At 52.0% G+C, this 46050-nt stretch carries 59 protein-coding genes (1 of these 59 cut by a window edge); 7 read left to right on the top strand and 52 right to left on the bottom strand.

The window, feature by feature from the left end:
• Window positions 1–262 precede the first annotated feature (262 nt).
• On the top strand, window positions 263–1657 hold the full coding sequence (locus tag LZ634_RS18930; RefSeq protein WP_234507993.1) for a carbohydrate porin: 1395 nt from the start codon (window positions 263–265) through the stop codon (window positions 1655–1657).
• A 37-nt stretch (window positions 1658–1694) separates the two neighbouring features.
• On the opposite strand, the gene LZ634_RS18925 is transcribed toward LZ634_RS18930, so the two are convergent.
• The 7 genes from LZ634_RS18925 to LZ634_RS18895 form a co-directional block, all read right to left on the bottom strand.
• Entirely contained in the window at window positions 1695–2423 is a 729-nt protein-coding gene (locus LZ634_RS18925; protein WP_234507991.1) for a GntR family transcriptional regulator, read from the bottom strand.
• A gap of 112 nt (window positions 2424–2535) precedes the next feature.
• A complete protein-coding gene (locus LZ634_RS18920) occupies window positions 2536–3786 on the bottom strand; it encodes a PTS sugar transporter subunit IIC (protein ID WP_234507989.1) in 1251 nt (416 codons plus the stop codon).
• A gap of 27 nt (window positions 3787–3813) precedes the next feature.
• Entirely contained in the window at window positions 3814–5121 is a 1308-nt protein-coding gene (locus LZ634_RS18915; protein WP_234507988.1) for a 6-phospho-beta-glucosidase, read from the bottom strand.
• A 174-nt stretch (window positions 5122–5295) separates the two neighbouring features.
• Complete coding sequence (gene rhaM / locus LZ634_RS18910) at window positions 5296–5610, bottom strand: L-rhamnose mutarotase (RefSeq protein ID WP_234507987.1); 315 nt, start codon at window positions 5608–5610, stop codon at window positions 5296–5298.
• Window positions 5607–6755, bottom strand: coding sequence for a lactaldehyde reductase (gene fucO, locus LZ634_RS18905; protein ID WP_234507985.1), 1149 nt, complete (start codon window positions 6753–6755; stop codon window positions 5607–5609). The genes rhaM and fucO overlap by 4 nt, the downstream gene beginning before the upstream one ends.
• Before the next feature lie 146 nt (window positions 6756–6901).
• On the bottom strand, window positions 6902–7732 hold the full coding sequence (gene rhaD, locus LZ634_RS18900; protein ID WP_234507983.1) for a rhamnulose-1-phosphate aldolase: 831 nt from the start codon (window positions 7730–7732) through the stop codon (window positions 6902–6904).
• A 265-nt stretch (window positions 7733–7997) separates the two neighbouring features.
• Window positions 7998–8567, bottom strand: a complete 570-nt coding sequence (locus LZ634_RS18895) for a recombinase family protein (protein ID WP_234507981.1) — start codon at window positions 8565–8567, stop codon at window positions 7998–8000.
• Window positions 8568–8666: 99 nt separating this feature from the next.
• On the opposite strand from LZ634_RS18895, the gene LZ634_RS18890 reads away from it, so the two are divergent.
• Together LZ634_RS18890 and LZ634_RS22650 are read left to right on the top strand one after the other, a co-directional pair.
• A complete protein-coding gene (locus LZ634_RS18890) occupies window positions 8667–9131 on the top strand; it encodes a hypothetical protein (RefSeq protein ID WP_234507979.1) in 465 nt (154 codons plus the stop codon).
• A gap of 12 nt (window positions 9132–9143) precedes the next feature.
• Window positions 9144–9278 carry a hypothetical protein gene (locus LZ634_RS22650; RefSeq protein WP_265179006.1) on the top strand — a complete coding sequence of 45 codons (135 nt, stop codon included), beginning with the start codon at window positions 9144–9146 and terminating at the stop codon, window positions 9276–9278.
• Here LZ634_RS22650 and LZ634_RS18885 read toward each other — a convergent pair.
• The 42 genes from LZ634_RS18885 to LZ634_RS18680 form a co-directional block, all read right to left on the bottom strand.
• Window positions 9259–9840: a tail fiber assembly protein gene (locus tag LZ634_RS18885; protein WP_234507977.1), complete on the bottom strand. Its 582-nt coding sequence runs from the start codon at window positions 9838–9840 to the stop codon at window positions 9259–9261. The two genes, LZ634_RS22650 and LZ634_RS18885, sit on opposite strands and share 20 nt — an antisense overlap.
• The gene (locus tag LZ634_RS18880; RefSeq protein ID WP_234507975.1) at window positions 9840–10745 is read right to left on the bottom strand and encodes a hypothetical protein; all 906 of its coding nucleotides are present in this window, start codon (window positions 10743–10745) and stop codon (window positions 9840–9842) included. Before LZ634_RS18880 ends, LZ634_RS18885 begins: the two co-directional genes overlap by 1 nt.
• Window positions 10746–10756: 11 nt before the next feature.
• Entirely contained in the window at window positions 10757–11335 is a 579-nt protein-coding gene (locus tag LZ634_RS18875; RefSeq protein WP_234507972.1) for a YmfQ family protein, read from the bottom strand.
• Window positions 11320–12396 carry a baseplate J/gp47 family protein gene (locus LZ634_RS18870; RefSeq protein WP_234507970.1) on the bottom strand — a complete coding sequence of 359 codons (1077 nt, stop codon included), beginning with the start codon at window positions 12394–12396 and terminating at the stop codon, window positions 11320–11322. The genes LZ634_RS18875 and LZ634_RS18870 overlap by 16 nt, the downstream gene beginning before the upstream one ends.
• Window positions 12386–12838: a phage GP46 family protein gene (locus LZ634_RS18865; RefSeq protein WP_234507968.1), complete on the bottom strand. Its 453-nt coding sequence runs from the start codon at window positions 12836–12838 to the stop codon at window positions 12386–12388. Before LZ634_RS18865 ends, LZ634_RS18870 begins: the two co-directional genes overlap by 11 nt.
• The gene (locus LZ634_RS18860; protein WP_234507966.1) at window positions 12835–13377 is read right to left on the bottom strand and encodes a phage baseplate assembly protein V; all 543 of its coding nucleotides are present in this window, start codon (window positions 13375–13377) and stop codon (window positions 12835–12837) included. Before LZ634_RS18860 ends, LZ634_RS18865 begins: the two co-directional genes overlap by 4 nt.
• On the bottom strand, window positions 13368–14471 hold the full coding sequence (locus LZ634_RS18855; protein ID WP_234507964.1) for a phage baseplate assembly protein: 1104 nt from the start codon (window positions 14469–14471) through the stop codon (window positions 13368–13370). The genes LZ634_RS18860 and LZ634_RS18855 overlap by 10 nt, the downstream gene beginning before the upstream one ends.
• Window positions 14471–15739, bottom strand: coding sequence for a DNA circularization protein (locus LZ634_RS18850; RefSeq protein WP_234507962.1), 1269 nt, complete (start codon window positions 15737–15739; stop codon window positions 14471–14473). Before LZ634_RS18850 ends, LZ634_RS18855 begins: the two co-directional genes overlap by 1 nt.
• Window positions 15739–17517: a phage tail tape measure protein gene (locus LZ634_RS18845; RefSeq protein WP_234507960.1), complete on the bottom strand. Its 1779-nt coding sequence runs from the start codon at window positions 17515–17517 to the stop codon at window positions 15739–15741. The genes LZ634_RS18850 and LZ634_RS18845 overlap by 1 nt, the downstream gene beginning before the upstream one ends.
• Before the next feature lie 98 nt (window positions 17518–17615).
• The gene (locus tag LZ634_RS18840) at window positions 17616–17999 is read right to left on the bottom strand and encodes a phage tail assembly protein (RefSeq protein WP_234507958.1); all 384 of its coding nucleotides are present in this window, start codon (window positions 17997–17999) and stop codon (window positions 17616–17618) included.
• A gap of 3 nt (window positions 18000–18002) precedes the next feature.
• Entirely contained in the window at window positions 18003–18356 is a 354-nt protein-coding gene (locus LZ634_RS18835; RefSeq protein WP_234507957.1) for a phage tail tube protein, read from the bottom strand.
• Between the two features lie 9 nt (window positions 18357–18365).
• Window positions 18366–19844, bottom strand: a complete 1479-nt coding sequence (locus LZ634_RS18830; protein WP_234507954.1) for a phage tail sheath subtilisin-like domain-containing protein — start codon at window positions 19842–19844, stop codon at window positions 18366–18368.
• Between the two features lie 2 nt (window positions 19845–19846).
• On the bottom strand, window positions 19847–20047 hold the full coding sequence (locus LZ634_RS18825) for a DUF2635 domain-containing protein (RefSeq protein ID WP_234507952.1): 201 nt from the start codon (window positions 20045–20047) through the stop codon (window positions 19847–19849).
• Window positions 20048–20052: 5 nt separating this feature from the next.
• Window positions 20053–20673: a hypothetical protein gene (locus LZ634_RS18820; protein ID WP_234507949.1), complete on the bottom strand. Its 621-nt coding sequence runs from the start codon at window positions 20671–20673 to the stop codon at window positions 20053–20055.
• Window positions 20670–21212 carry a phage virion morphogenesis protein gene (locus LZ634_RS18815; protein WP_234507930.1) on the bottom strand — a complete coding sequence of 181 codons (543 nt, stop codon included), beginning with the start codon at window positions 21210–21212 and terminating at the stop codon, window positions 20670–20672. Before LZ634_RS18815 ends, LZ634_RS18820 begins: the two co-directional genes overlap by 4 nt.
• On the bottom strand, window positions 21212–21652 hold the full coding sequence (locus tag LZ634_RS18810; protein ID WP_234507928.1) for a gp436 family protein: 441 nt from the start codon (window positions 21650–21652) through the stop codon (window positions 21212–21214). The genes LZ634_RS18815 and LZ634_RS18810 overlap by 1 nt, the downstream gene beginning before the upstream one ends.
• The gene (locus LZ634_RS18805; protein ID WP_234507926.1) at window positions 21653–22165 is read right to left on the bottom strand and encodes a hypothetical protein; all 513 of its coding nucleotides are present in this window, start codon (window positions 22163–22165) and stop codon (window positions 21653–21655) included.
• 71 nt (window positions 22166–22236) lie between these two features.
• The gene (locus tag LZ634_RS18800) at window positions 22237–23151 is read right to left on the bottom strand and encodes a Mu-like prophage major head subunit gpT family protein (RefSeq protein WP_234507924.1); all 915 of its coding nucleotides are present in this window, start codon (window positions 23149–23151) and stop codon (window positions 22237–22239) included.
• 2 nt (window positions 23152–23153) lie between these two features.
• The gene (locus tag LZ634_RS18795; RefSeq protein ID WP_234507922.1) at window positions 23154–24116 is read right to left on the bottom strand and encodes a phage protease; all 963 of its coding nucleotides are present in this window, start codon (window positions 24114–24116) and stop codon (window positions 23154–23156) included.
• A gap of 210 nt (window positions 24117–24326) precedes the next feature.
• The gene (locus tag LZ634_RS18790) at window positions 24327–25166 is read right to left on the bottom strand and encodes a phage minor head protein (RefSeq protein ID WP_414467749.1); all 840 of its coding nucleotides are present in this window, start codon (window positions 25164–25166) and stop codon (window positions 24327–24329) included.
• Complete coding sequence (locus tag LZ634_RS18785; RefSeq protein WP_234507918.1) at window positions 25159–26730, bottom strand: DUF935 domain-containing protein; 1572 nt, start codon at window positions 26728–26730, stop codon at window positions 25159–25161. The genes LZ634_RS18790 and LZ634_RS18785 overlap by 8 nt, the downstream gene beginning before the upstream one ends.
• Window positions 26730–28304, bottom strand: coding sequence for a terminase large subunit domain-containing protein (locus LZ634_RS18780; RefSeq protein ID WP_414467750.1), 1575 nt, complete (start codon window positions 28302–28304; stop codon window positions 26730–26732). Before LZ634_RS18780 ends, LZ634_RS18785 begins: the two co-directional genes overlap by 1 nt.
• A gap of 8 nt (window positions 28305–28312) precedes the next feature.
• Window positions 28313–28891, bottom strand: a complete 579-nt coding sequence (locus LZ634_RS18775) for a DUF3486 family protein (RefSeq protein WP_234507913.1) — start codon at window positions 28889–28891, stop codon at window positions 28313–28315.
• A complete protein-coding gene (locus LZ634_RS18770; RefSeq protein WP_234507911.1) occupies window positions 28881–29159 on the bottom strand; it encodes a hypothetical protein in 279 nt (92 codons plus the stop codon). Before LZ634_RS18770 ends, LZ634_RS18775 begins: the two co-directional genes overlap by 11 nt.
• 2 nt (window positions 29160–29161) lie before the next feature.
• Window positions 29162–29449 (bottom strand): ArsR family transcriptional regulator, encoded by a 288-nt coding sequence (locus LZ634_RS18765; RefSeq protein ID WP_234507909.1) that lies wholly within the window; start codon window positions 29447–29449, stop codon window positions 29162–29164.
• 11 nt (window positions 29450–29460) lie between these two features.
• Window positions 29461–29763 (bottom strand): DUF2730 domain-containing protein, encoded by a 303-nt coding sequence (locus LZ634_RS18760; RefSeq protein WP_234507907.1) that lies wholly within the window; start codon window positions 29761–29763, stop codon window positions 29461–29463.
• Window positions 29744–29845, bottom strand: a complete 102-nt coding sequence (locus tag LZ634_RS22690; protein WP_320673522.1) for a hypothetical protein — start codon at window positions 29843–29845, stop codon at window positions 29744–29746. Before LZ634_RS22690 ends, LZ634_RS18760 begins: the two co-directional genes overlap by 20 nt.
• 124 nt (window positions 29846–29969) lie before the next feature.
• Complete coding sequence (locus tag LZ634_RS18750; RefSeq protein WP_234507906.1) at window positions 29970–30575, bottom strand: hypothetical protein; 606 nt, start codon at window positions 30573–30575, stop codon at window positions 29970–29972.
• Window positions 30563–30970, bottom strand: a complete 408-nt coding sequence (locus tag LZ634_RS18745) for a hypothetical protein (protein ID WP_234507904.1) — start codon at window positions 30968–30970, stop codon at window positions 30563–30565. Before LZ634_RS18745 ends, LZ634_RS18750 begins: the two co-directional genes overlap by 13 nt.
• Complete coding sequence (locus LZ634_RS18740) at window positions 30963–31181, bottom strand: hypothetical protein (RefSeq protein ID WP_234507901.1); 219 nt, start codon at window positions 31179–31181, stop codon at window positions 30963–30965. The genes LZ634_RS18745 and LZ634_RS18740 overlap by 8 nt, the downstream gene beginning before the upstream one ends.
• Window positions 31182–31183: 2 nt before the next feature.
• Complete coding sequence (locus LZ634_RS18735; protein ID WP_234507900.1) at window positions 31184–31765, bottom strand: glycoside hydrolase family 108 protein; 582 nt, start codon at window positions 31763–31765, stop codon at window positions 31184–31186.
• 97 nt (window positions 31766–31862) lie between these two features.
• Window positions 31863–32186: a hypothetical protein gene (locus LZ634_RS18730; protein ID WP_182930663.1), complete on the bottom strand. Its 324-nt coding sequence runs from the start codon at window positions 32184–32186 to the stop codon at window positions 31863–31865.
• Between the two features lie 5 nt (window positions 32187–32191).
• A complete protein-coding gene (locus tag LZ634_RS18725) occupies window positions 32192–32584 on the bottom strand; it encodes a Mor transcription activator family protein (protein WP_182929337.1) in 393 nt (130 codons plus the stop codon).
• Window positions 32581–33126: a gp16 family protein gene (locus LZ634_RS18720; RefSeq protein WP_234507898.1), complete on the bottom strand. Its 546-nt coding sequence runs from the start codon at window positions 33124–33126 to the stop codon at window positions 32581–32583. Before LZ634_RS18720 ends, LZ634_RS18725 begins: the two co-directional genes overlap by 4 nt.
• A complete protein-coding gene (locus LZ634_RS18715) occupies window positions 33123–33620 on the bottom strand; it encodes a hypothetical protein (protein ID WP_234507896.1) in 498 nt (165 codons plus the stop codon). Before LZ634_RS18715 ends, LZ634_RS18720 begins: the two co-directional genes overlap by 4 nt.
• The gene (locus LZ634_RS18710; RefSeq protein ID WP_234507894.1) at window positions 33613–33879 is read right to left on the bottom strand and encodes a hypothetical protein; all 267 of its coding nucleotides are present in this window, start codon (window positions 33877–33879) and stop codon (window positions 33613–33615) included. The genes LZ634_RS18715 and LZ634_RS18710 overlap by 8 nt, the downstream gene beginning before the upstream one ends.
• Window positions 33880–33962: 83 nt before the next feature.
• The gene (locus tag LZ634_RS18705) at window positions 33963–34580 is read right to left on the bottom strand and encodes a DUF3164 family protein (protein ID WP_234507892.1); all 618 of its coding nucleotides are present in this window, start codon (window positions 34578–34580) and stop codon (window positions 33963–33965) included.
• A gap of 12 nt (window positions 34581–34592) precedes the next feature.
• Window positions 34593–34850, bottom strand: a complete 258-nt coding sequence (locus LZ634_RS18700) for a host nuclease inhibitor protein (RefSeq protein WP_234507890.1) — start codon at window positions 34848–34850, stop codon at window positions 34593–34595.
• Window positions 34851–34852: 2 nt separating this feature from the next.
• Entirely contained in the window at window positions 34853–35092 is a 240-nt protein-coding gene (locus LZ634_RS18695; RefSeq protein ID WP_163446221.1) for a hypothetical protein, read from the bottom strand.
• A 4-nt stretch (window positions 35093–35096) separates the two neighbouring features.
• Window positions 35097–36035: an AAA family ATPase gene (locus LZ634_RS18690; protein ID WP_182929343.1), complete on the bottom strand. Its 939-nt coding sequence runs from the start codon at window positions 36033–36035 to the stop codon at window positions 35097–35099.
• Between the two features lie 78 nt (window positions 36036–36113).
• The gene (locus tag LZ634_RS18685; protein ID WP_163446223.1) at window positions 36114–38096 is read right to left on the bottom strand and encodes a transposase domain-containing protein; all 1983 of its coding nucleotides are present in this window, start codon (window positions 38094–38096) and stop codon (window positions 36114–36116) included.
• 1 nt (window position 38097) lies between these two features.
• Window positions 38098–38343, bottom strand: a complete 246-nt coding sequence (locus tag LZ634_RS18680; RefSeq protein ID WP_234507888.1) for a helix-turn-helix domain-containing protein — start codon at window positions 38341–38343, stop codon at window positions 38098–38100.
• A 162-nt stretch (window positions 38344–38505) separates the two neighbouring features.
• Between LZ634_RS18680 and LZ634_RS18675 the strand changes: the two genes are divergently transcribed.
• Window positions 38506–39114 carry a hypothetical protein gene (locus tag LZ634_RS18675; protein ID WP_234507886.1) on the top strand — a complete coding sequence of 203 codons (609 nt, stop codon included), beginning with the start codon at window positions 38506–38508 and terminating at the stop codon, window positions 39112–39114.
• Window positions 39115–39567: 453 nt separating this feature from the next.
• Here LZ634_RS18675 and rhaA read toward each other — a convergent pair whose 3' ends face one another.
• Both rhaA and rhaB read right to left on the bottom strand, forming a co-directional pair.
• Window positions 39568–40827, bottom strand: coding sequence for an L-rhamnose isomerase (gene rhaA / locus LZ634_RS18670; RefSeq protein WP_234507884.1), 1260 nt, complete (start codon window positions 40825–40827; stop codon window positions 39568–39570).
• A complete protein-coding gene (gene rhaB, locus LZ634_RS18665) occupies window positions 40824–42293 on the bottom strand; it encodes a rhamnulokinase (protein ID WP_234507882.1) in 1470 nt (489 codons plus the stop codon). The genes rhaA and rhaB overlap by 4 nt, the downstream gene beginning before the upstream one ends.
• A gap of 303 nt (window positions 42294–42596) precedes the next feature.
• Between rhaB and rhaS the strand changes: the two genes are divergently transcribed.
• Both rhaS and rhaR read left to right on the top strand, forming a co-directional pair.
• Window positions 42597–43433: an HTH-type transcriptional activator RhaS gene (gene rhaS, locus LZ634_RS18660; RefSeq protein ID WP_234507880.1), complete on the top strand. Its 837-nt coding sequence runs from the start codon at window positions 42597–42599 to the stop codon at window positions 43431–43433.
• Window positions 43434–43504: 71 nt separating this feature from the next.
• Window positions 43505–44353, top strand: a complete 849-nt coding sequence (rhaR, locus tag LZ634_RS18655; protein ID WP_234507877.1) for an HTH-type transcriptional activator RhaR — start codon at window positions 43505–43507, stop codon at window positions 44351–44353.
• A gap of 5 nt (window positions 44354–44358) precedes the next feature.
• On the opposite strand, the gene rhaT is transcribed toward rhaR, so the two are convergent.
• Window positions 44359–45393, bottom strand: a complete 1035-nt coding sequence (rhaT, locus tag LZ634_RS18650; protein ID WP_234507876.1) for an L-rhamnose/proton symporter RhaT — start codon at window positions 45391–45393, stop codon at window positions 44359–44361.
• A gap of 290 nt (window positions 45394–45683) precedes the next feature.
• Between rhaT and sodA the strand changes: the two genes are divergently transcribed.
• A protein-coding gene (gene sodA, locus LZ634_RS18645) for a superoxide dismutase [Mn] (RefSeq protein ID WP_234507873.1) crosses the window boundary here: on the top strand, window positions 45684–46050 show its 5' portion. Its footprint extends 254 nt past the window's final position; the window shows 367 of its 621 coding nt (coding positions 1–367); it begins with the start codon at window positions 45684–45686; its stop codon lies off the right edge, out of view.

Raw genomic sequence — 46050 nt, 5'->3', positions numbered from 1 at the left:
AATATTCTTTATTAATATTTAACGTCGACATTCTTCTTTTCTTCACTTTCAATGTTATCTCGCTCACGATCTTTAAACTGCCGTTGTTTACGCGCTAAACTTTATTAGCTAATGTGCCTATGCCGATTGAAACTGTGTTTGTTTGCAACTTAACATTTTGTTTTATGGCTAATTAATAAAAACATTCATCGCTATTATATCAATGCACACGAGATCTCTCTTGAGATTTCTGGGGTATTCTTTATTTCAAGGAAAGTGAATAATGAATAAATCGACCTTAGCTATCGCTATTGGATTATTATTAGTGGCCAATACCGGTTTCGCTAAAACAACGAAAATGACGTTGGAACAGCGACTGGAGCAGTTAGAATCCCGTCTGGAAGCAGCAGAAGGCCGTGCCGATCAGGCCGAGCAGAAAGTACAGGATCTGCAGGTACAGCAGGCCAATGAAATTAAAGAAATTAAGGCCGCACAAGGTAATACGCCGGTGAATGCCCAGACGTCAGCGGAAGAAACCAAGAAAAATGCCACTACACCGAATCTGGTGCTCTCAGGCTATGGCGATCTGAAAATCTACGGTGACGTGGAATTCAACATGGATGCGGCAAGTAATAAGGGTGTACTTGCGATGATGAATCCGGACTCTAATAGCGATTCGACTAATGAAAAATGGGACATAAATGGTCGTATTCTTCTCGGTTTTGACGGGGTGCGTAAATTAGATAACGGCTATTATGCCGGATTCTCGGCGCAGCCGCTGGGCGATTTGTCCGGTTCGGTCAATATCGATGACTCGGTCTTCTTCTTTGGTAAAGAGAGTGACTGGAAAATTAAAGTTGGCCGTTTCGAAGCCTATGATATGTTCCCGCTAAACCAGGATACCTTTGTTGAACATTCAGGAAATACCGCGAACGATCTCTATGATGATGGCAGCGGCTATATTTATATGATGAAAGAAGGTCGCGGTCGTTCGGATTCTGGCGGCAACTTCCTGATGAGTAAACAGCTTGATAACTGGTACTTTGAACTAAACACTCTGATGGAAGACGGTACTTCGCTGTATCAGGATGATCAATATCACGGTCGCGATATTGACCAGCAGAAAAACGTTATCTACCTGCGCCCCGTTGTGGCGTGGTCGCCAACGGATGAATTCACCGTTTCGGCCGGTATGGAAAGCAACGTTATCAATAACGCTTACGGATATACCAATAACCAGGGACAGTTTATCGATCAGTCCGACCGTACGGGCTATGGCTTGACCATGACATGGAACGGGTTGAAGAACGATCCGGATAATGGTGTCGTCATTAACGCCAATACTGCCTATCTCGATGCGGACAATGAACAAGACTTCACCGCAGGAGCTAACGTACTGTGGAAACGCTTCGAGTTGGGTTATATCTACGCCCATAACAAGATTGATGACTATGCGGGCGTTGTGTGCGACAACAACTGCTGGATTAATGATGAAGGAACGTATGATATTCATACTTTCCACACGTCGTATCAGTTCGCGAATGTTATGAATATGCAGAACTTTAATATCTATCTCGGCGCGTATTACTCCATCCTGGACAGCGATGGCGATAATCATAATGGTACCGGATCTGACGATCGCTACGGTGCACGCGTTCGCTTCAAATACTTCTTCTAATTATTGTGGTGAGGAAAACGCCCGCGATGGGCGTTTTCTATTTTCCTACCCAGCTATTTTTAACCTTGAATTTATCTGCGCGGTTGTAGCTACAGGAGTAGTTGAACGGCGTGCCGTCTTCAAGTTTTGTTACCCCAGTCACTTTTAACATTGGCTTTCCGGCCGGAATATTCAGCAATGAAGCCAATGTGTCATCAAAAATGTCAGCCTCAATCACTGAGTTATAGAATTTTATTTTCTTACCCGTTTTGATTTCGATATATTCGTACAGCGATCCCTTTTCCAGTACCGAATTCTCAATAACATCGATAATGGCGCAATCTATCCATGAGTCTTCAACCAGTGCTGGCTCGCCATCAATCATGCGCACGCGACGGATATAATGAACGGGCTGTTTGCCGGTAAGGCCAAGATGCTGGGCAACGAAAGCGGGAGCGGGGATTATTTGCGCTACGATGAGCTGGCTAGTGACTTTTGCCTGCTGCTGAAATTCACGTGAGAAACCCAGAATAGAGCTGCTGCTACCGTTATTGAGCATAAAGACATTGTCCTGCAGGACGCGGGAAACAAACATCCCTTTACCGTGAACTCGCTCAATAAAACCTTCCTGCTCAAGGATATGCATCGCTTTCTGTAATGTCACTCGCGTGACATTGTACTGGGCCGCCAGCTCGCGCTCAGACGGGATTTTATCCCCAATGGCGTATTTTTTTTCCAGAATAGCGTCTTTTATGCTGTTTTTTATCTCGATATATCGAGCTGTCATTTTCGTTTCTTCCGTGGGCATCCAGAGAGCGGGGAACTACTTCACGATTGATTTCACGGCCAAGGGTGAAGTAGCGTCCAGTGTATCATGGCTCTCTAAATGACCATGGTCATTATGCGTTAACCTCTTTCAATCGGGCGTCTTCTATTGCCTCTGTCGCCAACTGGTTTTTTTCCATCATTTTGAAGAAGGGGAAATAGATAACCGTTGAGATGATAACCATGCAGCCCGACCATATGGCTGCGGGAATGTTACCGGCCGTGGCGAAGTAGGCATTCAAAATCGGCGGCATCGTCCAGGGGATCTGAAAGACGGGCCGCGCAATAATATTAAAATCCATCAGCAGATACGAGCAGGTACACAGCACCATCGGTGTGATGATCAAGGGCAGCATCATTAGTGGGTTGAATACCATGGGAACACCGAAAATGACGGGCTCATTGATACAGAATATGGCGGGCCCGATAGACATCCTTCCCAGCGATTTATAATACCGGCTTTTTGAGACAATCATGGCCAGAACCAGTCCCATGGTGGCCCCTGAGCCGCCCGAGCAGATAAAAAAGTTATAGAAACCTTCTGCTGTGATATGCGGAACCGGCTGATGCGCAAGGAACGCTTCTGTATTTTCGGCGATGAATTTTAAAAAAATAGGGCTGGTTATCTCGGAAAGAACATTGGTGCCATGAATACCGCAGCACCATAACAGCGAGATTAAAAAGACCAGTAGCAGCATCCCCGGGAGGGTATCAAGCCCCATCACTAACGGACTGAGGATGAGGGTAAAAAAAGCATTGATGTCAAAATTCAGAATCACCCGGATAAACCACACCAGTACCAGGCATACGACAGCGGGAATGAGGCTAATAAATGACTGCAGCACCGCAGGAGGAACGCTGTCAGGCAATTTGATATAGATATGGTGGGTAATAAAAAAGCGGACGATATACACGGTGAGAATGGAGAGAATAATGGCTGAGAACAGCCCGGATGCGCCAAAATTATCGACGTTGATTTTCCAGTGACTGTCCAGTTGTGCCATTAAAAAAACGGCAACGGTGATACAGCTGCAGCTCATCCCATCCAGCGAGAGCTGTTTGGCCAGGTTGTAGCTGATACCAATGGCCGCGATCAGGCCAATTGCGCCAAAGGTCACACTGACCGGTACGCTAAGTGTATCGCTGAAGCTGCCTAATAGCTCACGCCATCCGGGAATGGGCAGATTAGCGACAATCAAAAAAATACTGCCCGCGATAATAAAAGGTAATGTGTAGGTAATTCCATTACGCACGGCGACCAGTACCGTATTTTCTCCAATTTTCACTAAAACAGGTACCACACGACTCTCTAAGAACTTGATCATGGGACTATCCTTAGTAAGGTATTCCGTTTACTGATATTGCGGTAAATAGTCGCGGTTGGCGGCCAAATAGTCGGCAAGTATTTTTTCGGCAATATCCACTGATGGCACTAATGGATGGGCCGAAAGTGCCAGTAGCGCAGTTTGTTTATTTCCCGTTATTGCGGCTTCGACCGTTAATTCTTCGAAGGCTTTTACGCTTTGGATTAACCCTCTGACGGATGTGGGCAGCCGGCCATATGCCAGTGGATGAGCACCAAGGCTGTCAATCATCGCATTGGTTTCTATCACGGCATCATCGGGGAGATCTGGTGTTGTCCCCTGGTTTGGCACGTTGACGACATGTATTTCTCGTTTGTTGTTGTAAATTGCGCTAATGATCGAACATGCGGTATCGGAGTAGAGTGCGCCGCCGCGCGCGGAAAGTGCCGCCGGTTTTTCACAGAGATTCGGGTCGCGATACAGTTCAAAGAGCGACTTTTCAATGACCAGAGACTGCTCGCCGCGCGTCCCGCCATGCTGAAGTTCATTTATTTCATGTTCCACCATTTCCCGATTCATGTAGAAGTACTTCAGATAGGAGAGGGGATACAGTTTCAGCGAGCGGATAAACTCGGCGGGCAAGCCGAGGTCGGGGATATTTTTCAACGTATTAGAACCGACACCTTGAGCAAGTTTTTCAATAAAATCGGCGGTGAAATCCTGCCCTGTAACCGCAATCCGGTCGGCGAAAATTAAATGATTTAGCCCGATAATTCGTGCGTAAACATCTTCTCGCTCAACACCGTATGCGGCAGCAACATCGCGCATCATACTGTTAGCGCCGCTACAGATACCTAACGATTTAATCGGGCTGTATTTTGCGATAGCTTCGGTAACGATGCCGGCCGGATTGGTGAAGTTAATGAGCCAGGCGTTCGGGCAAAGCGTTTCCATGTTTCGGCATAAATCCAGCAGCACGGGGATGGTTCTTTGGGCCTTCATAAAACCGCCGGGCCCAGTGGTTTCCTGGCCTAACACGCCATACCGTAACGGGATTTTCTCATCCTGAATGCGTGCGGCAAGCTGCCCAACGCGAATCTGCGTGGTGACAAAATCTGCGCCGGCGAGCGCCTCCTGCAGGTTGGTCGTCAGATGGACGGTCATATCGATACCCGCCTTTTTAACCATTCGTTGCGCCAGCGCTCCGACAACTGCCAGCTTTTCTTCACCTGCTTCGATATCGACTAGCCAGTATTCGCTGACGGGCAACTCGTCATGACGACGAATGAATCCATCAATCAGTTCTGGGGTATAGCCTGAACCCCCGCCAACGGTGACAACTTTTAGTTTTTTCATGTTAACCCCACTCCGTTATTTTAACTGGCGTATGCCAGTTTGAAGGGAAGTTAACACAACGCAATCGGGTTTCAATGGCAGGAAGTGGGGTTGCGATAGGTTTTTTTAAAAGTGGGAGAAAGATCGAAAAATGAGCGAAGTGAAAAAAGCCTTCCCGGACGGGAAGGCTTGATGTTAAGCCAGGTAAAACACTTCTTTCAGCTCTGCGCTCACAGGACTGTTGTCCGGATTAGCGGGCATCACGTCGGTCATGTATTTCCACCAACGCTGACATACTTCGGTATTGGCGACCGCGTTCCAGCGCTCTTCGGACTCAATCTCAACGGTGGCAAACAGCAAGTTACGCGCTTCATCAAGATAAATCGCGTAGTGGTGCGCGCCGTGCGCTTTCAGCACAGACTCGAGTTCAGGCCAGATTGGGCTATGGCGCCGCTGATATTCTTCATGTGCGTTGGCGTTAACCTGCATCACAAAGGCTTTGCGGATCATAATGCCTCCAGGTATAGCTCGCGAACTTCATCGCGACTGGCGGTGCGTGGGTTACATGGCGCACACGGGTCAGCCAGCGCTTTATCCAGCCAGCCTTCGATATCTGCTTTAGTGACACCCAGTTTGCTGAAGCCTTCCGGAATACCCACGCGAGTGCTTAGCTGACGGATAGCGTTGATGGCTTCCATGCTGGCCGTTTCATCACTCATATTGCGGGTATCGACGCCCATAGCCTGCGCGATGCGGGCAAAACGCGCGACGGCGTTAGGGCGGTTAAAGTTTTCAATAACCGGCAGCAGAATAGCATTGCAGACACCGTGCGGCAGGTTATGGGTTGCGCCCGGCTGATGCGCCAGCGCATGAACTAAACCCAGACCGGCGCTGTTAAACGCCATTCCCGCCAGGTACTGACCGAACGCCATCTGCTCGCGCGCTTCCAGATTATGACCGTCATCCACGGCTTTTGGCAGCCACAGGGTGATCAGGCGAATGGCTTCCAGCGCGTTGGCGTCGGTTAGTGGGTGCGCCCCGACGGAAACGTACGCTTCCACCGCGTGGGTTAATGCATCCATACCGGTAGCGGCGGTCACGGAGGCCGGGATATCCAGCATGACGCTGGCATCATCTACTGCGATATCCGGGATGATGTTGGCGTCGATAATGACTTCTTTAACCTGACGTGCAGTATCGATGATTACCGCGTTGCTGGTCATCTCTGCGGCGGTACCGGCGGTGGTGTTGATAGCCACCAGATGCACCCCGGCGTTGACTACTTTCCCTACGCCTGAATAGGCGGTGGATGGGCCCGGGTTAGCGGTAAGGATCTTAACTGCTTTTGCGGTATCAATTGGGCTGCCGCCGCCGAAGGCGATGATATAGTCGCAAGATTCAGCCTGATAGGCCGCATAGCCTTTCTGCACCAGCTCTTCCGTTGGGTTTGGGAAAACCTCGTCGAACAGATGGTATGGCATGTTATGCGCGCTCAGGGCGGTAAACAGGCTATCCAGCAGACCGAGCTTAACGAGCTGGCCGTCGGTGACGATCAGCGCCTTGCCCCACTGCTTACCGGCAACCAGATTGACCATATCGCCGATAGCGCCCGCGCCGTGCAGGCTGATCTTTGGCAGTGCTAACATAAAACTCATGGTGTTTCTCCTTGATACCTATTGGTGAAATCCTGCCCTCCCTCATCCTGTGGGGTGGCTTGTGCTCCACGGTTTTGAGTTAGCTGGTTTGCAGGTAACAGAATTTTCCCCTGCGGAGCGTTGCCCGCAGGGGCTATGCGACGTTTTTACTTGTACAGGTTTAACGCGCTGGCCATCGGGGTGACGCCAAAGCGCTGGCCGAGGGCAACCAGTTCTTGTTGAGTGATGGTCTGCTTCATGCCGCCCATTGAGTACACCTTCACCAGGACTTCGGCAGATTTTTCGGCGGTATCAATCAGGCCAAAAGTTTCATCGAGCGTTGGACCGCTGCCAAAGACGCCGTGGAACGGCCACAGCACCAGAGAGTGCTGCTGCATGGACACTGCGGTTGCCTGGCCGATTTCATCGGTGCCTGGAACCATCCACGGCAGAATGCCCACGCCGTCCGGGAAGACCACCAGACACTCGGTACTGCCTTCCCACAGTTTGCGGGTAATCAGCGCGCTGTCGTTTTCCAGCACGTAGGTCAAGGCGATCAGATTGGTGGCGTGGCAGTGCATGATCACGCGGTCTTTACCGCCGGTCAGCTTGATACGTTCACAGTGTGACAGGAAGTGTGCAGGCAGCTCGGACGTCGGTACCGCTTCGTGAGTCAGCCCCCACAAAATATGGTAGCCCGCACCGTCGCTATCGATTTTCACTACGCCGAGGTTGGCGGCAGGGTCGATCTGGACGTTACGGAAGAATTTACCGGAGCCGGTCACGATAAACGGCGTATTAGCCAGCATTGGCATCGGCTGGCTCAGGGCGATATAGCGTGGTTTGGCGTGGAAATCGGCGGCAAATGGCGCGATGTCGGCTTCGTCCAGACGCAGGGTCAGGTTGCCGCCGTTACGCTCGTCCCAGCCTTTCAACCAGGCGTCAGAAGTGGCTTTAATCATGCCCTGGACGAACCAGGAATCGGTAATATTCTGCATAGTCTTGTTGTCCTGTGTACTTTGATGCCCGATGGCGCTGCGCCTATCGGACCTACAATGACTGTTGTATTGGTGCGGGTTTTCCCCTCACCCTACCCCTCTCCCCAAAGGGGCGAGGGAACTGTTCGGTTGTAGCGCGGCGCATAAATTGCGAAACTTTGACAGCTAAAATTGGATCGCCGCAGACGTTCTAACTTTAAGTGACATTGAAACAATTATGGACGTTAGCCATGTAGCCGCCGGTAAAGCGGCCACATGAAATTGGTCACAAACCAGGAGAGACAGACATACTACTGGGGAATTTTTTGTAAAGAGTAGATATACCTATTCCATATTGTGCAGACACTTCCTTGTGAGTTTTACCAGACTTCAGAGCTGACTCGCATCTGTTCCAGTCGTCATCTGTAAACTTAGGCCTACGGCCACCCACACGCCCTCTAGACCGAGCAACGGCAAGTCCAGCCAGCGTTCGTTCACTATTGAGATCGGACTCATATTGAGCCGCAGAAAGAATATTGCGGAAGTTATAGCGCCCACTGGCGGTGCTCAGGTCAACGCCATCCGTAATAGAACGGATATTAACATTTCGTTCTGCGAGGCTCTGAAACGTCAATAGAGCATGAAGAACATTGCGTCCAATACGATCCAGTTTCCAAATGACCAGTTCATCACCAGGCTCTAGCATCTCAACCACTTTTTTCAATATCGGTCGATTCGTCTTACGGCCAGAGGCCTTTTCTTCAAAAATCAACTTACAGCCAGCAGCTCTGAGCGCCTGCATTTGAAGCTCGGTGTCCTGATGGTTACTTGAAACTCGCGCATACCCAATAATCATAAAGTGGTCTCCCGCTCATCTGACAATTCGTCAGTTGAACCAGGTTACCAGGTTTTCTCATTTGACGAAGAAATTCACTGGTGCCCACTAAAGGTTGGTTTGGAAGATCTGCCAGATTCGTTCGGTTCAGCGGCTGGGAAAGATGTCGGCACAGGTGCTGATGATCTGCCAACAACAAGCCAGGCCGACGAGCGCTATAAATGGAAACATTGGGCTAATTCTGCCGGAGTCGTAGTGGCAACCAACACCCCCATAAAAATCACTCACGGACTTACAATCAACCCTGACATGTGTGTGCTGAATATCAAATATCGATGCAGAGCTGCCAACAACGGCTATGAGATTGGTGATTACTGCATCGGATTTGGGCCTCGCGTGTCTGGCGGGGACACGCAAGCGGTCGCTGGTTCTATTGGCGCGTTGCTTACGGACGAATATTGCCAGTTCAACGTAGGAAATGCTGGCATGTTCATTATGCCAAAAAACTCTGGCGTCGTTGTCGGGCTTAATAGCCCATCAGCATTCTCTCAGTGGGCGCTTGAATTCCATATCCTTTACCATTAACGGGAGACATTCATGGACACCATTTACAGCTACTGGATTGATTCAGATGGTTTTATTTATATCGGCGATCAGATTAAGGGAGCGAGAGCTGCGACTGACGATGAGATCGCAGCTCATTTAGCTGAAGTTACTGGTTCGGGGGAGTAGGCCATACCGGTGCTGCTGTATCAACACGCATCAGCAGCACCCGATATTTTTTCCACGCAGTAAGTGCGGCTGTTTCCTCTTCTGTGGCCTCACCAACATCAACGGCATCCTGACGCCAGGTGATTTCAGCATTAGCCGTATTGAGCAGTAACGACCGCTGGAATTCCGCTTCTGCCTTCGCGGCTTCCTGCGCAGCTGCGGAGTCAGTTACCCATTTAGCCCCATCCCAGACATCATACGGCGTAGCGGGCGCAACGGCGGTTAGCCCATCAGCTAACGGGCCTAACGTCTTAATCCTCACGTCATCGCCGGTAGCCGTTTCATATGCTGTTGTACCGCGCAGATCAATAACCTGCTGCCATTTAGCACCATCCCAGCAGACGGCGTGACCTGCATCAGCAGCAGGGGCCTGGGTTAGCGATGATGGTCTGGGGATGCCCGTCCCCGCCAGAATGCGAACATCATACGTGTTAATAAACTCTCCGGTTGCAGAGTCAAACCCGCTCACAGTTACGATATGCGTTTCTGTCGCGTTTCCATTTTTATCGAATAAATCAGTCATTATTTAGCCCTCACAATCATATTCCATGCGACGTTTCTAACCCGGTTCTCTGATGCGGTGGGGACATACAAAGATGCGTCAAACTTTAACCCGTTCATTGGCGCGCCTAAGTTACTCACTATCCGCGAGTATTGAGTGCCTGTATTCCTCTTCACTGCGCCACTAAATCCATTATCTTGATAGTCACCGGTAATGGGGGACCATGTCCCAACGATGTTGCGGATCGCATCTTCTTGTGAAGACATTAAAACGCGTGCAATGTCGATACCCCTCTCATTATCCCACCCACGGGGAACATAGCCGCGCATGTCAGCTGGCAGTTTGTTGGTTGGGTGCAGTTGCGCCAGCATAGGATATTTGACGGAATCGAATGACTGCCCCATGTACGGAATAAACTCCATTCCACAATCCGGCCAGATTTCCTGCGGCATTTCCGATCGCGGCCACTCGACCAGTTCACCGATCATCGGTGCTCCGTATTTGAGGTTTCCCAAACCAAGCTTTGTGAGAACGCCAGCGGCATTAGTTTGCGCCAGAATTTCGCGAGCGAAAGCTGTCAGGGCCGTCATGCCAACTTCATCTTCACCGGTGAAGTACGGCATTTGGTTGGCCGACGTGACCAATGCAGCTATTGCTGTAAGCAAAGCACTACTTTCAGTAGCTTTCTGGCGGATGGCTTCTTCAACCGCAGCCTGAAGCTGGTTCAGATTTGATTTTTCTGGGTTTACACCATAAGCCGCAAGGAAATTAATCAACTCAGACTGGATGATATTGAACCAGTCCGGCCCCGGCCATGTTGGGGGAACACCATTGCCACCTTCGGTGAAAAATAACGGTGTACTGCTTAATACTTCTTTCACAGGTGGCATAACTGGCACACCTGTGTTGTTATCAACAAAATACATTGTTGTACTCCTCAGGAATAAAAGAATTCATAGCCTGTGCCTGCCAGGCGATATTTTGACAATACGCACTCCAGATTGCTGGCGCGGTCTGTCAGTAATGGGGTCATTACGTTATCGATACAGGTGAATCTTCCGCCCTGAATGCCCTGGACGTTAATCTGCAATAACCAGCGATAACGGGCTGGGTATAAGGGATACATGCAACTACGCATACAGTGATGTGGAAGGATTGCATGAACTGTGATCGTGAAACCCAGCGCTTTAGCCACATCTTCAATTTGCCAAGGGGCCAGCCCACCTTTGCGGTGATACTTTTCCACAATGGCTGCTCGGCGCTCCTCGACCGTTCCTGTCGGCAGATCACACTCAGGTAGTTCAAGGTAGTCCTCCCAATCTGGTAATAACTGGAAGGTGGTTTCAGGGCGCATTTCTCTTAATAACGCATCACCATTCGCTTCAACCCGATTTAAACGGCGAGCTAAGGCCCGTAAAAACCGGGTTAAATCAGCATCCTTTTCGCATGGCCATGCTTTGCCACGCGGCATTACCTGCTGTAAAGCGTGGAGCCAATCATCTACGCTGTGAGCCATGTGATATCCCCTATCGTAATGAGTTCCTCTGTTGTGGCAGGGACATCAGCAATAACCGTAAGCATGTAATCGGTGACGCCGGCAGACGTTCCAATTGCAGTTCTTAAGGAGGAAACCTGTAATTTTTGACCGGGGGAAAGTGTTTTCTGTAACGCAATAAGATTGGCCTCAACAGCAGCGCGGGTGGTGTCATTATCTGGAGTCAACTTGATGGACATAGGCACTGGCTTCAGAGCCAATTCCACGGGCCAGACCTCAATCCCTCCGGGTTTTCCAACATAATTACCAGTGGCAGGATCTGTGTGACGGAAAAGATAAATCTCCATAGCCTCACGGTCAGCTGAGGTAGGGGTAATAACAGGGCGACCATCATAGACCCAGGAAAGACCAACCGTTCCTGAGCCATGCCAGGCATCAAAACACCATGCACGACTAACACCAGCCATTTCTCGCGCCCAAAGAACGTAATCATGCACAGCACCACCGACTGGTGGATTGCGCTTGCGAAATAGCAGACGGTCAAGCAGTTCTTCGATAGGTTCAATGTCTGAACCACCTGTGATGCCAGAACCAGAGACACTACCATTGCTGTCGGTTCCAGCGACAGGAGATAACAGCGTCATCACATCACCAGCAGGTAGATTGCCATCAACCCCTTCATCTTCTGCCTGGACTTGAACGGTAATAACACTGTTAACGGGTTGAGATGAACTGAGAACCTTATAAACAGAACCGCTTGATGTCTGCATTTCAGTATCAACAGGCAAGGCTGCAGCGCTGGTGAACGTTACCGGCCCTACAGCAAAGGTTGCCAGCTTCCGGATAACACCTTCAGAAGTGGCCGTATCAATAATCGTTTGGTCATCAGATTTCGGCGAAGGAATTATCTGGTCCGCAATCCAGCCCTGATGGTCATAAATATCCCGGACCTGACTGCTTACCGAAATATTAATAGCATTCTCAACCCCAACAGGCGGTAATGAGGGAATATTGAGTTCAATCTCAATATCTTTTTTCCCGTCGGCAATAATTTTGCGTAATGCCGGTACGTTAAATGGCATTGGAGGTTGCCTCCCAGCGTCGGCTTAATTGGATATTGAGCACTGATTTATCAGGCCGGGTTAAGATCACAATAAAATTGATACGGTCAGATGCTGCAATGGTGGCCGTTACACTGGCGGTCCGGGCATATCCCGAACGCAACAACGGTTGCATCGCTAAACGGGCGTAATCTTCGACCCGGAGTCGAACAGTCTCGATTAACTTCTCACGTTCAAGAAGCCAGAGTTTTGACCCCCACGGGGTTTCGCTGAACGTGTCACCGGGCCAACCGCGAGGGTCGTCAGAGCCATCAGGTAATTCATCATCGGCGTCAGCGCGAGCATCGGTGAATAAGCAGAAAAGGACTAAAGTAACAAGCCCGTCGTCAAGCGACAGGCCGTCATGCTGAACGGTGATATCACCGCGAGATAAGAGGTTTTGCCAGTTCAGTCCAATCGTCATAAGGGCGCAGTTGTATCAGCATTGTCGCCATCCTTATGAATATGTTTGAAGAAGGATTTACCATTAATAGTAATATCCTCGGTGAATTCAGAAGGACCGACGAATTTAAGTTGAGCGCTATTAATCTCAAATAATTCGTCGGCGGTATAATTTACCCGTTTCCCTCTTACGTCGATGATTCCGCCAGCCTTCAGAATAATCATCGACTGGCCGTCCTGATGATAAAGACATACATCACCTTCATCCAGTCCTTTTGGGCGACAGCGCTTATCTTCAACCGCGATAGCGACCAGACTTTCACGCCGCCCGCCAACGGCAAGAATAATTGCCTCGCTGCCTGCAGGAGGGACAGAGGTAAATCCGTACTGCTGAAAACGTTCGACATCGTCATTTGTCGCATCTGCCAGTGACTGAACCTGCAAATTCTGACGCCCCAGACTATCAGTCACAATTCGGACAACAGCACGGTCAACAATGAGACGAAGACGGCGGGCAAGCTGATTCAGCGTGCGGCCAAAATTTGCCGGATTTAATCCCATGTTGCGGTTACCTTTGCTTTACTGCCTTTTTTACCTTTCCCCTTGGCCTTTGTTTCCGGCAGATCGAGTGATTCAGGTGGCACCAAAGCCAGTACTGAAATACGGCCACCATCACCTTCAGAGAACGTCACCGTCTTAATCAACCATGTGGTATCGAGGTTCTGAACCGGGTCGCGAATATCCGTGAGGATATTCGGTTGCCATAGCGGGCCTGTATCACCGTTCTCACGCCAGCCCGCAACAGTAATCTCGGTTGTGTTCGCTTCCCCCATCATTCGGGCCTTGTACCAGTCACCTCGCGTACTGGCACCGCCGACTGTCAGACTATCTTCATTGACCAGAATTTTCGGGCGGTAGCGGTTGATCTCATTGTCATCAATACTGACCTGACGACCACCAATGATTTTTGCTGGCTGGTCATCCCATGTGCTGCCGCCAGCACTGGAACTGCCTTTAACGATGTACTGACTGGCGCGTTCTCGCCAGCTGAAGCGGCCACGGGCCGCGAGAATGTTTTCACCCAGGACTAAGGCAACAGAGGCGCGACGCTTTGATGCTCGGGTAATAACGAGGTTTCCGCTGGCATTCGACGTAAGCAGCACACCGCGCTGTTTCGCCAGTCTGTCGAGCAGTTCAAACCCCGTCTCACCCTGCTCAAGTACCACGCTCGGAAATGAATCACCGGTATCGGTCTCGCTGATGACGCTGATGCCGTAAGGCTGGGCAATCTCCCGAGCCAGTTGCTCAAGACGAACACCTTTCCATTGCCCCGATTTATGCACGACAGAGCTATCGACCAGATCGCCAGTCTTGTCGCGGCCCATCACCCTGATTGAAACATTCTCAGCATCATAACTAGGGATAAAGTCATCGATGTATCCCGTCAGGACGATATCGCTGCCAATATCCACCGTACAGGCCAGACCTTCTTTAATGGTGCGAGGGGCAGCTTCAGACCACTGAGTGGTGACCGTCAGGTCGAATTCGCCGGCAATAGCATCCAGTGACCGGGTGATGGACATTTCCGTCCAGCCGTCCCACTGCTGCCCCTGGACGGCTAACACCACAGTTTCCGGGGTTTGCTGCTTATCCATTATTCAATAACCTCAATCGTGGTGGATGGAAGAATAAAAGACGGATCACGCAACCTGTTTCGAGAGACAATGGCTTCCCGATTTTCGGTATCACCCGTTTCACGCCATGCCAATAGCGCCGCCGTCGTTGTTACTGTGGTGTTGAGTGTCCGGATATCGGGCAACTGAGCGCCGCGAACCCGAACATCGTTCACCACGGCAAAGCGCAAATCACGTAATGTTCGCCACAGCTCACGCTGGCCATTTTCAACAGCTGTGACAGCTTGCTCAGCCAGCTGCTGCGCGAGCTTATCACCTGCCTGAATAGCTTCATCTGAGGTCGAAAACTCCATTGTGGCCACCGCTTCAGCCTGAGCAACGACAGAGGTAATAATGACCATCTGGCGAAAGTCGCTGATGTTGGTCTGCATGGCTGTCGATGGGGTGATCGTTGTTGTTGGTACGCTGCCGGCAATACCCATCACACCATTTGCAGGCGAGCTGACAGTGACTGGCATATTCGCGGGCAGGCTTTTTGTCGCTGATTGCGCGGCGCGTTCTCCAGCCCATTGGCTACGGAGCTGGTCATAGACACGAAGAGACCAGGGCGGATCGCTGACAATGTCGCGAACGCTGCTGGCCAGACTGGAGAACTGCCGTACAAGCTCACCTGGTTTCGCGATGATTATGCCGGCAAGGTCTTTAAAGCGGCCTGCGCGGTCAACCCAGTCAGTCAGCGCTGAGGGGATCGTGGGCAGATTCATCACCAGCCCCTGCAGGTCATCCAGCAGCGTGTCGGTCATCTCGCCAAGGCCATCAAGCGCCGCAAAATAATCACCATTGGCCAATGCCTCAGTGACGGAATCAGCAGCGCTTAATGCCGTCTGGCTGGTATCCTCTTTCGGGGCGGGGAAAAGGCGCTCACCAGCCTCAAATACCTCAAAGCTGATATAGGCAATACCACCTTCTTCAGTACTCAGCTTATGGGAAACCTTGCCCACCTGGACCTTCTGAATACCAAACCACGGGTGCACCAGTTCGCCGGGGCCAGCAGTATTAAGGGCGGTTAAAAGCGCCTCTAACTGCTTTTGATAGTCCTTCCCAATCAGCTTGCCGTTGATTTGTTGCTGGGTCAGGACCGCACCGTTATCTTCCGTCCAGCCGACTTCCTTTTTAGGGTATGCACGTGGAATCGCACGACGCCCGCTAGTACCTTCGTTATCAGCTAAATAGAAAGGTACATTCCGGAATGATGCCTCATGCAGAGTTTCCCATTTACCAGTAACCATCAGTTCTGCTCCACATTAGATACGCCAGACTGGGCGCTCAGAGTGACACCTGGCTGGTCCATCTTGACGCTTTTAACACGAGCATCGCCCTCGACTATCACGCGAATCTCTCCCTTCAGAGATGGAGGAACGGCAGGATAAGAGGATGACTGGGGCTGCAGACTAGCCCACGGCTGCGGGTTCGCTATCTGCGGAGCATTTGCCGTGCTAGTGAACCAATCTTTAATATCGTTCCACATGGTACGACGGTTGTTATTTTCTTTAACCTTCTGAAGTAAATCGCTCTTCTGCTCGTCAGTCTCCGGGAATGGAATAATTGAAGTAAGTTCACTAGCGGTTGAAATCGCTGTTGTTACAAGGCCGGGATGTAATGAAGGATTCTTTTTATTCTGACTATCAGGCAGTTCTGGGCCGTTGTCATTGCCCATTCCACCTTTACCCATATTCACTACATAAACAGGCATCACGCCGGAGCCAAAAACATCAGCAACTCCTTTAGGGATACCTTTCCCAGCACCGGTACTGAACATATCCACCACGCCTTTACCCAACTGAAATGCCTTGCGGGCAGCAATGATGCCACCCACGGCGATCGTGATATTCTTGCCAATCTCAAGCCAGTTCTGCACGGTCTCCTGGTCCACGGCGTTCAGGGCGTCAGCCAGCTCCTGCACAGGTTTAGCCAGATTGCTATTGGCAAACTTTTCCCACGTGGTGCTTAAACTCTGGATAGCAGAGGTAAAATCCTGTGCCGCATAGGCGGCGTCATCAAGAATACCCTGACCGTCGGCAACGACTGACTGATAGCGCTTTAAGTTCTCAGCTCCTTTACCGGACGTTACGCTGCTGATTAAAAGAATACTGTCCTGATTAAAGCCCGCCCCCAGCAAGCGTGCGTTCTGCTGTTCAGCCCCTTTACTGCCTGACCGTTTGGATATTTCCTGCAAGAGAACAGGCAAAGACCGCATTTGCCCCTCTTTGTCGAACACATTGATGCCATTGTGTTTGAGGGTTTTTACCACTTTGGGAACCTGAAGATCGCGAATCAGGTTTTCAACTGCAGTAGCAGCGGTATCTCGATCGCCCGTCACGTCAATAGCCGATTCCAGCGCAACACCGACATCTTTGATACCAGCCACACCTTTACCACCGGCCGCTGAATACATTGAGAGCGCCCGGACACCTTTTTCAGCAATATCCTTTAATTCAAAAGCGCCTTCTTTACCCAGCTTGTTTAAGGTGTCCATCGCTTCCAGCGTTTGCTTTTCAGACATCAACTGGTATTTAGGGAACTGGGCAAAAAGCCCCCCGATAGACTCCCCTGAACCGCCAGATGCTGCAATTGATGCTGCAAGGTTGTTCTTATTTTTAAAGCCAAAGTCGATATCGCCAGTGACGGTACCAATTTTCTCGACAGCGCCAATCACTTCACTGTCATCCACTTTGAACTTAATGGCCGCATCCTGCATACCGCCGAACATCAGCGCCATTTCTGCGCGGGTTTTCTCTGCAGCAAGACCCATTCGCGTGATACGACGGTCTGTCTGGGCAAATTCTCGCAGCATGGCTCCGCCAGCAAACCCGGCAATCATTCCGGTATAACGGTTCCCCAACGCATCAAGCCCACGCCCTGCAGCTGCTGATGTCGCTTTTACAACAGACATCGCTCGCTCGTTGCGGCGGGCGAACTCGGTCATGTTCGCCCCATACTGGCGGGCCTTGGCGGTCAGGTTGCCGGCAAGGTTAATCAGGATTTCAGTTGTGAGGCGGCTTGCCATGTTGCTTCCTCAGTTGGTCTGTCAGACGCAGCAGCTGCCGCAAGGGCAACTGCTGGAGGTAGTTGATATCAAAACGCTGAGACAGGTTGACGATGAGATTACTGAGCGCCGTCGCCAGCGGCATCAGCTCGCCCCCGATTACTGGTCTCCGCCAGCAGGTCATCCATCGCCCCTGCTTTTTCCGTCAGTAACTCAAGGTCTTCCGGATGGAAGGAATACAGCTGCTTGACTGATAGCGGACCGGGGATACTGCCCACCTGAAGGATCTGCAGGCGTAGCATTTCCAGCCCCATCAGCACTTCAGAGCAGTAGGCAACAGCTTTGCCATTTTCGCCGATGACGACGCGCTCAGCCGCTAACTGAGACTTAATCACATCTTCCGATGTCAGTTCACGGAAGGTGACGCTGGTATGGCGGGTTTCATCCTCAGTACCTTTCCCGGTGATAAAACCGTGCTTCAGGGTAACGCTCATCTGTGCCATGACTTACACCTTCACCAGTTGGGTACCGACGAAGTTCGCGCTGATAGTACCGGCGTCTTCATCGAGAGTTGCCGGGTTATCCGTCGCCGCCCCGGTCATCATATAATTCAGACCGTTGTCGCCTTCAAACATCACCGTGGCATTCTCAAGGTTGCTGATCTCAATGACATCCATATCGTCAGCAGCGGCCAGAGTCATCTGAATGGAAGGGCCGGCCATTTTGCGCGACGTTCCCCAGACCTTGCCGCCACCCATATGCTGCGTTCGGGCAAAGCCGCCCGGATTCAGCGTGGATTTACCTTCAGTTTTGTATTCGCGTCCGTTAACGCGAATTGACGCCATTCCTAAAATCGACATGTTTCCCCCTTATTGTTTGAACTGGATAAGACCGGCCAGCACACGCAGCTGATTAACCAGATTCGGATGCGCGATGAAATTCAGGCGGTTTGGATCGTCGCTGTCGACATCAACATCGAGCGTCTCTTTATAGTCATCGAAGTCTTCCACCAGACCTGCCGGCACCAGCTCGGTCAGTGCAATATCCAGCAGCTCGGCGCGGGCAATTTTTGGCGTCATGACTGGCTGGCCTGGGTCAAGCAGGTCAAGAACGTCATCGCCGGCCAGCTTGTGGCGAGGGTAGCGGGTGGAGAAACGATTTTTGATGATGTAACGGATGCGCCCCAGCGTGGCCGGTGACTGCACATCGAGATAAGACGTGTCCGGATCACCATACTGGTTCACGCGATACATCGTGATTTCGCGCTCGATGCAGACATTACCGCCGGCATCCACAAAATGCGTGGCCATGCCATCATGCAGCAGCAGATTGCGCTCCGGCATATCCCAGCGAACCTCTTTAGACGGCGCAAGAATGCCAGGCATAACCAGCGTCTGCAGCGGGCGGGCCGGGTCGATAGCCAGATAATAAGAGGCAATGCCGCCGTAAGAAGCAGCCCAAATCCAGTGCGGCTGCGGCGCAATATTGGTGGACATGCTCGAAATCAGCCAGTCATTGCGGGCGTCACCATACGTGCCGGTTTCAGCGTGAGTGCCGCGATAGCCGGACCAGAGCTGGGCTTCAATCATTTTCAGCGGTCCCCAGCGCTCAACCAGTTCATCGCGAATGGTGTTAAGGCTCTGGGTATCGTTAAACGCAAAGATGATATCGGTGTACCAGTCATCGCCCAGGGCCGCGACGACAGTTGCGATATCAGGTGTCCCGGTGCCGCCCGAAAATGCGGTAGCGGTGACATTGATACCCGATGGCAGCTGTTCGCCGGTGTAATAGTTCAGGCGCACATCCATCGCATTACTGCTAACACCTTTCCAGTTCGCCACCAGTTCGACGATATCCGTTTTATCGGCCGCCAGAGTTGCAGTGACCATCGTTGCCGGCAGACTGTTAACAGCGTCAACAATTGCAGTGGCCACAGCATCTTTATTGTCGCTACTGCCAACGCCAACCTGCACGGAAACACCGTTGACCATCAGTGCGAGTGTACCGGCTGCGGTAGCGGTTCCCGTCACTGTCAACGTGGCTTTCGCTGCCGCACCGCTGCCGAGTTCAGCAAGCCCCATCGCCCATGTCTCAGTGTATTTGTTGGCTTTGCGATACATTTTTAGCATCTCAGCCAGCATCGAACCTTTGCCATAAAGCTGTTCGGCCATGCCATCACTGGTGATGCGATTCTGGGTCAGCGCCGCCGCTGTGCCAGTGTCCATCTGGTGGCCAATAACAATCACCTTACGGGATTGTGCCGGCGCACTGCTTAGTGCCTGTGAATTGTCGATCTCGATGTATACCAGCGGAACGCGGATATCATCTGGAATAGAACCAAGTGCCATCGTTATTTCTCCCCGGCTTTATGTTTCTGGACTGCAGCCGTTGCCGGCTCTTTTGATACATCGGTGATCGTCACATCACCTTCCGCCTGCCGGCGATGCCACCAGGCTTTCATTGGGAGCCGTTCACCGTCTGGTTTCAGATAGTTGCCATCGGGTTTCCGGACCTTAAGCCCCTCACGGGACGGTTTAATCAGCTTCATCATGGGTTTTACTCTCTTACGTTAATCACGCCTTTAAGCTCGGTTTCACCGCCATTTACGGAGAGCGTCGCCCCCAGTCGCAGGAAATCAGGCAATGCTGCAATGTCGATCTCTTCGTCCAGCCTGAACGCCTGCTCCCACGTCACGGCCCACATCGTCAACCCGAGTTCATTGAGACCACCGGAGTAGATGTTGTCAGCGCTGATAGCGTCAGCGGCACGCTCAGCCTTCATGCCGGCAGCAGCACCACGTGCAGCGATACGGCGGGCCAGTTTGCCGACCAGGACTTCGCAGCGGGTATCCCGTGGGTATGCCCAGGAATCCGTCGCCATGACATAGGCGGCCCAGGTGACATCACCAACCATTCCGCCCGCCAGTTGGCGGATATTACGGATACGCAGAGCGGCAATGCGGATACAGCCATCCCGGTCGGACAGATAGGTTTTGACCTCTGCTGGCGTGTTGAACTGCCCAATATGGCGTTCAATGACTTTCACCTGGTCCGGGTTGTTCCCCATAAGCCCTTTACCGGGTTCATCCGGAGATGGGGATTGCTTAAGCCAGGCAACAATATTTTCAGCGGCGGCAATCGTGCTGCCGGTGGTCAGTAGTGTGGGTCTTTGATTCATGGAAGAACTCCCTGCCAGAAGTCGCCTATGACATGCATCAGCTCTTCTGAGTTTTCAGATGACAGTCCGAGGTATTCACGCTGCGGCATATTCATCAGGCGCTGATGAGCACCGACGGTCTGCCAGACCCCATGTTTCAGAGCGCGGCCAAAAGCCTGAGTAATAAGTCGCTTGTGGGAACTAACGGATACATTGCCAGCAAAGCCATCCTGGTGGACCGCTGCATAAGCGAGCGGCGAACCGACACGAACGCGCCCACGTTCAACGATGTGCTGGATGCTATCCATCAGACCACCGTCCCCCTGAAGCAGGCTCTGATTACCGTGGCGAGTCTTACGATATGCTTCAGACCAGTCCTGCCATTTCTCACCAGCCGGACTGGTCTTTTCATCACTGATGCGGCGGCGGCTCTGAGATTCGACAACGCCCCCGATACTTTCCAGCAGCTCTTCCTGCAGCGAGCTGTCAGACAGTTTCTCGATGGCCAGCCTGATTTGAGCCAGTTTCTCGGCACCCATGACCTCGACAGATATCGACATCACAGCACCCCGCGCAGCTTATTGCGGGTGAACAGACGCTGATTGTCTGAAACGATAATGATTTTGCCGTTATCTGTTTCAGGTGGCGCGGTATCCGTCGGCAGACCAAGGTCACGCGTACCATTTGCCATCTCTTTCAGCGTCAGAATGGCGCTGTCATAACGCTTCTGAATAAGGTCTGTTATCTGGTTATCACGTTCAGATAGCCAGTAAAGCGCAATGGACGTCGCTACCCGATGCAGTGGACGCGGGACGACTGAGATATTCAGCGGCAACTGATAGCGACGAGACAGAAACGAATTGATTTCGGCATCAGCATCATCAATCGCGGTTTCAATCTTCGCTTCGTCGAGCTGCTCAGTAGACTTGTCGATGGCCATGTTCCAGACCAGCGCACCATCCGTTGCCAGCAGATCATCACGGGTAACGTAAATGCCCATTTAAACCTCCGACTTCGTGACGAGAACCTTCACCTGCAGGTTTGGCTCAGCTTTGAGTCGTGCCGCCATTTCATGGCTAATGAAGCATTCCACAACGACATCACCTTCCAGCACATTCGCCTCGTTATCACCATCAGGATCATCACTGGCAAAAACATGAACCGGCTCACGTGGCCAGAAACGGCCGCAACGCCAGAAGCCGCGCTCGTTAACCGCCCGGACCTCAAGCACCTGCACATCACTCGTTTCAGGCATTGAAAGAGGGATCATGTTGAGTGCAGATGAATGGGCTCCTGACGCTAAGCCTGCCTCGGTCAGACTCTCATCAACCGCACTGGCACTTACACCGATGGCTCGCGAACCCACCGCAGCGTAGTGCCCTGGCAATGTAACTGGCAGTTCAGCTCCCGCCGCGTTAAGTGCATCTGCCTGTGCCACTTCCTGCGCTGAAACCTTGCCAGCTCGACCTTTAGTGTTTTGCTTATCCGTTGTTTTTTCTTTCGTTCCACTCACTGTTCCATCCTCTTTAAAGGTGGGTTACAGCAGGTTTAAGCCTGCTGTAACGGATTAACGAAAACTGACGATTAAGGAGCCGGTGCTGCAGGCGTGGTGATGAACGGGGTATCAACGATTTCCACATCTTTGTAGTAGATGTTGGAGTCACCACCATCGACCAACTGGGCGTCGATAACTTTCTTCGCGGCCGCGCGATTTTTCGGACCAACAACCAGCGTGGTAGGACGAATCCCCAGCGGGGAACCCGATTCACGTTTCATGCCCTGAAGAACGGCAACAGCCTTCTCATAGTTGGCCGTATTCAGAGGAGCGCGGGAAGCACAGGCGGTCTGCCAGAAACCAAAGCCGACGTTGCAACGTCCGTCTACACCAAACAAAAATTCGTTCTTTAGGAAGGTATGCTCACTGTTGAGGTCATCCAGTGACTTGAAGTCGAATGCGCGACGGTCCTGGAACAGGATCGGTTTCAGCACCTGTGACTCATCAATCAGGAACCACGGCTCACCTGCATCAGTAGTGACATCGCCAACAATATTGCTGTAGGTTCCACCCGCCATCGGATGGTCGGTATCGAAGAAGTTCTGGCCGTCGAAACAGAGGGTGCTGAATCCAGCAACAAGCATCGGGAAGCTCAGCGTGTCCGGGAACTCAGATACCTGCTGGCCATATGCCTGAGCAATGACGCTGTACTGACCAATCTGATCGTCTTCGATGTTTTCACGCCGTACACGAATGGAACTTTCCCAGGTCTTGTTATTAATGGTGTAACCCTGCTGAGAAAGCTCGGTCAGTTGACGATCGCCGACCCATTCTTTGATACCCGGCAAATCTGATAACCAGCCATACGTGTTTGAAGCTGCGCTGCTTGGAACGACAGTTGCGATGCGCAGATACTGCGGAGTGACCCCGGTGAGGCCTTTGGTAAATGCAGCGCTCAGCGACGTGGTGAGTGCATGCAGAACTTCTGCTGACGGTTGCGGCATTCTTATTGCTCCTGTTTCGGTTTAGCGGCGAGAAACTCTTCTTTGGTGAGGCCCATGCTGCGGCACATCGCCAGCTCAGTTTCGGTCAGTTCAGCCTGACCTTTGTTCTCTTTCCCTTTGGTCGGGTCTGCGTTGACCAGTACCGGCGCGGTTTGCATGAAGGCGGTAAACTGCTGACGGCCTTCTTCAGTACGGCAAAGCGCCAGATACATTTCGCGATTTGCAGGCGCGACTTTCCCGGAGGTTACTGCGTCATCCACCAGGCTTGTTGCGGTTTTATCATCCAGTTCCTTCAGGCGACTCTCCGCCGTTTCGGCCCGGTTAAGTGCCAGTTGATGGGTCTCTACCGGAATAAACTTCGACAGGTCCGGGTTTTGAGCACGGTTTAAAGCGACTTTCTCATTGCTTTGAATGGTCTGGATCGCCGACACAGCGTCATCAACGGACGCGGTAGCAGCAAGCCCCAGTACCGTGGCAATCTGCACAGGTACGGTCATGGTGTTCTCCGAGTTAAGAGCGGGTAAATACAGGTTGGGTTTGTTGGTCAGGCCAGCGCTGGACAGGCGTGTCACCTGTGCGTTGGCGCTATTGAAGAATGCAGGGCTGTAGTAACGGTATTTTTTACCGCGAACGATAGCTTCACCGTCTGCAGTCCACTCGATATGCGCATCAATACTGCCGTCGTCATTGACGCGAAGAGCATCAATCCAGGCATAAGCCGGTGCTTCTTCGCCTTTCGGGCCTTTGAGTTCGGTAGCGTGCTCCATATCAAATGGCAGCTTGGGGTAACGGAATGACGCAGAGACAACAGACGCTGGATTGTCGTTAATCCACGAACGGCCATCACGACCAGTAAACGTTCCCGCTGGGATCATTGGCAGCCATTCTGGCAACGGTTTGCTAGCGTCAGATAAATCAGGCAGTTCAAAGCAGAGAGCCAGAAGTTCCGGCTGAGTGGTATTCATGATGCTGTCCGTTTGTGTTTGCGGGTACGGACAGTATGAGGAAGGCAAAAAAAAAGCCGGATTTACCGGCTTCACTCTAAACGAAGCGGCTAACCCCGTTTAAACCACGTTTAAAAACGCCTGGAAGCGTTTAACAAAATTTCAGAGCGCCATCGTATCACAAAGCACGATCACGTCACTATGCGCGATTCTGGAGGGTTATTGTTGCCTTTACATCCCAGCGTCAAATGCCTGCTGTTTCAGCTGTAGCTGACGTTCCAGCTCAGCTCTGCGCCCGGTGCCGGGATTATAATCCCACCCCGGATCAATACCCTGTGGAACCATTTCCTCTTCGCCGGTACGTTTATTTACCCACTTAACCCTTTTGATGGCTGGCGCTTCAGTGCGGACCGGAACAGACCGCCGGATGACATGGCCCGTTGGATTACCGCTGTCATCGAGCTGCTGCACGTTACGGGTGACGCCGTTCTGCTGGAGCTGCTGGTATTCATACTTGCTGACCTGCCGCACCCCACATTTACAGCCCCAGCCGTTGGGGCCAATGTGCGTCTGCCAGAATGGATCATCTACCGGCAAACAAAGGTCCGCCCACTGCAGGTGCTCCTGTCGGTGCTCGTGTGATGGCCCCAGCGTATACAGCAGGTAAGGCATAGCGCGTTTGGTCCGTTCAATGCGTTCCCACTGGCCCGCGCTGCGGGCTGTCCGCATATTGGTATCGTAGATGGTGCGTAAACGTCTGTCGCTACCGAGCTGTACTGACCGGGTTTCCTGCGTCAGCGGGTCATCCATCATCTGAACACCCCACCAACCGCGTTTTACCAGCATCGGTTTCAGGATTTCCCGGAACTGGGTGAAGGTCTGGCCGCTGGCCAGCGCTTCCTCCAGAATGGTTTTCACGTCCTGCAGCAGATCAAGCTGCGTCATTTTGGCTACGGTGAAACCGAGGCTATGTTCTTCTCGCCAGATATCGCGATAGTCGAAGCCCGGCGTAAGTTTTTTTGACTTCAGCCAGGCCAGGGCTTCTTTGGGGATAATGGTTGATTCAGGCATCGCTGGCATCTCCCAACGCCCGAGCTTTAAAACTCAGCAATGCCAGTTGCTGGACGAAGTCATCCGGTTTAAGCGACTTCTGCAGCTCAGGAAGGCGAGCCAGAAACTCTTCGAAACTGTCCACGCCGTTCGCCAGCTGCAGCACAGGACCGGTAAACGCATCGCCGGTTTGTTCCCAGTCCTGCAGCGCATCGTTGACCATCGCATCAATCTCATCACTCTGAGCACGGTTGAGCGCAATATGTTCGCGGTTCAGCGCGGGTGCCATGCTGTAGGCTGTAAAACTGTTCGATGGGGCGAGTACCGTTGCGCCTTGTTCTGGCTCTGCCAGGCCAAACTTATCGCGTACCTCAGATTCCTGCACACGAAGCCCGCGATCGATTAATGGAATCAGAGAATCGACAAATGCCTTGAGGTCTTCCGGCTCACTGATAGGCAGCTTAACAAGCGGATATCGCTCCTGCGGACCGTAGTTGAACTGGATGAATGGGCGGACCAGAAACTCATTGATGGTGTTCTCCAGTTGGCGGGCATCCCATCGGGCGATGTCCATTCTCACCCGATCATGAACATCAGCCTGCGCCCGCGAACTACCATCATCTGTGGTCATCGTCTGGCCAAGTACCGCTTTACTGGTCTGGGCATCGCACCAGTCAGCCATTTCTTTAAACAGAGCCCCTCCGCCATTGCGGCTGGCGGTCTCCTGCATATCGAGCTGCATAGACTGGGGAATAGCACAGCCAGCATCTGATGCAATAGACGCAATGGCATCAATCAGCGTCTGGATCTGTTCCGGGGAGGCGTTCGCGCCATATTTCCCGACAACAATCGGGATACCGAATTTTTCAGCAAACGCCCACCAGTCACGGACAGTGAAAGACTTCAGCATGTACATCACCGCGACCAGACGAGCCAGGCCATTACGCAGCGGTAAACCCGATTTCAGTCGTGGATAGTGCATCACATACTTACCGGGAGTCAGCGGAATACCGTCAACCGGCTGCTCATCAGTCAGCAACCGGAACTCGCGCAGCGTGTCGCTATCGGGTTTCAGGAAACGCGGGTCCACCCACTCATAATCATAAGGTATCCAGCCATCACGCGTGCTCCAGAGAATTTCGCAAACGCCGACACCTTTACCGAGACCATCCAGCAGATCAAACAACAGCTCGGGAATTTGCGGCTGTTCCATCAGATTACGGACAGCATCGGCCAGCAGCACATCATGCTCATCATCGCTGCCGGCAACGACGCTCGGAATAATACTGGCAACGGTGAGCTTACGGGTACGGAGTACGCTCGCATAATGAAGATCGCGCTCCTCCATTTCTTCGGCAAGGATGAAATAATCCCGTGCATTCCCCTCAGTTACATTACGTAATACTCCGGCCAATCGCGCCGGAGACAACGTACTGGCAACGCTGATGCCTGGCGATGGAGTCCGGACGCTGGCGCGTCTGGCCCGCGCTTCTGGCCGGGTCATACTTTCTTCATTAACGGTAACCGGTTCATCGGTTGCCGGATTGAGCAGACTACGGATAGCACCTTTGAGTTTCTTAAGCATCAAAGCAGTCCTCGCTGATTTTTGAGGCCACGGGTTGTGCGTAACTGGCGCTTGCTGTCGCAGTTACGCTGCCGTGTCGGATTATTGAGGCGGTGCAACTCGTATCGCCGGCAATCCTCTTTACTGGCCAGGAACGCCAGGAAGATGGCATAGGCGCTGTCGCCGTGGCGCTTGTGGCCATCACTGCCGGTGTTCTCCCGGTCATCAATTCCGGGAGTGCCGCGCAGGATGACAATCTGCCCAAGGTCACTGATAACGTCTTCATGCTTAGGCAGCACCAGCTCGTCATCTTCAAAGGCTGATTTGAAGCGGGGCATGTTCTCCCGATAGTGGCCAACTGAAGGCATGACCACTTCGACTTCATCGCCATACCGTTCAGCCGCCTGTTCGGCCAGATAGTTACCGTTCCCACGACCGTCGAGCTTGATGCCATCCCTGCGGGGCAGGCGATCGCAGATAAAGAACAGCGCCTGCTCCTGCTGTTTGTAAGGAACGTTCGCGAACTCGACCAGAAAGGGAACCGTGCGGGTGGTATCATCGTTGACCGTCATCGGGGCAAAGACGGTGAGGTGGCCAGAACGAGCGAAGTCCTCCCCCAGGCAGTGGCGGAGGTTTTGCGGGAGCTTATCCAGTTCGGGAAGTACGACGCGCTCAAGCCAGTCCTGCATATCCAGCGCCCTGACACCTTCAGGCGTGGCATTGAACTCTGTCGAACCGGTGAAGCGCAGAACGGGGCCAGAGCCTCGGGCCGCTCGCTCACGAATGGAACGGGCCAGATAAGTCCCGCCGCCGTTCTTCGGCTCGCAGTAGTATTCCTCGCGGGCATCTTCTTCAGTTGCGGTATCGCTCAGCAGGTTGTCCAGCCATTCGGCCTCGGCTGCTGACGACCATGTCTGCCGGGTGACCTGGCAGATTCGCTTATAAAGACCCTCGGCAATAGCCAGTTCTATATCAATACGGTGTACCGAGTAACGGCGCTTTCCGGCGCGGCTTTCCGTTATAAGCGTATTGAACAGGTTCTCGATGCCGTTATGGGTGGAGATAATCCGGACTTTACTGCCCCACATGGTCAGCGCCAGCGCGGCCTTCAGTAACGCAGCCAGATCACCCTGAAAACCTGCCTCATCGATAATGACGTTACCCTGCATACCACGCAGGTTAGAAGGATTAGAGGACAGCGCTTTGATTTTAAAACCGCTGGCAAAGTTGATGACGTAAACCAGGATGTCTTTGTCTTCATCCTTGAGAACCTCTTCGCCAATATCGGAAGCCGCCCAGTCGTAAGCTTTGGCCCACATCGCACAGGCATCAATAAACTCACGCGCCATGTCTTTGGTCGTGCCGACATAGAAGGTATCGCAACCGCCGGCCTCTCTCGACATAGAACCATTCAGGGCTGCATCAGCCGCTTCTGCCCAGGTTAACCCTGTACGACGCGATTTTTCGCCGATCTTGATTTGGGCTGTATCGGCAATCCAGCGGCGCTGGTATGGCAAAAGCACCTGGTCCTGGTCAAATTCACCAGCCAGAATCGCCGCAGCGGAGGCGCTGTTCAGTGCGCTGTCTTTGACCATATCAACCATTACGCGATCCCCAGAATCTGGCGGCGGATATCAGCGGCGGTCTCAGCGGAAAGCCCCGCCTGCTTGGTGATTTTCTCCGCTTGCGCCGCCGCTTCTTCAGCAAAGGCCTGGCGAATTTCTTTCTCTCGCTTATGGCTGGCCATCGCAGCCGCCTCAAGTCGCTGGGCGACAAGTGCCAGTTGCCCCAGTGCTTTAGGTTCAACGGTCTTATCACTGTCGGCCAGCTCCATTGAAGTCTCAAACGCCAGCGTCTTCACAAACTCCAGCAGTAATTTCCCGACATCAGAGGACGGCGCAGAACCGAGCTTTGCGGCCCAGATTTCAGCCATCTCGCGGGAGGCGCGAATTTTTGCGCCGAACTCTTCCATGCGGCTTGCATAGCGGTTGAGACCGGTACGGCTAAGTTTCATATCCTCCGGAAGGTTATGCTCAGCAATCAGCTCATTAATGGCTTCCCGGATTTCCTCCTGGGTATGCCGTTTATTGCGCAGCAGCTGGTGCAGATGATCGCGAACCATATCTGGGAGGAGATCAATCTTTGAGGGGCGGCCACGGGTTGGACGTTGTTCACTCGCCATGCTCCCCCCTGATTTTCGTCAGGAATCCGCGCTCATGGCTGGCCTTATCTTTCAGCAGAAGCTTCCAGGCTCGCTTGTATTCCGGGTTGTTATTCAGAAACGTATTCAGGTAGGAGTCAGGGGCATTATGGTCGTATTTCTTACCCGTTGATTTCTCCACTTGCGGGGCCACCGCCCGGACCTCAAGCTCAAAGCACACCAGTACGCCCGCCATCAGATTAATGATGTTACGTTCACCTTTTGTTAGTGGTTTTAGCTTATTCGGCATCATTACCCCCGTGGACGTGGTTTTTTAACACCGGGAACGGTGATAAGACCGCTGGCGACTTCATCACCCCGGCCAGTAATTTCCGCCACATAGCAACCGGAAACATCACTCAGCGAGACCAGCCCCTGTTCTTTCAGCCAGGCGAGTTGCGTCCGGACAGAGTCACGAGAGACCTTATGTCCGTAGGTCTGCAGGCAGGTTTGCAGAATGGATTCGTTGGCGCTGTCACCACAATCGAGCAGAGAGCGTAAAAGGACCAGGCGCTGGTCCTGGTCAAGTAAATCACGCATAGACATATCCTCTATTTATCCTTCAATTCATTTTCCAGAAGTAAGTCACTGATGCGCGAAACCTGACGAATGGACGGGGCCAGCTCGCGCAGCTCGCCCCGCAGATTGCTCATCTCCAGTTGAAGTTGATGAAGGTCTTTCTGGCTGGGTAACACTGCGATTGTGTTTTCCAGCCCCTGAACACGCTGGCGCATCAAATCCAGTTCTTCGCGCTTGACGTAGGTCTTTGCCAGCAGGAGCTGAATCAGGTTTACGCCTGACATAAATAGCGCCCAGATGATGGCCCAGTTGCCTTTAACAACTTCCCAGTCCACGCTTCCCCCTTTTTTCTCTGATGTCCTGGCAGGTAAAGCAGGTCACTGCATCCGGATTGGCTGCTAAGCGTCTTTGCGGGATGTCATTACCGCAGTCGTTACAGAATCCAGGATGTTCAGCTCGCTCTTTTATGCGGCTTAAATGGTTGTTTAAGGCGCGTCCCGGTCCGTGGTTTCAAGATTACTGGCACGTTCGAAGGCATCTGTCATCGGGGGAGTGCCACCTTGTGTTTGCTGGACTTACTGTATCGGGCGAAACCATCGAGCGTTCTGAACCCCAAATAGCCGAGCGCTGGCGTGGCGAGCATCAGGGCAATATCCCAGTCGGGCTCCGGCATCGAAAACGCATGACCAAACGCCCCAGATATTGCGCCGGCCTGCTGCCCAAGTGACATCAGCATCACATAGGCAATGCTGCTGTAGAGCGACAGTCTGGCCATTCGCGGGCGGGTCTGACGAACATATTCGTCTGTGGCGTTGTCACCGTTACGGATGGTTTCCTGCTGTTCATGGTGGGCGGCTTGCTGGTCTGCCAGCAGCGCTTTATCCCGCTCAAGCTGATACGACTCCAACTGGACTTTCAGTGATTCGAGCTGGACGAACTGCTCAGGCGGGAGCTGTGCCAGCTTCTGCTCAAGCACCCGCTGCTGGTCTGTCGGATTAATCGCGCCATTAACGGTTTCAACAATGCCGGCAACAGAGTCTGCCGTTTTCGCTGCATCGCCGCCAAACCAGTTGCCGACAGTACGAACGAGGGTTGGTCCGGCCTTCAGAAGAACCGAGGCGATTGTGGTGAGCGTTACTGGATCCATGCGAGCAGCCCCTTACGTGATACCCAGTGGCAGAACAGCAGCGCTGCAACCCCGCCAACCGGGACCAGCCAGATAAGCTTCAGAGGCTCCGCAAAGATCGGGGACATGGCAATGAATAGCACACCCACAGACCAGACCAGCCATGCCCATAAATGGGCAAAGCGGCTGGTGCGCGTATCAGGTTTAAGGAGTCGATAAGGCAGATCACCGAGGAAGACACTGAAGCCTATGAGCGCAACCCCAGAGAATGCACACCACCACACAATAAAAGCCTGGCGTCCATAAATATTGCAGAACACGAGTGACAGAAGGACCAGCGCAAGTACAAGCCAGCCTGATTGTGAAACGCGGAGTAAAGCCTGTTTGAACCAGGTGAAATCAAAAGATTTAAACACGGTGTTTTTCCTTATAGCGCTGGCATTGCCAGACGATGTCTCTGATATCTACGGAATCCCACCCTTTGCGGTAATAGCTCGCATGGGTGCCATCACAACCTGAATAATCAAGGGGAACGGGAGGCGGTCCGTTCCCAACACGATGAAGTACTTCCTGCCGGATACGATCACGCCGCCCCTGACGCATTGACGCATCCCATCCCTTGCCCATGATTAGCTCCGGGCTACCGAGACCTGACCGCCGATAACTTCCTGGCAGGCGTTCGCCAGTTCATCGAGGCGGTTAAACCAGCCATTGAGGTATTTGCCCTGAGAAGCATTGGATTTGATGATGCTGGCGTAATAACGGGAACGGCGGAGGAAGCAACGATTGAGCAGCCATTCAGCATCAGCGCTGATGACCGCTTTTGTCGTTTTAGGGCCAACGATGCCATCAGCAGAAACACCAACGGCTTCCTGCAATAACTGGATCGCTTTTTTAGCGCCATGCTGGACAGCGGCGTCAAACATAAAAAGAGAAATGCCATCTGGCCAGTCGGTGCAATATGCCGGATACCAGTAATCGCTATAATAAATTTGCCCAGCCTGCTCTTTGGTGATGTCCTTAATTCGGGTGTCTGGCTTGCCGTCACCATTAATATCGGTGAGGCCATCGGCTACACCGTCGCGTTTATCAGAGATACCAAAATTGGTCTCACCACCTTTATCTGCGGGGTCATTGACATAACCACCCTCGCGGGCGAGGACAAAAGAGAGTGCGTGAGCAAATGCGGGAGAGAGTGTTGAACTGGTCATGCCTGCTCCTGTAATAGGGAAGAAAGTGATACTTTCCCCATTTTGTCGCGGGCATAAAAAAAGCCGGATTTACCGGCTTCATTGGATATTTACTACATTAGTAAAATAATATTTCCCTATAGCTATATAGAATCCAAGCTGATGCCAGTAGCAGTAGAATAATAAAACTTATGCTTTTATCAGTAACGGCGGGGTTTTCTTTTGCGGTTTCCAGCAAGGACTTCCTTTTCAGCAGATAGAAGAAAAAAGGAAGAATAAGAAAACTCAAGATAGCCCACGCAACTGGATGCAGACCCTTTCTATATCCCTTTTGAATACCATCGGCTACAACATAACTCCCTATATTGTGACTCGCTGCATCAAAGAACACCCAAAACACACAGATAATGACAACAATATCAATCAACACACCACCAGCCATAGCCATTACTCCATATCCAGAGAATATTGTCTTTTGCTTAATTCTAACCTACGCATCCGTTTGATAGCTTTATACACTGTTTTGTAGGTTACATGGTAGCGTTCAACCAGTTCCTGGACATTATCGCCAGTGAAGTCACGCCAGATCCGCATGTCGCGAACAAGTTGCTCAAGCACCTGGCCGCGGGGGAAATAGACCTGCATACCGCCAATTTTCCCGCTGATAGCGGCAACCAGCTCAATCGAATGCTTGGGGTCATATCCAAGGCGGCCAAGCTCAACACGCAAAAGTGCATTCAGCTCTGCAAGCAGAGACGGGAAACGAGAACTTTCCACCTCATCGTCAATATGGTCAAGAATGCTATCGTCGCGAACATCACCAAACAGGTCATTACTCATTTCGCCCACCTTTTTGCTGCGTCGTTATACGCGGAAAGAATGGTGCCATAATCCCGACTCTCAGCCCCGGTTCGTGGATTCACAGGCATCATGATGCCATGAGCCGCGAGAGAAGATTTCATCTCCCTGATATGCCACTGCTTAAGACTCTCCAGAACGCTCAGAAGTTTTTCACCACGTAACCACGATAATGTTGCAACGCCTTCGCCCCCATTTTTGAGTCGGGTGATGCGCTCGGCGAAATGGTCAAGGGCCGCTTCGCTGGCATCAACCAGAAAACCATGCTCAGCCATATTTCGCCATATCATGCGGATTTTGTCGCTTTCTGGGAGAGCGGTATTCTGGCGGCGTTTACTTCTTTTTTGCCGGTTAAATCCTTTTTCTTCCAGAGTCTTTAAAACGCTCTCTAACTGGCTGACGTTCAACTTACGGCAACTGGTTTCGCCGGTAGCGTTCTGGAGCACCGAACGATAAGTGTCATCATCCAGCTGCAGTCTATTTTTGGCTACATGGATAAGGGTAATTAAAGATGCGCGACTCATCGGCGTCTCTCCATTAAAATCCCCATACCTTGCTCAGATAGCTGCTGCTCTCGCATCATATTCTGTGCAGCCTGCATCAGAAAGGCAATGCAACGGCGGGTTCTTGCAGCGGCCAGGCGGTTACTGGATTGCTTGTCGTTATATAGCGCCTGTGCCATTTCAAGCTGCTCAGTAGCATCTTCAAGCAAGGAAGATACTGACGGGCTGTTTGGTGATACCAAATCCGGCAGTTCGGCCCCCACGCGCTGAGATAAACGGTCCATTTTTCGTGTTTTATGCTGGTCAATCATGTCGTTCATGCCATTGTGACGAAGCTGGTCAATCATAATTTCAACGTCGGCAGCTTCTTCGGCGATACGGTTGCCATTCGCTTTATGAGTAACAAAACGAGTACAAGCAGCGGCCAGTTCGTTACACTCTTCGGCAGTGGCCAGCACCTGACGGTCATATCCGCACATAGCTAGGGCGGCATCGAAAACATGAGGCTTATTCATCGTCTTCATCCTCCATGTCGTCATCTGCCGGTTTCATAGTGATGGGGAACGGCTGGAACTGGAGGAGCGCCAGCTGAACACCAATTCGGATAAAACGGGCTTCTTTGGTGTCAGCACCGAATTCAAGCACCTCGCTCTCGCCCATTTCCAGACGAATATCAGCGTCTCTGTTGTCAATAATCAGCTGGCATTTATCAATACGATTTTGATGCCATGATTTCAGGTCGATAAGCATCGAAATAAATTGTTTCTCGTTCATTAAATATTCCTTTTGTCGGATTCGGCGCGAACGAAGCCCTGACGCAAGCGCCGTTTTCAATTTGAAGTTTTATTTAAAAGTATTTAAAGCTTGGCTAAATCCAGCGAAATTTGCTGATAGTTACCATCTGCCTGACGCTCATAAATACGTAAATACTGACTGGTGCCAGAAACCTGAATAGCATCAGCAACAGCGTCCATCGCCTCATTCCATTTAGGGTCATTGATATCGAGCTGACGGAGGCCCAGAACCTGGTTGATATCGATGCGACCTTGCTTGTTAACGCGGAAGGCATGGTCAACCAAGGCCATAATGCGTTCATCCGCACCACCAGACCATTCGCTGATGCAGGTATCAATCAGCACTTTAGCCGCCTGGATACGTTCATCAAACACACGATGCTCACCGACAGCGCGAATGAGTTTGTAGCGGCCATCAAAGCTCACCAGGGTCACATTGCCTTTCGTGCCGCCATACTCCACGCCATACTCAGACGCGGAAAGGTCTGTGAAGTCGGCGATTCTCTGCATCGACTCCAGTTTGAACGCTGCCAGCAACTGACGCTGTTGACGTGCTGCACCTACGATCGTCATCACGACTTCATCACGCAGCTTATCCACGGGCTTGACCTGAGATTCAGGGATTAAATGCCCCTGAGCATTGGTGCGGTAACCCGCAGGTACGTTATTTTGATTATTCATTTCAATCCTCGTTTATTTTTCTAAATATTCAGCTGTAATAATCTCAGTGAATTTTATTAATGCAGTGCAAGCATCATGCTGGTTATTTGCTTCCGGCACACCGGGAACCAGCAGCTGCTCCAAAATTCTTGAATGACGAGCGTTCACATCAATAAGTTCTCTTATGCGAAATTCATTCCCTGAGATGATGGGTAAAGCACCATCCGGAACTTTATGGCCGAACTCAATCAGGCCAGATGCCCACGCATAGGCGGTAATTTTTTCCGTCATCTTCATCTCCAGATAATCCGGCAACCATTGAAACTGGCTACCCACACGGAGCGGGAGCCTGAATTGTTGCGCTCAACAATGCGCACAGCACTATTGAGCAACTCAGCAGGAGGACATGACACCTCCAGAACCGGGCGGGTGCGAGACTGGCGAAATACAGTCACCCAGCAACCTTTCTGATTGAGCATGGCCTCTGTGGCCTTCGCCTGCTGCACATGGGTCGAAATCAGCTCAGGAAACATGAAGTTACTCCTCTACGATTTCAGCATGCCCCAGTTCAAGCATTGCTGAATGAATATGGCCAGAGTTAACCGGCTCGCTTTTACCGCTGGCGTAGATGTGGGCCAGCGGCAGAATGTGGGAGAGAGAGCGAAGAGCACCAGGGCGCTTTGCGATCGCGCGTAACAGCTTGCGTTCGTCGCGACCGTCAATCTTCCATGCGTCGCAGAAAGCATCAACATCAGCGGCCAGAACGTTGTTGATAACTATTTTCTTTGCCACGCGAGAGAACAAACGAGCAAAATCGACGGTGCGACTACCACCAGTCAGGCGGTCATAGACTTTATGGTTGCCGATAAACGCCAGCCCGATGCCGCATTCCTCCTGGAGGATGCGCAGCTCTTCGATGGCGTCATAGTTCAGCCAGTCCGCTTCATCAATGATGACTAAGGCATTGGTGTCGCGCAGCCGGCGACGTAGCAGACGGGATAACGCGCCGCGCTGATAAGGCGCATCAGAAATACCCATCTCCAGCGCCAGCTCATACATGGTTTCCAGCTCGTTCGTGCGAGACTTGCTCGCGGTAAGCCGCCAGACGTTGTTGCCTGTACGAGTGTATTGCTTCAGTGCTTCCGACTTGCCCACGCCTGGATTCCCGTAAACGAGCGCGATGGTGTGGGTCAACTGGGCGTAGGTCAGCGCGGCCGTGATTTTTTCGGAGGTCGGTGTCACGACATAGTCAGGGATTTCCGGCAGCGCACTCTGGGCCGTTTTACGGGACTCAAGCCACGTGCTGATCGATGCCGCCACGGCATCATTGTCGCCTTTATATTTACCGTTAATAAACTGAGAAAGAGCAGACGAAGACACCCCGGTTTCACGCGACAGTGCAGCACCAGAAATGGTTTTGTCATCAATCAGACCTTTTACGGTATTACGGATTACATCATGGTTAATTTGCGTCATCGTTTTTAATCCTGTATTTTTCCATTTTTAGTACGGTTTTAAACACTTCTCAAAGCGGCGGCTCAAACGTCGCTTTTTTTATTTCTTCGATTTGCTGACACTTTTCATCAGCGTCTGGAAAATCACATCGTTCTCGTTCTGATGCTCCTGGATCTCCTGAACTTTTTTCAGCGCATTGCCCTGAGCAAAGACACGTTCAACAACATGCCGCTGCGGTGGTTCCGGTGGTGCGACTTTTGGCAGCAGATCGTTAACCTCGATTGCCGTCATGCGGCGCTGAGCTTTGGCGGCGCGTTTGGTATGGGTCATCATCTGCTTACGCTGGCGGCTATGTTCGCGACCTGTTTCGGTATCGCCGAACGCGACAGCAGAGCGACATTCAGCCATGCAGAGGAAGCGGCCATCGAGGTCGTAACACGCTACTTCGCTGTGGAGGTTGCGAGGGTCAAAACGCACTGTAATTTTGCGCTGGCGGATATTGGCCAGAAGCGGATTCCAGTAACTGTTTTTGCGACCATAAAGAGAGCCACCACACTGCAGGAAGAATTCACCCGTGGTTTTCACCGTTACGGCTTCCGCTGGCAGCATCAGCTGGCGGATCTGTTCTTCACTGAGGCGCGTGACAACCGCATTACTGTAACTGCGCTCAAATGCTTGGTCGAAGGACAGCTCACCCTGACACATCTCAGTTTCGCGGCCGACTCGAGCGTTATAGAGGGCGATCCCCTCATTTACAGCAGAAATAAATGTCTCAACATCAACAACCCGGTCACCGTAATTATCCGGTTTATTCTGGGTGTTCGGGCCAGTGTATGCCCCAGCCAGAGAGGGATGTTTATCGATGTAATCACCCAGACCACCGATACCAAAGGCACGTTCAATCGGTTTTGCCTGGCCCCAGCCTTTACCGCCTATTACGCTAGTCCAGTGAACCTGAATACCGAGCATCGGCAGAATACCCATCGGATCATCCGGCTTAACTTTGAAGCGATAACGGTTAGGAACACCGCCTGACAGCCATTTGTTGGCTGCTGCGCGGGTGTTATCGATGGTGACATGGTCGGGCTTGCCGAATTCTGAAATGGCATCCATCAGAGACAGTCGGATGCTGTCGCTGTTTTCAGAGACATCAGTACGCCAGCCAATAATTTTGCGACTGTGGACGTCCTGCCAGACCCACGTTTTAGGGCGAATAACTTCGCCGTTATACCAGCGTACAAAGACGTTATGCTGGTAACCATCACCGTTTATCCATTCCATTGCATGCAATTGCGCGACGGTGCGCTGCTGGCTCGGGAACATACGCGCCAGCGCGTTATCACCCTTGCGAGTGGCCACAATGACACGCGGATCAATCTCACGTTCAACACGGCGGCGCAGAGTGCGCTCTGATGGAATTTCCCAGCCATACTCGCGGGCGGCGACCTGAAGAAGTTCATACGACTTTGTGAAGCATGGCTCTTCCGGGCGCAGATAATCGCCGAGAAAGAACTGCCAGGCATCTTCGCTGATTGGCGCTTCACGATTGGTTTTGCACTTCTCACGCAGACGGCGGTCAAGCAGAACGGGGGCCCATATATCACGACTGCGGTTCTGTACGCGGTAATACAGGTTACGCAAAGAACCTTCGCTCATATGCAGTTTCATCGCCGCTGTTCTCAGAGCAAGACGCAATGACAGACCTGAATCGACCAGCTCAGCCACAAGGGATACTGAGGTTGTGCGCTGCTCAGCACGCTGACGCTGTTCGTTAGTCGCACCTTCCCAGTGCTTCCACAACTGCTGACGCTCAAAATTATTGACGGTGTCGGCATTTTTGCTGGTTCGCTCAGGCAGGGAAATGACACCAGATGATGTTTCTACCAGACCTTTTGCAGTCAGCAGCTCAGCACGTACCTCAGGAGGAAGCACGGAAATGTGGTATTCAAACGCTTTACCACCAGCGCGTTTACGCACCTTATCTTCGGCACCAGCCGAATAGCGCGTGAGTGCCTCACGAATTCCTTTTACCGTTTTAGGTAAACCAGGTGCGCCAACCAATTCCTTTGCAACAACAAACATGTCACACCGCCTTATTCATATAGCTATGAGCGGCATAGCGGCTCGGCCAGATGGTTTCAGGGGGAACGCCAAGCGCATCAGCAACAATCTGCTGATACGGCCGGCACGGAGTACGTAATACGCTCTTTAAAGAGTCTTTTTTATAGCCCGCCTGAACCGATAAAGAGCGGAAAGATAACCCACGCTTGTGGATTTCCGCCTTAATCGTCTCAGGGTGCCAATCAGTCAGATCTTCATTTCGGTTCATGATTCATCTATCCTAAAAAGTTATCCGCGCGGATAACTGCGCGGGTATCTGTATGGATAAAGATTAGGACTCAAAAGATAGGTTTGCAAGGTGTTTTTGAGTCCCAAACCATATTTCAAATAAAATCCATTCATATCAATTACATACAAAGGATTTATTAAGATGAGAAATGATAATACGAAAGGTTCTTTTGAGAGCAAACAAAAAGAACCCTTTTGTGAAAAGTTGAACCTACTACTGAACGGACGTTCTTTGTACAGAGCGGCAAAAGATTGGGATATCAACTTCAGTACACTCAAGAACTATTACGCTAGACCTGAATCATCACCAAGAATCGAGGTGGTACGTAAAATAGCTAATATCGAAGGCGTGACTATTGGGTGGCTTCTTGGGCAGAGCACAGACGAGCATGACGCTATGCTGGAACGTACGATTGAAGACGCTGTCATCGCTGTCGAACCCAAGAAGGATAAACAGAAGGAATCCCGTAATACATTGGTTCACGTGAGCTATGAAACAACTCTCGTTTCCATTTTAAGCATCCTCAACGAACACGAGATAAAATCATTGTTTGAATTGATTGCGCGAAAAGGGGTAGATACTGTTTTAAAACTGAAGGATGAGAGGAACCTACAGCTCATACAATGCTCTGATGATGAGAAGGAACGCCTGCTTACTTTCCTTGAGTCCACAGTCAAAAAAGGGTCATCTTCGGTTGGTGCAGATGTAGCCACACCAGGCCCTTTGGGTGATAGCAAAAAGGCCGGTTAAAGTGTTCATCATAACAACTTACCGGCCTGTAAGGTTGTGAGAATTGACTCGAATCAAGCTGTGTGTTAACGCGATCAAAGCAGTACCAACTGATTACAAAAAGCGTCAAAGTGCCACACAGTTAAAGAGATTTAAACGCTGTATGAAGCCATTAAACAAAGTGCATTAACGTTACATTTTTATGTGTCATAAGTAGGCAAGCTCTCGGCGGTGATCTAATTTTAACAAAAAACAAACCGTCTTAGCGCGCGTGCGAGCATATAGCCGCCAAGCCTTAATCTGCCTGAATTTGTCCCACCAGATCCCGCTTCCTTTCACCTGTTCCCGGATTCGTTCCGATGTTCACTACATATCTGTCACCTTACATCGGTGCTGCGGTTTACCCTACGGTGCGAGGGCGCTGTCCGGTTTTCTCCCTCTCCCTTGCAGGGAGAGGGTCGGGGTGAGGGTCACTCACCCGCGCTTGCTCAGAATCTCTTTCTCGTAGCCACGAACGCTTTCCAGCCACTGGCTGCCCGCTGGGGTGTCGTTGCGCTGGCAGTACATTTCCCACACCGCTTGCCACGGCAGGCATTTTTGCTCTTCCAGCAGCGCCAGACGTGCGGTGTAGTCACCAGAGGCTTCCAGCTGACGTAGTTCGGCGGTAGGTTCCAACAGCGCGCGCAGCAGGGCTTTCTTCATGTTGCGGGTGCCGATGACCCATGCTGCGATACGGTTGATTGAGGCGTCGAAGAAATCGAGGCCAATGTGGACGCGGTCGAACAGGTCGTGGCGGATGATTTCGCTGGCGATAGCCTGGGTTTCGTCATCCAGCAGCACCACGTGGTCGCTGTCCCAGCGAACCGGGCGGCTTACGTGTAACAACAGACGAGGGACATACAGCATGGCGGCGGAGATCTTGTCGGAGATCACTTCGGTTGGATGGAAGTGTCCGGCATCCAGGCACAGTGCGGTCTGACGGCTGGTGGCATAACCCATATAGAATTCGTTGGAGCCGACGGTGTAGCTCTCAGCGCCAATACCGAACAGTTTGCTTTCTACAGCATCAATGTGGTGCGCAGGGTCGAGTTTTTCGCTGATGACTTCATCCAGCGCGGCGGCCAGACGCTGGCGAGGTGCCAGACGGTCAACGGTGACATCCTTCATGCCGTCCGGGATCCAGATATTCATCACCGATGGCGTCCCCAGCTGTTCGCCAAAATAGGCGGACACGCGGCGGCTGGCCTTGCAGTGGTCAATCCAGAACTGACGGATTTTGGGATCGGCGTGGGACAGGGTAAAACCGTCGGCGCTCAGCGGGTGCGAGAAGCAGGACGGGTTAAAATCGAGGCCCAGCTTGTGTTCTTTTGCCCACTCAACCCAGCTTTTGAAATGTTCAGGTTTGATTTTGTCGCGCGCAACCGGGGTATCAGATTCCAGATAGATAGCATGCAGGTTCAGACGCTTTGGCCCTGGGATCAGGCTCAACGCCTGTTCCAGATCGGCACGCAGTTCGGTGGCATTACGCGCTTTGCCCGGGTAATTACCGGTCGCCTGAATCCCACCCGTTAAATTGCCTTCTGGATTTTCAAAACCTGCTACGTCATCACCCTGCCAGCAGTGCATAGATACCGGTAAGCGGTCGAGCTGGCGTAAGACTTCTTCGACGTCGATACCGACGGCGGCATAGCGTTGTTTCGCGAGTTCCCAGGCTTGGTCAAGTTGAGTGGTCATGCGCAAAGCTCCTTAGTCTGTCGTTGTTGCTGAAACTGCGCAACGTAACGGGCAATTTCATGGTCTGGATTAGGGGTAAAGGTAGTGAGACCGTAGTTGCCGGTCACGACCTTGCGGAAATCGTCGACGTTGGACAGCTCGTCCAGCGTCATTAACTGGATGCCGATATTGCCGAGGGTGGAGGCTTCAATGGGGCCCGCCACCACGGTGATACCGCAGGCATCGGCACACAGCTGGTTGAGTAGCTGGTTCTGACAACCACCGCCGACAATGTGCAGTTGGCTAAACGGCTTACCGCGCAGCTGTGCCAGTTCGTTTAATACGTCGGCGTAGAGCAGCGCGAGGCTGTCGAAAATGCAGCGCGCGAGTTCAGCGGCGGTCGATGGAACCGGCTGCGCGGTTTCACGGCAGGCAGCCTGAATTTCGGCGCTCATATTTTCCGGGTTGATAAAGCGGTCATCGTTCGGAGTAATCAGGCTGCGACAGGTTGGCAGCGCCGCCGTTTCGGCAATCAACTCTGCCAGGTTGCGGATGTTTTGCTCTTTCAGTACGCGCTGTAACAACCACAGCCCCATGATGTTTTTCAGCACCCGATAACGGCCTTCTGCGCCGCCTTCGTTGGTGATATTTGCGCGCTGCGCCTGCTCGCTGGTGTAGGGCTGTTTACTTTCAAAGCCCATTAGCGACCAGGTACCTGAAGAGAGATAGGCGGCGTCGGCGCTCGCCAATGGCGATGCAATCACGGCGCTAGCGGTATCGTGGCTGGCGACGGCAACAAGCGGAATTTGATTGCCCTGCGGGCAAATCCAGTGACCAACTACGTTGCCAGGATGGGTTGGCGTACCAAACCATGACGCCGGCGCACCGGTCCAGTTCAGCAGGTCTTCATCCCAGTTATCGCTGTCGATATTGATAAGCTGCGTGGTGGTGGCGTTGGTGTATTCCCAGTTCATTTTTCCGGTCAGGCGATAGCCGAAGTAATCCGGAATCAGTAGCGCATGAGCGGCTTGCGACACCAGCTCCGGCTGCTGTTCAACCAGTGCGCGCAGCTGATAGAGCGTATTGAACGGGAGAAATTGAATGCCGCTGCGGCGGTAGATGTTGCTTTTGCCCAACTGGTCCATGGCGATAGCCATCACGCCGTCGGTGCGGCTGTCGCGATACGCCACCGGCAGGCCAATTCGTTGGCCATCTTTGCCCAGCAGTACATAGTCCACGCCCCAGGTATCAATACCGATACTGTCGATAAGAATGCCTTCATCGCACACTTTATTGAGCCCGATCCGGATCTCGGCTTCCAGGCCGTCGATATCCCAGGTCTCAAAACCGTCCTGTTTATGCAGGTTGTTCACGAAACGGTGGATTTCGCGCAGTGACAACGAACGCTGTGCGGCATCGAAACGCGCCAGCATTACACGTCCGCTTGAGGCGCCTAAATCGACGGCCACGCAATGGCGAAAAGTCATGGTAAGAGTCCTTCTATGAGTCATTACCGCTCAGTCTAAAAAAAGGGCAATGACACAACCTTCTCGCCACTGACAGGCGAAATAGGGCGCTGGCAAGAAAGCAAAGATGAACGTGAGGGAGTTCACAAATTCCTGTGAAGGGGGCGTTTGGGGGCGGTGTGATGGCGACCTCATTTCCCGATCTTTCCGGCTGTTTCTTGAAAACACGACCGGGTTTGCGCGCTTTAGTGTCAAAACGTCAAGGTCAGATAGCTCACCGGCTATTACTATCCTGATAATATTTCTCATCTGTCGGGAGTCGTTATGACCGTACTACACAGCGTGGATTTCTTCTCATCAGGTCAATTGCCCATTGCTATCGAACCACGACTTCCGCAGGCCGCCTTTCCTGAACATCATCATGATTTCAATGAGATTGTTATTGTTGAGCATGGGTCAGGTATTCATGTGTTCAATGGTCAGCCTCATACCATTTGCGGAGGCACGGTTTGCTTTGTCCGTGACTTTGACCGACACCTCTATGAACACACCGATAATTTGTGCCTGACCAACGTGCTGTACCGTGCGCCGGATGCTTTCCAGTTTTTGTCAGGTCTGAACAAATTGCTGCCGCAGGAGCAGGACGGCCACTATCCTTCTCATTGGCGTGTGAACCAGAGTACGTTGCAGCAGGTCAGGTCTATCGTCAGCCAGATGGAAGCGGTGGAGGACGGCACCGATATGATGTCTCTGGCTAACCGTGAGATTCTGTTTATGCAGCTGCTGGTCGTGCTGCGAAAAGGCAGTCAGGAACAAGGGACTGAGGATAACGATGCCCGCCTTAACCAGCTGATGGCCTGGCTGGAAGAGAATTTTGCACAAGAGGTATGTTGGGAAGGGCTGGCGGATGATTTTTCTCTCTCTCTGCGCACGCTGCACCGCCAGTTGAAGCACTGTACCGGCCTCACGCCACAGCGCTATCTCAACCGTTTACGCCTGATTAAGGCCCGTCACCTGCTGCGTCACAGTGATGACAGCGTGACTGACATTGCCTATCGCTGCGGCTTTGGTGACAGCAACCATTTCTCGACCCTGTTCCGCCGGGAATTTAACTGGTCACCCCGTGATATCCGCCAGGGGCGAGATACCATGCTTCAGTAACGCGAAGATAATCACCGTTTTTTACCTCGAAACGGCTAATAATAAAGAGTTGTTAGCCGTGAGGTATCCGCGTGTCAGGCCAGTTAATTCTTCGAAAATCCGACTTTTTTGCCAGCCCGACGCAGGCCGTCGCGGTGGCAGACCGCTATCCGCAAAATGTGTTTGCCGAACATACTCATGATTTTTGCGAGCTGGTGATGGTCTGGCGTGGTAACGGCCTGCACATTCTGAACGACCGCCCCTATCGCATTACCCGCGGCGATCTCTTCTACATCCGCGCCGAAGATAAGCACTCCTACGCCTCGGTTAACGATCTGGTTTTACAGAATATTATCTACTGCCCCGAGCGCTTAAAGCTTAATCTCGACTGGCTTTCCCATATTCCAGGGCTGCACGGCTCACATTGGGCACCGCACTGGCGTATCGGTAGCACCGGTATGACCCAGGCGCGGCAGATAATGGCCCAGCTGGAGCAGGAGAGCCGCAAAGACGATGCGCTGGCCAACGAGATGTCCGAGCTGCTATTTGCCCAACTGGTGGTTTGCCTTAAGCGCTACCGTTACGCCACGGATAATCAGGCGGCAACGCAGAGCGAAGCGCTGCTGGATAAGCTACTGACGGTACTGGCCGGCAGCCTTAATCGGCCGTTTGCGCTGGATACTTTCTGTGAGCAGCAGGGGTGCAGCGAACGCACGTTGCGTCAGCAGTTCCGAAGCCAAACGGGGATGACGGTGAACCACTATTTACGTCAGCTGCGGATTTGCCATGCGCAGTACTTGCTGCAACACACCGAAATGCTCATTAGTGAAGTGGCGATGCTGTGCGGGTTTGAAGACAGTAACTATTTCTCCGTGGTGTTTAATCGGGAGATTGGCGTCACGCCAGGGCAGTGGCGGCAGCGCAGTCGCGTTGCCGCCTAAGTGACTTAACTTGCCATACCTAAGCCAACAATGTTGGCGGCGATGATAATCACCACACAGCCCAGGCTCAACACGCTGACCGGACGGCTGCCCGCATTTTTCCACTCTTTCAATACCAGACCGACTAACCCACCGCACAACACGTAGAAGCTCATGTGCAGCATCCAACTCATGTAGTCATACTGTGCGGGGATACTGGCGTGGCCCCAGGCGTAGAAGAAGAACTGGAGATACCACATTAATCCCCCCAGCGCTGACAGCAGAATATTGCTGACGATAAGCGATTTTGCCAGTGAAAAGTCAGCTTTTATCGACAAATTTTTGACTTTTACCAGACGAATGAAGCAGAAGCCAAGGTTGACTAACGCGCCGCCGCCCATAATCACCACGTAGCTAGGCAGGGCGGTATACAGGGGATCGACGCCTAATGCAGCTGCGGCCTCATGCATCGGTTTGGCGGCATTCATCGCAAAGGACATCCCGGCGGAGAAGAAGCCGCACATGACGGCCAGCACCAGCCCTTTCTTGAGATTAAACTCTTCCGCTTTGATTCCCATATTGCGTTCTTTAAGCTGACCGGCCCGAGTCACAATGCCTACGCCGATGACGGCAACCATCACGCCAAGCAGCGTCATCTGGCCGCCTTTCGTGTGGATGAGTACGCCAAACTGGCCGTTAATAATGGGGGTGAGTAGCGTACCGACAATCAGCGTAATACCGATCGCGATGCCTATCCCCATCGACATGCCGAGATAGCGCATGGTCAGGCCATAGTTGATGTTACCAATCCCCCACATGGCGCCGAATAAGAACACCGGCAGGAGCGTTGAAGCGCTAAAAGAGTGGTAGTAAGCCCAAAAATCGGGAAGCAGTAAGGCACTGATTGTCCACGGAAGCAGAATCCAGGAGACAATCCCGCCGATAGACCACATGGTTTCCCATGACCAACGCTGAACTTTCTTGAACGGGGCATAGAAACAGGCTGCACTGGCTGCACCTATCAAATGCCAAAAAATACCCATCGTAATTGCATGGTTCATTACTTTTATCCTCATCCGTTTTTTATCGTACGAATCGTCGTCCAACGTGATGAGTGTAAAAATTAGTCAATTTTTTGACCTTCCGGTCGTTGCCATTCATGAGCAAATACTGGCAGTGAACGGTGCAATCGGCTGTTCTTCCTCACAAAATGCCAACCATAACGCCTGGTTATATCCTTATAAAAACTACGGCATTGATAATCATTTTCAATATCATTTAATTAACTATAATGAACCAACTGATTACGCGGCGTTTACAGGTTTGCCGCCCGACAATAATGGAGATGATTATGAGCTATACCCTGCCATCACTGCCTTATGCGTACGATGCCCTGGAACCGCACTTCGACAAACAGACGATGGAAATCCATCACAGCAAGCACCACCAGGCTTACGTGAATAACGCTAACGCAGCGCTGGAAAGCCTGCCGGAGTTCGCTTCCCTGTCTGCGGAAGAACTGATCGCGAAACTGGATCAGCTGCCGGCTGATAAGAAAACCGTTCTGCGTAACAACGCAGGTGGCCATGCTAACCACAGCTTCTTCTGGAAAGGCCTGAAAAAAGGCACCACCCTGCAGGGCGATCTGCTGGCAGCTATTGAGCGTGACTTCGGTTCCGTTGATAACTTCAAAGCTGAATTCGAAAAAGCAGCAGCGA

The sequence above is a fragment of the Kluyvera intermedia genome, assembly GCF_021440345.1.
In the GTDB taxonomy this organism is placed as follows: domain Bacteria; phylum Pseudomonadota; class Gammaproteobacteria; order Enterobacterales; family Enterobacteriaceae; genus Kluyvera; species Kluyvera intermedia_A.
This window is presented reverse-complemented; position numbering and strand designations above follow the sequence as displayed.

Excerpts from the sequence above, each read along its gene's own strand:
- LZ634_RS18870 (WP_234507970.1), bottom strand. The coding sequence starts at position 12,396 with ATGCCATTTAACGTACCGGCATTACGCAAAATTATTGCCGACGGGAAA.
- LZ634_RS18885 (WP_234507977.1), bottom strand. The coding sequence starts at position 9,840 with ATGACTGATTTATTCGATAAAAATGGAAACGCGACAGAAACGCATATC.
- LZ634_RS18680 (WP_234507888.1), bottom strand. The coding sequence starts at position 38,343 with ATGAACCGAAATGAAGATCTGACTGATTGGCACCCTGAGACGATTAAG.
- LZ634_RS18825 (WP_234507952.1), bottom strand. The coding sequence starts at position 20,047 with ATGATGAAGCTGATTAAACCGTCCCGTGAGGGGCTTAAGGTCCGGAAA.
- rhaD (WP_234507983.1), bottom strand. The coding sequence starts at position 7,732 with ATGCAGAATATTACCGATTCCTGGTTCGTCCAGGGCATGATTAAAGCC.
- LZ634_RS18845 (WP_234507960.1), bottom strand. The coding sequence starts at position 17,517 with ATGGCAAGCCGCCTCACAACTGAAATCCTGATTAACCTTGCCGGCAAC.
- LZ634_RS18880 (WP_234507975.1), bottom strand. The coding sequence starts at position 10,745 with ATGTATTTTGTTGATAACAACACAGGTGTGCCAGTTATGCCACCTGTG.
- LZ634_RS18915 (WP_234507988.1), bottom strand. The coding sequence starts at position 5,121 with ATGAAAAAACTAAAAGTTGTCACCGTTGGCGGGGGTTCAGGCTATACC.
- LZ634_RS18895 (WP_234507981.1), bottom strand. The coding sequence starts at position 8,567 with ATGATTATTGGGTATGCGCGAGTTTCAAGTAACCATCAGGACACCGAG.
- LZ634_RS18765 (WP_234507909.1), bottom strand. The coding sequence starts at position 29,449 with ATGCGTGATTTACTTGACCAGGACCAGCGCCTGGTCCTTTTACGCTCT.
- LZ634_RS18710 (WP_234507894.1), bottom strand. The coding sequence starts at position 33,879 with ATGAACGAGAAACAATTTATTTCGATGCTTATCGACCTGAAATCATGG.
- LZ634_RS18925 (WP_234507991.1), bottom strand. The coding sequence starts at position 2,423 with ATGACAGCTCGATATATCGAGATAAAAAACAGCATAAAAGACGCTATT.
- LZ634_RS18750 (WP_234507906.1), bottom strand. The coding sequence starts at position 30,575 with ATGGATCCAGTAACGCTCACCACAATCGCCTCGGTTCTTCTGAAGGCC.
- LZ634_RS18830 (WP_234507954.1), bottom strand. The coding sequence starts at position 19,844 with ATGGCACTTGGTTCTATTCCAGATGATATCCGCGTTCCGCTGGTATAC.
- LZ634_RS18790 (WP_414467749.1), bottom strand. The coding sequence starts at position 25,166 with ATGCCTGAATCAACCATTATCCCCAAAGAAGCCCTGGCCTGGCTGAAG.
- LZ634_RS18785 (WP_234507918.1), bottom strand. The coding sequence starts at position 26,730 with ATGCTTAAGAAACTCAAAGGTGCTATCCGTAGTCTGCTCAATCCGGCA.
- LZ634_RS18695 (WP_163446221.1), bottom strand. The coding sequence starts at position 35,092 with ATGTTTCCTGAGCTGATTTCGACCCATGTGCAGCAGGCGAAGGCCACA.
- LZ634_RS18715 (WP_234507896.1), bottom strand. The coding sequence starts at position 33,620 with ATGAATAAGCCTCATGTTTTCGATGCCGCCCTAGCTATGTGCGGATAT.
- LZ634_RS18820 (WP_234507949.1), bottom strand. The coding sequence starts at position 20,673 with ATGAATCAAAGACCCACACTACTGACCACCGGCAGCACGATTGCCGCC.
- LZ634_RS18850 (WP_234507962.1), bottom strand. The coding sequence starts at position 15,739 with ATGGTTACTGGTAAATGGGAAACTCTGCATGAGGCATCATTCCGGAAT.
- LZ634_RS18920 (WP_234507989.1), bottom strand. The coding sequence starts at position 3,786 with ATGATCAAGTTCTTAGAGAGTCGTGTGGTACCTGTTTTAGTGAAAATT.
- LZ634_RS18690 (WP_182929343.1), bottom strand. The coding sequence starts at position 36,035 with ATGACGCAAATTAACCATGATGTAATCCGTAATACCGTAAAAGGTCTG.
- LZ634_RS18795 (WP_234507922.1), bottom strand. The coding sequence starts at position 24,116 with ATGAATACCACTCAGCCGGAACTTCTGGCTCTCTGCTTTGAACTGCCT.
- LZ634_RS22650 (WP_265179006.1), top strand. The coding sequence starts at position 9,144 with ATGGACACCATTTACAGCTACTGGATTGATTCAGATGGTTTTATTTAT.
- LZ634_RS18855 (WP_234507964.1), bottom strand. The coding sequence starts at position 14,471 with ATGGATAAGCAGCAAACCCCGGAAACTGTGGTGTTAGCCGTCCAGGGG.
- LZ634_RS18700 (WP_234507890.1), bottom strand. The coding sequence starts at position 34,850 with ATGACGGAAAAAATTACCGCCTATGCGTGGGCATCTGGCCTGATTGAG.
- LZ634_RS18740 (WP_234507901.1), bottom strand. The coding sequence starts at position 31,181 with ATGGGCAAGGGATGGGATGCGTCAATGCGTCAGGGGCGGCGTGATCGT.
- rhaS (WP_234507880.1), top strand. The coding sequence starts at position 42,597 with ATGACCGTACTACACAGCGTGGATTTCTTCTCATCAGGTCAATTGCCC.
- LZ634_RS18685 (WP_163446223.1), bottom strand. The coding sequence starts at position 38,096 with ATGTTTGTTGTTGCAAAGGAATTGGTTGGCGCACCTGGTTTACCTAAA.
- rhaT (WP_234507876.1), bottom strand. The coding sequence starts at position 45,393 with ATGAACCATGCAATTACGATGGGTATTTTTTGGCATTTGATAGGTGCA.
- LZ634_RS18775 (WP_234507913.1), bottom strand. The coding sequence starts at position 28,891 with ATGGCGAGTGAACAACGTCCAACCCGTGGCCGCCCCTCAAAGATTGAT.
- LZ634_RS18780 (WP_414467750.1), bottom strand. The coding sequence starts at position 28,304 with ATGGTCAAAGACAGCGCACTGAACAGCGCCTCCGCTGCGGCGATTCTG.
- LZ634_RS18930 (WP_234507993.1), top strand. The coding sequence starts at position 263 with ATGAATAAATCGACCTTAGCTATCGCTATTGGATTATTATTAGTGGCC.
- LZ634_RS18770 (WP_234507911.1), bottom strand. The coding sequence starts at position 29,159 with ATGCCGAATAAGCTAAAACCACTAACAAAAGGTGAACGTAACATCATT.
- LZ634_RS18725 (WP_182929337.1), bottom strand. The coding sequence starts at position 32,584 with ATGAGTAATGACCTGTTTGGTGATGTTCGCGACGATAGCATTCTTGAC.
- LZ634_RS18865 (WP_234507968.1), bottom strand. The coding sequence starts at position 12,838 with ATGACGATTGGACTGAACTGGCAAAACCTCTTATCTCGCGGTGATATC.
- LZ634_RS18860 (WP_234507966.1), bottom strand. The coding sequence starts at position 13,377 with ATGGGATTAAATCCGGCAAATTTTGGCCGCACGCTGAATCAGCTTGCC.
- LZ634_RS18730 (WP_182930663.1), bottom strand. The coding sequence starts at position 32,186 with ATGGCTGGTGGTGTGTTGATTGATATTGTTGTCATTATCTGTGTGTTT.
- LZ634_RS18835 (WP_234507957.1), bottom strand. The coding sequence starts at position 18,356 with ATGTCGATTTTAGGAATGGCGTCAATTCGCGTTAACGGACGCGAATAC.
- LZ634_RS18705 (WP_234507892.1), bottom strand. The coding sequence starts at position 34,580 with ATGAATAATCAAAATAACGTACCTGCGGGTTACCGCACCAATGCTCAG.
- LZ634_RS18875 (WP_234507972.1), bottom strand. The coding sequence starts at position 11,335 with ATGGCTCACAGCGTAGATGATTGGCTCCACGCTTTACAGCAGGTAATG.
- fucO (WP_234507985.1), bottom strand. The coding sequence starts at position 6,755 with ATGAGTTTTATGTTAGCACTGCCAAAGATCAGCCTGCACGGCGCGGGC.
- LZ634_RS18675 (WP_234507886.1), top strand. The coding sequence starts at position 38,506 with ATGAGAAATGATAATACGAAAGGTTCTTTTGAGAGCAAACAAAAAGAA.
- rhaA (WP_234507884.1), bottom strand. The coding sequence starts at position 40,827 with ATGACCACTCAACTTGACCAAGCCTGGGAACTCGCGAAACAACGCTAT.
- LZ634_RS18815 (WP_234507930.1), bottom strand. The coding sequence starts at position 21,212 with ATGTCGATATCTGTCGAGGTCATGGGTGCCGAGAAACTGGCTCAAATC.
- LZ634_RS18735 (WP_234507900.1), bottom strand. The coding sequence starts at position 31,765 with ATGACCAGTTCAACACTCTCTCCCGCATTTGCTCACGCACTCTCTTTT.
- LZ634_RS18840 (WP_234507958.1), bottom strand. The coding sequence starts at position 17,999 with ATGGCACAGATGAGCGTTACCCTGAAGCACGGTTTTATCACCGGGAAA.
- rhaB (WP_234507882.1), bottom strand. The coding sequence starts at position 42,293 with ATGACTTTTCGCCATTGCGTGGCCGTCGATTTAGGCGCCTCAAGCGGA.
- LZ634_RS18800 (WP_234507924.1), bottom strand. The coding sequence starts at position 23,151 with ATGCCGCAACCGTCAGCAGAAGTTCTGCATGCACTCACCACGTCGCTG.
- rhaM (WP_234507987.1), bottom strand. The coding sequence starts at position 5,610 with ATGATCCGCAAAGCCTTTGTGATGCAGGTTAACGCCAACGCACATGAA.
- LZ634_RS18720 (WP_234507898.1), bottom strand. The coding sequence starts at position 33,126 with ATGAGTCGCGCATCTTTAATTACCCTTATCCATGTAGCCAAAAATAGA.
- LZ634_RS18810 (WP_234507928.1), bottom strand. The coding sequence starts at position 21,652 with ATGGGCATTTACGTTACCCGTGATGATCTGCTGGCAACGGATGGTGCG.